The 57,671-nt window shown below is 59.1% G+C and carries 43 protein-coding genes (2 of these 43 running past the window's edge); 18 read left to right on the top strand and 25 right to left on the bottom strand.

Annotated elements, in window-relative coordinates; genetic code table 11:
- From fusA to ACUZ9Q_RS12805, 3 genes are all read left to right on the top strand, one after another.
- Positions 1-2,069, top strand: the 3' portion of a protein-coding gene (gene fusA, locus ACUZ9Q_RS12815) for an elongation factor G (protein WP_192112714.1). 10 nt of this gene lie to the left of the window's left edge; 2,069 of the gene's 2,079 nt are visible here — the last part of the coding sequence; the start codon falls outside the window, past its left edge; it ends in the stop codon at positions 2,067-2,069.
- A gap of 222 nt (positions 2,070-2,291) precedes the next feature.
- Entirely contained in the window at positions 2,292-3,479 is a 1,188-nt protein-coding gene (argJ, locus tag ACUZ9Q_RS12810) for a bifunctional glutamate N-acetyltransferase/amino-acid acetyltransferase ArgJ (RefSeq protein ID WP_215648345.1), read from the top strand.
- 266 nt (positions 3,480-3,745) lie between these two features.
- Positions 3,746-4,609, top strand: coding sequence for a class I SAM-dependent methyltransferase (locus tag ACUZ9Q_RS12805; protein ID WP_449247999.1), 864 nt, complete (start codon positions 3,746-3,748; stop codon positions 4,607-4,609).
- Positions 4,610-4,689: 80 nt separating this feature from the next.
- Here ACUZ9Q_RS12805 and ACUZ9Q_RS12800 read toward each other — a convergent pair whose 3' ends face one another.
- The 7 genes from ACUZ9Q_RS12800 to ACUZ9Q_RS12770 all read right to left on the bottom strand — a co-directional run bounded on the left by ACUZ9Q_RS12800 (position 4,690) and on the right by ACUZ9Q_RS12770 (position 13,317).
- Positions 4,690-5,085: a DVU_2496 family lipoprotein gene (locus ACUZ9Q_RS12800; protein WP_225529945.1), complete on the bottom strand. Its 396-nt coding sequence runs from the start codon at positions 5,083-5,085 to the stop codon at positions 4,690-4,692.
- A 21-nt stretch (positions 5,086-5,106) separates the two neighbouring features.
- Positions 5,107-5,967: a zinc metalloprotease HtpX gene (locus tag ACUZ9Q_RS12795; RefSeq protein ID WP_192112717.1), complete on the bottom strand. Its 861-nt coding sequence runs from the start codon at positions 5,965-5,967 to the stop codon at positions 5,107-5,109.
- A 91-nt stretch (positions 5,968-6,058) separates the two neighbouring features.
- On the bottom strand, positions 6,059-7,975 hold the full coding sequence (asnB, locus tag ACUZ9Q_RS12790; RefSeq protein WP_300552078.1) for an asparagine synthase (glutamine-hydrolyzing): 1,917 nt from the start codon (positions 7,973-7,975) through the stop codon (positions 6,059-6,061).
- Positions 7,963-9,321 (bottom strand): glycosyltransferase family 4 protein, encoded by a 1,359-nt coding sequence (locus ACUZ9Q_RS12785; RefSeq protein ID WP_192112719.1) that lies wholly within the window; start codon positions 9,319-9,321, stop codon positions 7,963-7,965. The genes asnB and ACUZ9Q_RS12785 overlap by 13 nt, the downstream gene beginning before the upstream one ends.
- Before the next feature lie 118 nt (positions 9,322-9,439).
- On the bottom strand, positions 9,440-10,459 hold the full coding sequence (locus ACUZ9Q_RS12780; RefSeq protein WP_323390162.1) for a glycosyl transferase family 1: 1,020 nt from the start codon (positions 10,457-10,459) through the stop codon (positions 9,440-9,442).
- On the bottom strand, positions 10,456-11,772 hold the full coding sequence (locus ACUZ9Q_RS12775) for a glycosyltransferase family 4 protein (RefSeq protein ID WP_227118096.1): 1,317 nt from the start codon (positions 11,770-11,772) through the stop codon (positions 10,456-10,458). The genes ACUZ9Q_RS12780 and ACUZ9Q_RS12775 overlap by 4 nt, the downstream gene beginning before the upstream one ends.
- Positions 11,773-11,997: 225 nt before the next feature.
- Positions 11,998-13,317, bottom strand: coding sequence for an aminotransferase class I/II-fold pyridoxal phosphate-dependent enzyme (locus ACUZ9Q_RS12770; RefSeq protein ID WP_215648357.1), 1,320 nt, complete (start codon positions 13,315-13,317; stop codon positions 11,998-12,000).
- A 323-nt stretch (positions 13,318-13,640) separates the two neighbouring features.
- Between ACUZ9Q_RS12770 and ACUZ9Q_RS12765 the strand changes: the two genes are divergently transcribed.
- The 6 genes from ACUZ9Q_RS12765 to ACUZ9Q_RS12740 all read left to right on the top strand — a co-directional run bounded on the left by ACUZ9Q_RS12765 (position 13,641) and on the right by ACUZ9Q_RS12740 (position 22,680).
- Positions 13,641-17,138, top strand: coding sequence for an acyltransferase domain-containing protein (locus ACUZ9Q_RS12765; RefSeq protein WP_449247998.1), 3,498 nt, complete (start codon positions 13,641-13,643; stop codon positions 17,136-17,138).
- A gap of 52 nt (positions 17,139-17,190) precedes the next feature.
- On the top strand, positions 17,191-18,651 hold the full coding sequence (locus tag ACUZ9Q_RS12760; RefSeq protein ID WP_192112724.1) for a TolC family protein: 1,461 nt from the start codon (positions 17,191-17,193) through the stop codon (positions 18,649-18,651).
- Positions 18,651-19,619, top strand: a complete 969-nt coding sequence (locus ACUZ9Q_RS12755) for an HlyD family secretion protein (protein WP_449247997.1) — start codon at positions 18,651-18,653, stop codon at positions 19,617-19,619. Before ACUZ9Q_RS12760 ends, ACUZ9Q_RS12755 begins: the two co-directional genes overlap by 1 nt.
- A gap of 9 nt (positions 19,620-19,628) precedes the next feature.
- Positions 19,629-21,038, top strand: a complete 1,410-nt coding sequence (locus ACUZ9Q_RS12750; protein ID WP_215648361.1) for an oligosaccharide flippase family protein — start codon at positions 19,629-19,631, stop codon at positions 21,036-21,038.
- Between the two features lie 155 nt (positions 21,039-21,193).
- The gene (locus ACUZ9Q_RS12745; protein ID WP_449247996.1) at positions 21,194-22,183 is read left to right on the top strand and encodes a 4Fe-4S dicluster domain-containing protein; all 990 of its coding nucleotides are present in this window, start codon (positions 21,194-21,196) and stop codon (positions 22,181-22,183) included.
- Positions 22,180-22,680: a FeS-binding protein gene (locus tag ACUZ9Q_RS12740; protein ID WP_449247995.1), complete on the top strand. Its 501-nt coding sequence runs from the start codon at positions 22,180-22,182 to the stop codon at positions 22,678-22,680. Before ACUZ9Q_RS12745 ends, ACUZ9Q_RS12740 begins: the two co-directional genes overlap by 4 nt.
- 33 nt (positions 22,681-22,713) lie before the next feature.
- On the opposite strand, the gene rlmN is transcribed toward ACUZ9Q_RS12740, so the two are convergent.
- The 15 genes from rlmN to ACUZ9Q_RS12665 form a co-directional block, all read right to left on the bottom strand.
- The gene (rlmN, locus tag ACUZ9Q_RS12735; RefSeq protein WP_192112728.1) at positions 22,714-23,778 is read right to left on the bottom strand and encodes a 23S rRNA (adenine(2503)-C(2))-methyltransferase RlmN; all 1,065 of its coding nucleotides are present in this window, start codon (positions 23,776-23,778) and stop codon (positions 22,714-22,716) included.
- Between the two features lie 188 nt (positions 23,779-23,966).
- The gene (locus tag ACUZ9Q_RS12730) at positions 23,967-25,298 is read right to left on the bottom strand and encodes an HD domain-containing protein (RefSeq protein ID WP_192112729.1); all 1,332 of its coding nucleotides are present in this window, start codon (positions 25,296-25,298) and stop codon (positions 23,967-23,969) included.
- 213 nt (positions 25,299-25,511) lie between these two features.
- Positions 25,512-26,681: a sulfate reduction electron transfer complex DsrMKJOP subunit DsrP gene (dsrP, locus tag ACUZ9Q_RS12725; RefSeq protein ID WP_192112730.1), complete on the bottom strand. Its 1,170-nt coding sequence runs from the start codon at positions 26,679-26,681 to the stop codon at positions 25,512-25,514.
- 12 nt (positions 26,682-26,693) lie between these two features.
- Positions 26,694-27,485 carry a sulfate reduction electron transfer complex DsrMKJOP subunit DsrO gene (dsrO, locus tag ACUZ9Q_RS12720; protein WP_022659759.1) on the bottom strand — a complete coding sequence of 264 codons (792 nt, stop codon included), beginning with the start codon at positions 27,483-27,485 and terminating at the stop codon, positions 26,694-26,696.
- Positions 27,485-27,865, bottom strand: coding sequence for a sulfate reduction electron transfer complex DsrMKJOP subunit DsrJ (gene dsrJ, locus ACUZ9Q_RS12715; RefSeq protein ID WP_192112731.1), 381 nt, complete (start codon positions 27,863-27,865; stop codon positions 27,485-27,487). The genes dsrO and dsrJ overlap by 1 nt, the downstream gene beginning before the upstream one ends.
- Positions 27,866-29,509 (bottom strand): sulfate reduction electron transfer complex DsrMKJOP subunit DsrK, encoded by a 1,644-nt coding sequence (gene dsrK / locus ACUZ9Q_RS12710; RefSeq protein WP_192112732.1) that lies wholly within the window; start codon positions 29,507-29,509, stop codon positions 27,866-27,868.
- 12 nt (positions 29,510-29,521) lie between these two features.
- On the bottom strand, positions 29,522-30,541 hold the full coding sequence (gene dsrM / locus ACUZ9Q_RS12705; protein WP_233483353.1) for a sulfate reduction electron transfer complex DsrMKJOP subunit DsrM: 1,020 nt from the start codon (positions 30,539-30,541) through the stop codon (positions 29,522-29,524).
- Positions 30,542-30,658: 117 nt separating this feature from the next.
- A complete protein-coding gene (locus ACUZ9Q_RS12700) occupies positions 30,659-31,192 on the bottom strand; it encodes an RsbRD N-terminal domain-containing protein (RefSeq protein ID WP_215648367.1) in 534 nt (177 codons plus the stop codon).
- 219 nt (positions 31,193-31,411) lie between these two features.
- Positions 31,412-32,389, bottom strand: a complete 978-nt coding sequence (locus ACUZ9Q_RS12695) for a hypothetical protein (protein ID WP_192112734.1) — start codon at positions 32,387-32,389, stop codon at positions 31,412-31,414.
- Positions 32,390-32,791: 402 nt separating this feature from the next.
- The gene (sat, locus tag ACUZ9Q_RS12690) at positions 32,792-34,063 is read right to left on the bottom strand and encodes a sulfate adenylyltransferase (RefSeq protein ID WP_192112735.1); all 1,272 of its coding nucleotides are present in this window, start codon (positions 34,061-34,063) and stop codon (positions 32,792-32,794) included.
- Positions 34,064-34,556: 493 nt separating this feature from the next.
- A complete protein-coding gene (locus tag ACUZ9Q_RS12685) occupies positions 34,557-35,114 on the bottom strand; it encodes a single-stranded DNA-binding protein (protein WP_192112736.1) in 558 nt (185 codons plus the stop codon).
- Between the two features lie 34 nt (positions 35,115-35,148).
- Positions 35,149-35,487 carry a hypothetical protein gene (locus ACUZ9Q_RS12680; protein WP_192112737.1) on the bottom strand — a complete coding sequence of 113 codons (339 nt, stop codon included), beginning with the start codon at positions 35,485-35,487 and terminating at the stop codon, positions 35,149-35,151.
- Positions 35,488-35,591: 104 nt separating this feature from the next.
- Positions 35,592-36,242: a biotin attachment protein gene (locus tag ACUZ9Q_RS12675; RefSeq protein ID WP_192112738.1), complete on the bottom strand. Its 651-nt coding sequence runs from the start codon at positions 36,240-36,242 to the stop codon at positions 35,592-35,594.
- Positions 36,243-36,384: 142 nt separating this feature from the next.
- Complete coding sequence (locus ACUZ9Q_RS12670; RefSeq protein WP_192112739.1) at positions 36,385-38,640, bottom strand: acetyl-CoA carboxylase carboxyl transferase subunit alpha/beta; 2,256 nt, start codon at positions 38,638-38,640, stop codon at positions 36,385-36,387.
- A gap of 200 nt (positions 38,641-38,840) precedes the next feature.
- The gene (locus ACUZ9Q_RS12665; protein WP_022659771.1) at positions 38,841-40,295 is read right to left on the bottom strand and encodes an ATP-binding protein; all 1,455 of its coding nucleotides are present in this window, start codon (positions 40,293-40,295) and stop codon (positions 38,841-38,843) included.
- Positions 40,296-40,610: 315 nt separating this feature from the next.
- On the opposite strand from ACUZ9Q_RS12665, the gene ACUZ9Q_RS12660 reads away from it, so the two are divergent.
- The 3 genes from ACUZ9Q_RS12660 (at position 40,611) to ACUZ9Q_RS12650 (ending at position 46,115) form a co-directional block, all read left to right on the top strand.
- The gene (locus ACUZ9Q_RS12660) at positions 40,611-41,522 is read left to right on the top strand and encodes a purine-nucleoside phosphorylase (protein WP_449247994.1); all 912 of its coding nucleotides are present in this window, start codon (positions 40,611-40,613) and stop codon (positions 41,520-41,522) included.
- A 183-nt stretch (positions 41,523-41,705) separates the two neighbouring features.
- Positions 41,706-43,535, top strand: a complete 1,830-nt coding sequence (gene typA / locus ACUZ9Q_RS12655; protein ID WP_192112741.1) for a translational GTPase TypA — start codon at positions 41,706-41,708, stop codon at positions 43,533-43,535.
- Between the two features lie 591 nt (positions 43,536-44,126).
- Positions 44,127-46,115, top strand: coding sequence for a cache domain-containing protein (locus ACUZ9Q_RS12650; RefSeq protein ID WP_233483352.1), 1,989 nt, complete (start codon positions 44,127-44,129; stop codon positions 46,113-46,115).
- Between the two features lie 135 nt (positions 46,116-46,250).
- On the opposite strand, the gene thiM is transcribed toward ACUZ9Q_RS12650, so the two are convergent.
- Both thiM and ACUZ9Q_RS12640 read right to left on the bottom strand, forming a co-directional pair.
- Positions 46,251-47,084, bottom strand: coding sequence for a hydroxyethylthiazole kinase (gene thiM / locus ACUZ9Q_RS12645; RefSeq protein WP_449247993.1), 834 nt, complete (start codon positions 47,082-47,084; stop codon positions 46,251-46,253).
- A gap of 97 nt (positions 47,085-47,181) precedes the next feature.
- The gene (locus ACUZ9Q_RS12640) at positions 47,182-47,529 is read right to left on the bottom strand and encodes a DsrE family protein (RefSeq protein ID WP_022659776.1); all 348 of its coding nucleotides are present in this window, start codon (positions 47,527-47,529) and stop codon (positions 47,182-47,184) included.
- Positions 47,530-47,661: 132 nt separating this feature from the next.
- Between ACUZ9Q_RS12640 and ACUZ9Q_RS12635 the strand changes: the two genes are divergently transcribed.
- The 5 genes from ACUZ9Q_RS12635 (at position 47,662) to ACUZ9Q_RS12615 (ending at position 55,618) form a co-directional block, all read left to right on the top strand.
- Entirely contained in the window at positions 47,662-49,647 is a 1,986-nt protein-coding gene (locus tag ACUZ9Q_RS12635; RefSeq protein WP_449247992.1) for an autotransporter assembly complex protein TamA, read from the top strand.
- Complete coding sequence (locus ACUZ9Q_RS12630; protein WP_449247991.1) at positions 49,647-54,059, top strand: translocation/assembly module TamB domain-containing protein; 4,413 nt, start codon at positions 49,647-49,649, stop codon at positions 54,057-54,059. Before ACUZ9Q_RS12635 ends, ACUZ9Q_RS12630 begins: the two co-directional genes overlap by 1 nt.
- A 246-nt stretch (positions 54,060-54,305) precedes the next feature.
- Positions 54,306-54,764, top strand: coding sequence for an MOSC domain-containing protein (locus ACUZ9Q_RS12625; protein ID WP_192112746.1), 459 nt, complete (start codon positions 54,306-54,308; stop codon positions 54,762-54,764).
- 21 nt (positions 54,765-54,785) lie between these two features.
- Positions 54,786-55,100 (top strand): hypothetical protein, encoded by a 315-nt coding sequence (locus ACUZ9Q_RS12620; RefSeq protein ID WP_449247990.1) that lies wholly within the window; start codon positions 54,786-54,788, stop codon positions 55,098-55,100.
- Entirely contained in the window at positions 55,097-55,618 is a 522-nt protein-coding gene (locus ACUZ9Q_RS12615) for a GNAT family N-acetyltransferase (protein WP_449247989.1), read from the top strand. The genes ACUZ9Q_RS12620 and ACUZ9Q_RS12615 overlap by 4 nt, the downstream gene beginning before the upstream one ends.
- A 41-nt stretch (positions 55,619-55,659) precedes the next feature.
- Here the strand turns inward: ACUZ9Q_RS12615 and uvsE are convergent, their stop codons facing one another.
- Positions 55,660-56,913, bottom strand: a complete 1,254-nt coding sequence (uvsE, locus tag ACUZ9Q_RS12610; RefSeq protein ID WP_449247988.1) for a UV DNA damage repair endonuclease UvsE — start codon at positions 56,911-56,913, stop codon at positions 55,660-55,662.
- Positions 56,914-57,259: 346 nt separating this feature from the next.
- Between uvsE and ACUZ9Q_RS12605 the strand changes: the two genes are divergently transcribed.
- Positions 57,260-57,671, top strand: partial view of a cytochrome c3 family protein gene (locus ACUZ9Q_RS12605; protein ID WP_215648387.1) — the 5' portion only. It continues 161 nt past the right edge of the window; the window shows 412 of its 573 coding nt (coding positions 1-412); its start codon is at positions 57,260-57,262; its stop codon lies beyond the right edge, outside the window.

Raw genomic sequence — 57,671 nt, 5'->3', positions numbered from 1 at the left:
CCGTTGCTGTAAACAAACAGCGCAATATTGGCATTATGGCCCATATTGACGCAGGCAAGACTACCACCACCGAACGCATTCTTTTCTATACCGGCGTTAACCACAAGATCGGCGAAACGCACGACGGCGCCTCCACCATGGACTGGATGGAGCAGGAACAGGAACGCGGCATTACCATTACTTCTGCCGCCACCACCTGCTTCTGGAAGGACTGCCGCGTTAACATCATCGACACCCCCGGCCACGTGGACTTCACCATTGAAGTGGAACGTTCGCTGCGCGTGCTCGACGGTGCCGTGTGCGTATTCGACGCTGTTGCCGGCGTGGAACCCCAGTCTGAAACCGTGTGGCGTCAGGCTGACCGCTACAATGTCCCCCGCATCTGCTTTGTGAACAAGATGGACCGTATCGGCGCCAACTTCTTCCGCTGCGTGGAGATGATTCACGACCGCCTTGGCGCCAAGGCCGTGCCGTTGCAGTTGCCCATCGGCAGCGAAGACAAATTTGAAGGCGTGGTGGATCTGGTGCGCGGGCATGCCATCCGTTTTGACAAAAGCTCCAAGGGCGCGGAATTCAGCGTTGAAGACGTGCCTGCCGACATGAAGGATCTTTACGACGAAAAGCATCACGAGATGCTGGAAGCCGTGGCCGAGGAAGACGAAGCCCTGCTCGAAAAGTACCTTGCCGGCGAGACTCTTTCCGAAGAAGAAATTATCTCCTGCATCCGCAAGGCCACCATTGCCCGCAACATCGTGCCGGTGCTGCTGGGTTCCGCCTTCCGCAACATGGGTGTGCAGCCCCTGCTGGACGCCGTGGTGGACTACCTGCCTTCTCCGGTGGACATCCCGCCCATGCCCGGCCACATTGCCGGCAAGCCCGAAGAGATTGTGGAATGCCATTGCGACGACAAGGAACCCCTTGCCGGTCTGGTGTTCAAGCTTTTCTCCGACCCCTTCATCGGTCACTTGTCCTTCTTCCGCATTTACTCCGGTTTCCTTGAATCCGGCATGACCGTGTACAACGCCAACACCGGCAAGCGCGAACGCATTGGCCGCATCCTGAAGATGCACGCCAACAAGCGTGAAGACGTGAAATGGGCTGGCGCTGGCGACATCGTGGCTCTGGTGGGTCTGAAAAACGCCTCCACCGGCGACACCCTGTGCGACGAAAAGCGCGAAGTCATTCTGGAATCGCTGAACATTCCTGATCCGGTTATCGAAGTTGCCATCGAGCCCAAGACCAAGGCCGACCGCGACGCTCTTTCCGCCGCTCTGAACAAGCTGGCCAAGGAAGACCCCTCGTTCCGCGTGAAGGGCGATGATGAAACCAACCAGACCCTGATCGCCGGTATGGGCGAACTGCACCTGGAAATCATCGTTGACCGCCTCACCCGCGAATTCGGCGTGAACGCAAACGTGGGCAAGCCCCAGGTTGCCTACCGCGAAACCATCTCCAAGCCTGCCAAGTCGGACCTCAAGTACGCCAAGCAGTCTGGTGGTCGCGGTCAGTACGGTCACGTTGTCATCGACGTTGAGCCCAACCCCGGCAACGGTTACCAGTTCGTAAACGCCATCACCGGCGGCGTCATTCCCAAGGAATACATCCCCGCTGTGGACAAGGGTATTAACGATGCCCTGAAGTCCGGTGTGCTCGCTGGCTTCCCCGTGGTGGACGTGAAGGTGACCCTGGTGTTCGGTTCGTACCACGAAGTCGACTCCTCGGAACAGGCCTTCTACGTGGCTGGCTCCATGGCCATCAAGGACGGCATGCGCAAGGCTACCCCTGTGCTGCTCGAACCCATCATGGACGTGGAAGTGGTTACCCCTGAAGAATACCTCGGCGACGTCATGGGCGACCTCAATGGCCGCCGTGGCCGCGTGCAGAGCATGGAAGCCCGCGCTGGCGGCGCGCAGAGCGTGCGCGCTCAGGTGCCGCTTTCCGCCATGTTCGGCTATGCCACTGACCTGCGTTCGCGCACTCAGGGCCGCGCCACCTTCACCATGCAGTTCGATCACTACGAACGCGTGCCCCAGGCCATTGCCGAAGAAATCCAGAAGAGCCGTACATAATCTGAGCCTGGCGGCCTAGCCGCTCAAGGCTTTATACAGCGGGGGAGGAAGCGGTGAGCTTTCTCCCCCGTCTTACTTGTGGCGGGCACTGAAATTAGCTGTTGTTGGCAGGGCAAGAAAAGGGCATTCTGCTGTAACGGAAACTTGGATTTGCTATATTGCGTGAGGCTTCGCACCCTGTTGGGGCATCACGGCACAGTCAACGATGTGATGGAGTAGGTGATGCAGGACGATCTGCCAAAGGGTTTCAGGGCTGGGGCTGCGGCTGCCAATTTCAAAAAGGCTGGCCGGGACGACCTTGGCATTATAGTTTCAGACACAACCGCCGTGCTGGCGGGCATGTTCACCCAGAATCTGTTCAAAGCCGCCCCTGTGCTGGTGTGCCAGGAGATACTGGCAAGCCGGGGTACAGCACGTGCTGTACTGGCAAATTCCGGTCAGGCCAACGCCTGCACCGGCGCTGAGGGCCTTGCCAACTGCCGCGCCACGCAGGCAATGGTGGCTGGCCTTACCGGGCTTGAGGCCGATGAAATATTGCCCCTCTCCACAGGCGTTGTGGGCGCGCATCTCAAGATGGACCTGTGGCTTGATGCAGTGCCCAAACTGGTCAGCAATATAGGCACCCGAGATGCGGAGGGCTTTACACGAGCCTTTATGACCACGGATGCCTTTCCAAAATTTTCCATGCGCGAGGTTACGCTCGCAGGCGGCACTGCGCGCCTTACCGTGATGGCCAAGGGCGCGGGCATGATCTGCCCTAACATGGCAACCATGCTCTGCGTGGCGCTTACGGACGCCAAGGTGGCGCGCGATCCCTGGCAGGCCATGTTTGGCCGTGCCGTGGAGAAAACCTTCAACCGCGTGAGCGTTGACGGCGATACCTCGACCAACGACACCATCCTGGGCCTTGCCAACGGCGCGTCTGGCGTTGCTGCTGAAAGTGCGGCAGATCTGGCGCTGCTGGAAGAAGCTCTTACCGATATCCTTGGCACTGTGTCGCATATGCTGGTTATGGATGGCGAAGGAGCCAGCAAGGTTATCCACATCACCGTGACGGGCGCCGCCAGCGATGACGATGCCCGCACTGTGGCGCGCAGCGTGGGGCATTCACAACTGGTAAAGACCGCCATTTACGGCGGCGATGCCAACTGGGGCCGCATCGTGACGGCTGTTGGCTACAGCGGCGCAAAGTTTGACCCCTCCAGGGTCAGCATGAAACTGTGCGGCATTGAGCGCTTCCGTCTGGGCTGCCCTGTCAATGAAGACAAGGAAGACGCCCTGGCCGAACTGCTCAAGGCCAAGGACGTACAGGTGGAGATCGATCTGGGCGGCGGTTCCGGCTTCTACAATTTCCAGGCTTCCGACCTTGGTCATGAATACGTGACCCTGAACTCTGACTACCGTTCATAAGTTTTCTCCATCACTTCACACTTGTCATTGACCGTATCAAGCCCCGCACCGCATCAGGCCCTGCCTGCGCGTTGCGGGGCTTTTGCTGTATCTTCCTACATTTTCACCGATACTTGCCTGACATGGAAGGATGCGCCCATGCGTTTACACCTTCCATGCTGCATGCAGATACGATTTTTCTGCACGTCATGATTTCTGCCTCCAGTTCTCGCAGACATGCTGGACAGGCAGGCCAGAGGAGCTTTAGTGTTTTTGAGGAGGGAATTATGGAAGAAGAGTTTTTTGAACGGCGCTATCTGGAAAGTGTTGACGCCTGTCCTGTCTGTGGCAGCAGACAGAGTCAGGTAGTCTATGAGGCTGGCGAGGGAGTAATGGCGCAAAAGTGCGCTTGCGGCGGGTACTACTGCGACCATCGACTTAACTCAGAGGGTTTGTCAGCCTACTGGCAGGACTATCAAAACCGTGAACATAGTGCAGTGGAAGAGGAGTGCGCCCTGCGGCAGCGCATGTATGCGGTGGACTATGCGTATATTGCGCAGTTTCTGAAACCCGGGGCCAGGGTGTTGGATGTGGGCTGTGCGGATGGCCTGTTTCTGGACTGGTTTGCCGCTGCCGGGCACGAGTGCAGCGGGGTGGAATTTGGCCATGAAGCGGCTTTGAAGGCTGCGCAGCGGTATCCTGTCCGGGAGGGATATTTTCCAGATCTGGACTTAGCCCCCGGTTACGATCTGATTATTTTTCGCGGCGTATTGCAGTATGTGCATTCGCCGCGCAGCTTTTTCAGCAAGGCGGCTTCCCTGCTTGCACCTGGCGGCCATGTGTACGTGACCGCGCAGCCCAACATGGAAGCGTTTTGCCATCAGGTCTACCGCAACAAATTCCGCTTCAGTTTGACCCCGTGTGATTGCGTGGGCTACACGCCGCAGTCGCTGGCGGCAGAATTTGCTGCGCAGGGTTGCGTCACGGCCGGGCAGACCTTCTTTTATGAAGAAACCCCATACGCAGACCCGCCCAGAGACGTTCAGACGTTGTACAAGGCGATTGAAGCCAGAAATAGGGGGGATGAACCGGAAGGGATGTCGCCGCCGTTCTGGGGCAATATGATGACTATGGTGTTTCGCAAAAACTGAGCCCATATTGCCAGTGCAGACAAAAAAGCTCCGGACATGGAAAATGCCCGGAGCTTTCGCATTTCATTTATATGCAGCGTTTAGAAACCTTCAGCCACCCAGTCCACAATCTGAGTCATGCGGGTGAGGGTATGCTGGTTGTTGCGCTGCCGTTGGCCGATCTCTTCCATAGAGCCTTCAAGCCGGTAGATGCGCCAGTCGCCCTCGGTCAGGACACCGAGCCGCACTGCTTCATTAACAGCCGCCCGTGCTTCGCCAGGTGAGCAGAAAAGATCAAACTCCTGTACGCCGGGGTCAAGAATCACTTCCGAGCCGCTGGCAATATCTACAATGTAGTTGCCAGGGGCGTAGACGTACACAAATGGGCAAGGCTCAACCGGGGGAAGGGGCGCTGTATCCTGCGTTGGCTGCGCCTTGGTACAGGCCATCAGCGCAAGGCTCAACAGGGCGGCGCAAACAAGGCGTACGTGCATCATCTACCTCATTGTGCTGTGGTTTCAGCGCCCCGAAGCGGCCATTTCGCGCAGACGGCGAATGCGCTCTTCCAGGGGCGGATGGGTGCTGAAGAGGCTTGCCATGCCGCCATGAGCGTACATGGGGGTCACAATGAACATTTGTTCCGTGCTGGGGTTGCCTTCCTGCATGGGGATCTGGCCGCTTGCCATGCCCAGCTTGTTCAGCGCCCCGGCAAGGGCCAGGGGCTGACCGCAAAGCGCGGCGCCCGTGTCGTCCGCCAGATACTCGCGCGAGCGTGAAATCGCCATCTGGATAAGCCCGGCAGCCATGGGTGCCAGCAGGGCCAGAGCTATGGCGGCAATGGGGTTGGTTCCGCCGCCTTCTTCATCGCGGTTGCCGCCAAAAATAGCCGTAAACTGAAAGATATTGGCAAGGGTCACAATGGCGGAACCCATAACGCCCGCAATGGTCTGAATAAGAATGTCGCGGTTGACGATGTGCCCGATTTCGTGCGCCAGCACACCGCGCAGTTCTTCGGGCGAGAGCAGGCGCATGATGCCGTCCGTGACGGCAACAACGGCATTTTCCGGGTTGCGGCCCGTGGCAAAAGCATTGGGTGCTTCTTCAGGCACCACGCAGATGCGCGGTTTGGGAATACCCGCGTTGCGGGAAAGTTCTTCCACAATTTTGTGCAGATAGGGGGCTTCTTCCGGCGCAAGCTCGCGCGCGCGGTACATGGAAAGCACTATCTTGTCAGAATACCAGTAGCTGCCCACGTTCATGATCAGGGCTAGGCCAAAGGCAAAGATAACGCCTGTGCGCCCGCCCATCAGGCCGCCAAGCATGATTATAATGGCGGAAAGCAGGGCGAGCAGAAGAACAGTCTTGATCTGGCTGGTCATGCATTTTCCTCTCAAGCAGATTTAAGCTGCGGGTTTTCCGCATGCTTCTTTCACTATAAGCACTCTGTTGATGGTGGCAAGCGGAGTAGGCTCAGGGATGGCGAGCCCTCCACCACAGCTGGAAGACCAGCAGCGTCCAGAGGGGCTTGCGCAGGTCGGCCCTGCCGGAGACATGCTCGTCCATGAGGGCGCGAACCGCCTGATGGTTGAATATGCCCTGCGCCTTCAGGGTGGATTCGCTCAGCAGGTCTTCCATGAGGGGCCGCATGCGGCCACGCAGCCACTGTGCCACGGGAATCTGGAAACCGCGTTTGTTGCGGTACAGGATTTCATCCGGCAGCAGCTCGGCAAAAGCCTTTTTGAGCAGCCACTTGCGCTTGAAGCCGTGCAGCTTCCTGCTCACAGGCAGGCGAGCTGCAAACTCCGCCGCGTCCTTGTCAAGGAACGGCGCGCGAACCTCCAGGCTGTGCAGCATGGAGCAGCGGTCAACCTTGACCAGGATATCATCAAGCATGAACTGGCGGGCGTATACGTGGAAAGCGCGGGCAAGCGGCGTGGCGGCGTTTTGCGGCTGCCAGTGGTCATAGTGTTCGCGCGTGGGGGCAAAGAGAACTTCGGGAGCCAGAAAGCCGGGCTGTTGCGCCTTGAAAGCGCTATCCAGAATGGATTCCTGCATGTCGGGCGTAAAGGCCGTGAGCATGGTCTGCACCCGCTGCCATGCCGGGGCGTGCGCCGCCCGCAGGAATGTGGCAACGGCCAGGCGGGGGTTGATGTACCCCGCAGAGGAGGGCAGCAATTGCGCGAGCGGTTCTATGATGCCTTTGCGCAGCGCAGAGGGGGCAGCATTGTACCACTGGGCAACCTTGAAGCCGATATAGTGTTCGTACCCCGCCCACAGTTCGTCCGCGCCGTCGCCGCCAAGAGCCACGGTGACCTTTTCGCGCGTGACGCCGGAAAGCAGCCATGTGGGGGCAACGGACGCATCCGCCATGGGCACGTCCATGCGGCTGATGATGCCGGGCAGTGTATCCGCGCATTCTTCGGCGGAAAGCACGCGTTCATGGTGGTCGGTGGCGAAGGTCTTGGCCACGATGCGGGCATAGCGAGACTCATCGTAGCTGGCCTCGCTGAAGCCGATGGAAAATGTCTTGATGGCCGTGGAAGACTGGCGGGCCATGAGCCCCGCCACAATGGAAGAATCAATGCCGCCGGAAAGAAAAACGCCCAGCGGCACATCACTGACCATGCGGCGGCGCACCGCCCGCGAGAGCAGAAAGCGCAGTTCTTCGCAAAGCTCATTGTCGCTGCGGTTGTCGGATTCATCGGGCATGGGCATATCCCAGTAGCGGGAAATGCTCAGGTTGCCGTCCTGCAGCAGCAACATGTGCGAAGGCGGCAGGCTCTGCACCTCCGTGTAGACGCTGTGCGGCGTGGGCACATATTCGTAGGCCAGATAGCGCATAACGGCCTGCGGGTTCATGGTCAGGCTCAGATGGCGCAACTGTTCAATCCCGGTCAGCTCGGAGGCAAAATACAGCCTGCCGTGCTGCACGGTATAAAAAAAGGGCTTTTTGCCAAAGCGGTCGCGGGCGCAGAACAGACGGCGCTGCTGGTTGTCCCACAGGGCAAAGGCAAACATGCCGTCAAAGCGGGCCAGACAGTCCGGCCCCCAAATGCGGTAGCCTTCAAGAATGACTTCCGTGTCGGAGCTGGTCTGAAATTGCCCGCCAAGGGCGGTCAACTGTTCCTTAAGCTCGGCATAATTGTATATTTCACCGTTGAAGGTGACGGTCATCTGGCCATCGGCGCTGTGCATGGGCTGGCCGCCGCCGGAAAGGTCGATGATGGAGAGCCGCCTGTGTCCAAGGCAGACCGGGCCGCTGCTCCACTGTCCTTCACCGTCGGGGCCGCGATGGGACATGCGATCGGTCATGGCCTTGACCCACTGCCCGGCTTCGGGAGTGAGAGGCGAGGCGTCAACTTGGCAAATGCCCGCTATACCGCACATTTTTGCTTCCAGATCGTGTAGTGTTTGATGAAAATATCTGCCAGACGCCGATTGTTGCGGGTCGGGTCAAACATATCCGCCGCAAGCTGTTTGCCGTTGCGCGCCAGCTCCTGAGCCAGAGCGTCGTCATCGGCAAGGCGTTGCAGGGCATCGGCCAGAGCCTCGGGATCGTTGGGCGGCACGGCAAGGCCGGTTTTGCCGTTGATCACCACTTCGGGCAGGGCGTTGACCGTGGTGCTCACCACGGGCAGGCCGTAGGCCAAGGCTTCAATAACCGTGTTGGGAATGCCGTCGCGGCGGCCAGATTCGTGCACCACGCAGGGCGCTGCAAAAATGTCGTGCTCGGCCAGGATGTGCGGCAGTTCGTTGTGCGAAATAATGCCCGGCAGCAGCACACGGTCTTCAAGCCGCAGCTCCTCGCGCAGGCGCAATATCTCGGCTTCCATACGTCCAAGACCCATAACCGCGCCGCCGCCGCCTGCAAGGGTAAGCCTGAAATCCACGCCCCTGTCGCGCAGGATGGCGCAGGCCTTGATCAGCACGTCAAAACCCTTGGTAACGTCAAACCGCCCCAGAGCCAGAAGACGCACGGGGCGCTCCATGGGCTGTTGTGTCTGGGCATTTTCCTGTGCCTTGGGTGCGGCGACGCTTGCGGGAATATCAGTTTCTGGCAAGGGCGGCAGGGTAAGACTGTTGTAGATCAGCTCCACCTTGCCCTTGGCCTGCCCCTTGGCAAAAACCTCGATGCGGGTTTTGTCCGCCTCGTTGTTGGCACGTACAAAGAAAGCTGCGGTCAGTTTGTCGCCAAGGTCAGGGTCTGCGGGCTCCAGATTGTCGCCGCGCGCGGCAGTGGCAAAGGGCAATCCGGCGATCTGCGAGGCAACCCAGGCCGCTGTGGCAGTGCCGCGCGGCCATGGAGCGTAGATCATGTCTATGCCAGCCTCGCTGAACAGGCGGCCCAGGTACATGCCGGCGCAGAATGCCCAAAGGTTTTCACCCAGGGTTTCCCAGCTGCGCCAGCGGCGGAATATGGCCTTGCGGAAGAGGCGTCCGGAACGCAAAGGGTGCAGCGCAATTTGCCGGAAGCATTCACCCAGCACTCGCCCCAGGGCGCGCATGCCATAGGTGCGCGTTTCTCCGGCCACGGCCCGCATTTCGTTGGAGCAGTGGCGCAGGTTGGGGCCGTACAGGCTGTAGACGGAAAGCGGCAGCAGCCCCTTGAGGCCTTCCACTTCCCTGAAGATAAAGGGCTGTGTAAACAGCGGATACCACAGCAGAACATAGGCCACGTGCGGCAGGCCCGTCTTGAATACGGGGCGGGAGGCCTTGGTGCTGGTTTCCGTCATGGTTGTCTCCAAATGCGGCGGGCTTTTCTCAGCGGGTTGCTGGGTATTAATGCTGTCGCCGTCTCTTTGTGCATGTATGATCACGGGTTGCTTGTAAAATTTCTCTTGAAAAACAGAGCTATGGGGTTGCAGGCCCGCCAGTCCAGTCACCCTTGCCCAGCAGGGTGGGGGCCGTTGGCCCAAGCTCGCAGCGCAGTTCGTCCATGGTCACGCACCGCACACTGTAATGCCTGTGCAGCCAGTTGAGCCAGTCGGCAACTTTGCGCGTGAAGCGCGCCACAGCTGCGGCGTCAGGCAGGTGAGGCGTGCCGCCGGGCATCATTTCTGATGAATGCCAGGTCAGGGAAAGCACCCGTCCGCCACGGGCCGCAAAAATTTTTGTAATGGCGCACATGGCCCACAGGGGATGGTAAACTGGCAGCAGAGCCAGCGCTCCCCAGTTTTTCAGGCTGGCGCGAATTTTTTTGCCAGCCGGGCCGGACACGCTGCGCAACAGGGCCGGAAGCTGCGGAACGAGAGGGGTCACTGTGAGGGGAACTTCAAAAATTTTGTCGTCTCCCACCGAAACCCAGTATGGGGTGCCTGGCGCGTCAAAATGGTTGGGGCCTTGCATTGGTGTTGTGGCGCAGTGCAGGGGCCGCACAGAGGCATCGCAAAGAATGCCCGCGGCGGCCAGAAGAGGCCAGTGCTGGCGGTGCAGATCCCATCTGCCCATGCGGAAGGAAGTGAGCGGCGCGCTCTGCACAGCCCGGCCAGCCTCCTTAAGCGCAGCGAGTTTGGCGGCGAACAGATCGTTGGAAAGTGCTGCAGCGGGTACGCTGTCGGCCATGTCGGGCAGGGTTTGCTCCGATCCGTCCAGTGCCAGAGGCGGCGTGTTCCAGTGGTGCAGGTGCGCGCCAATTTCCGCATGGTGCTCGTCGCGCAGCCATGCCAGGGTCTCGTGGGATGTTTTATCCGCCAGCACGCTGTGGGCGCAGAACAAGGTGGGGCGTACGCCCATGGTGCAGAAAGGGGCCAAGGCCCTCAAGCTGGCGGTGTTGCGCGTGGAAAAGCCACGACGGGCGTAGCGTCCGCCAAAGAGGCCTTCTTCTTCAACGTCCAGACTGACGGCCAGATAGAGCGGCTGTTTGACGCTCATGCGTGACCTGCCGCTCCGGCTTTCATGGCGGCGGGGATGTCGTCCTCTGCGGAGCTTCCGGTCTGTCCGCCGGAATGGCTCCAGTAATGACGGCTTTCATCCACATAAAGGCGCAGCAGGGCCGTGATGTTGTTTTCCCGGTCAAACATTTTTTCAACGCGGGCGCGGCCTGCCTCTGCCATGCGGCTTGCGTGCTCCCGGTCTTCAACCATATGCCGCACGGCATCAGCAAGGGCGCGCGGGTTGCGTTGCGGGGTAAGCAGTCCGGTTTCTCCGTTGATGATTACTTCGGAGATGCCGCACACGTCTGTGGCAATGACGGGCATGCGATGCGAGAGGGCTTCCATTATCACGTTGGGGATGCCGTCGCGATCGCCGTTGGAATGAACAACGCTCGGCATGATGAGCATGTCGTGGTCGAGCATGTAACCGCAGATCTGGTCGTGCGGGATAAAGCCGGGCATGTGAACGATATTTTTAAGGCCCAGCCGGTCGCGCATACCCATGAGCTTGAGCCGCCAGCGCCCGTTGCCCACGAGGGTCAGGCTCACAGGCACGTTTTCTCTTTGCAGGCGCGCCATGGCGGAGAGCAGGTCGGGAAAACCCTTGGTGCGCGCAAAGCGCCCCACCGCCAGCAGACGGTAAGGGGGGCGCATGCTGACAGCGCACTGCCCCTTGGGGGTAAATGTAAGGCTGTTGTAAATGGCGTGCACCTTATATTCCTGCCCGGCAGGGCAGAACTTGCGCAGCCAGCTCACATTGGCGTGGTTGTTGGTGCGGATGAAGAGCGCATCTGCGGATTTTTCCCGCAGCAGGCCGTCCTCTGGGTAGATGTCGCCAGCGCGGCCCGTAAAGGCAAAGGGAATGCCCGTGAGGCGCGAAGCCACCCATGACGCCGTTGCCGGGCCGTTGGCCCACGGGGAGTGGATAAGCTTGACGCCGTCCCTCACGCACAACTCGGCGAGCAAAAAGCCGGCCATGAAGCACCACAGATTTTCACCCAGGGACTCCATGTTGCGCATGCGATGGAAAAACCCCTTGCGCATGAGGCCCCAGACCTTGAGCGGATTGCGTGAAAGCGCACGTATGAAAGCCCGGAGAATGCGCACTGTGCCGCCAACGCCCATGCGTTCCACAGGCCCGGTAAACTTGCGCATTTCTTCGCTACAGCCGCTCAGGCTTTTACCATACATGGTATAGGCGCGCACAGGCAATCCCCGCGCCATAAGCTGCACAACCTCGCGAAAGATGAACGTTTCGGAGGAGAGGGGAAACCAAAGCAGAACATAGGCAACAACCGGCAAGGCGTCCATTTTCGGTTGTGATGCGCTCTGCTCTGCTTCTGCGCCATCAATATGCGTCATGGTTTTCTCCGCTGCAAACAAGAGCCGGGCCACTTGGCCCGGCACGGCAGACGGAGGTTCCATCTGCCCGAAAATGCGAACATGCCGCATAATCGCACAGTTGCGATCCTCAAGCGGGCGATGTAACGCCCGCTCAAGCGACAGTTCGACCACGCAACACGGGTCGCTATGAAGTTACGCCTGCCCGCTCTCGCTGGCGTTCTGGCGCTTGTAGTCGTCCACAATGGCCCAGGCCTTGGGGATTTCTTCCTTCACGGCATCCAGCGCCGTGCGGATATGTTCTTCCGTATGGGCTGCGGAAAGGAAGAAACGCAGACGGTCAGTGCCTTCTTTGACAGCAGGGAAGGTGATGGGCATCACATAGATGCCGCGCTTGAACAGTGCGTTGGACAAAAAGCCCGCCACCATGGGGTCGCCCACCATGACCGGCACAACGGCGTAGCCCTGGGCCGCGCCCGTATCAAGGCCAATGCTGGCGGCGTAGTCCACAAAGAAGTGCGAAATCTTCTGCAGCTTGTGCACCCGCTCGGGTTCGCGCAGCATGATGTCCAGAGCCTTGTGGCAGGCCACGGCGATAATGGGGGGCATGCCCACGCTGAAAACAAAGCCCGGCGAACCGTACTTGAGGAATTCGATCAGTTCGTGGCTGCCGGCAATGAAGCCGCCGCAACCGCACATGGATTTGGAGAGCGTGCTCATCCACATATCCACATCGGTGGGGTCAATATTGAAATGCTCGTGCGCGCCACGGCCCGTTGCGCCAAGCACGCCAAGGGAGTGGGCTTCGTCCACAAGCAGCATGCAGTCGTAACGTTTTTTCAGTTCAATGATGCGCGGCAGATCGGGGATGTTGCCGTCCATGCTGAACAGGCCTTCGGTAACGATAACGGCGCGCTTGTGCTCGGCGCGTTTGGCCTTGAGCATTTCTTCAAGGGCATCGCAATCGTTGTGGGCGTATGAGTAGCGCGATGCGCCGGAGAGACGTGCGCCCTGAACCAACGAGTTGTGAGCCAGACCGTCATGGAAAATGGCGTCGCGGTGGCCGAAAAGAAAGCCAAGGGTCGAGACGTTGGTGGCGTGGCCGCTCACATAGATGATGCAGTCTTCCACACCGTACAGGTCGGCAAAGGCGCGTTCAAGCTCACGGTGGGGCGGACGTTCGCCGCCGACCAGGCGGCTGGCGCCGGCGGAGGTGCCGTAAATGGCAGCAGCTTCGCTGACGGCCGCGGTGATCTCGGGGTGAGCGTTGATATCCAGATAGTCGTACGTGGAAAAATTGAGATATTCTTTGCCGGAAATGAACGTGGTGGCTTTGGCCGCGCGCTCATGGCAAAGAAACAGAGGATTTTCCATCCCCATCTTGGCTCCCATTTCCACAAGCCGATCAAAGGCGAGCTTGGAACGCGTGCGGTTAAATCCGGAAGCGCTGCTTTCGGCGGCGGCGGGAGTTTGCACCGCCTCTTGGCCAGCCTGATAGGAATGGTTGTTCTTCATGCCTCGTCCTCGTAAATTTGTCCAAAAAAGCCGTGCCTGGCAGGCCAGATGAGGGCCGAAATCCGGCAGGCGCAACATTGTAAGTAGCCAGTATAGCCAAAGCAAGATGTTATGGCAAGTCGCGTGTGGGGCGGCTCTGTTGAAAGCTTTGCAGGTAGCGCTGCTTTGTTTGGCTGCGCGATAAAAGAGTTTGCGGGCGCTGGCTGGACAAGCATGATGATATCTACTAACATAATCCTTTACCCAAATGGCTGCTATGCCCCTTTTGCCCTGCCTCGGCCCTGTCGGGTTGCCGGGCCTTGGCCCTTTACAGGCACAAAGATATGCGTCAGGACTACGAAAATCCAGTATCAGGCAACCTCCAAGACGAAATAGTTCTTGATGGCGTGCGTTATGCCAACCTGCAACAGGCTGGCCAGCAGTGGCGCATTGGTGCCGTCAACCCCGCATGGCGGCAGGAATTGCTGGCTCTGCCAGCAATTCCCGATGCCGAAGCCCTTGCCCGTCTGGAAGCTCGCGGCCTGTGGATTGCGCCGGAGCGGGCTGACGGCCCGCCGCCTTTGGCGGTGATGTGCTGCGGTCTTGGGGCGGTCTGGCCCGGAATGGGCCGCGAACTGTACGACAATTTTCCCGCAGCCCGCGCGGCCATGGATCGCATTGCCGCCGTGGCGGACTGGGACATCCTTGGCCTCATGGATGAAACGGGCGTGGAGAAAATCAGCCTTACCCGCTGGCAATCCCCTTATGTATTCATGCTGGAGTACGCCCAGTGGAGCGTGTTGTCTTCGCTGGGGTTGAGTCCTTCGCTTTTTTGCGGACATAGCCTTGGCGAACTGATTGCTCTCTGTTTTTCAGGCATACTGGCCCCTGAAGTGGCGTGGTATATTCTGGATACGCGCGCCGTACACATGTCGGAGCTGGAGGCAGGGGCTTCCCGCGAAACAGGCATGATGGCCGTGCACGCTGATGCCGAGATCATCAATGAAGCCTGCGCCACATGGCCCGCCCTGTACGTTTCCAATTACAACACGCCGCACCAATTCATTCTGAGCGGCCCGCGCGGTGTCTTGCAGGAAGCGCGCAAGAGCCTGCGCAAGCGCCGCATTCCTGCCATTGTGCTCAATGTCAGCCTGGCTTTTCACCATCCGAGCATGCGCGTGTTGCGCGACATTTCTTTGCGCCGCCTGAGCGCCCTCGACATGTCTGCGCCCGAAAGACCCATGCTGAGCGGTATTACCGCAGATTTCTATCCGGAAGATCAGCCCTCCATCTGCCAGTACATCGCCGATCTGGATGAAAATTCCGTGCGCTGGACTGAATGTGTGCAGACCATGTGGAACCGTGAGGGTATCCGGTACTTCCTTGAGCTAGGCCCGCAGGATACGCTGTGCAGCCTTGCGGCTGACAATGAACCTCAGGCAAAATGCCTGACCGCAGGGCGCAAGGGGAAAGAGGTCGAGGGCATGCGTCAGGCTTGCGCCCACCTGTATTCGCTGGGGTATCTGCGGCGTGATGCTGTGGCCCGGCGGGCAAGGCAGGCGGCAAGCGGCGGCGAAGCCCGCATGCTGGCCTGCAAACCGGCGCCCCACTGCGGTTTACGCCCCGCTGTGGCTGGCAATGGCGCAAATGTCTGCGCTTCGGCGGCGTCAGAAGCGCCGCAATCCAGTGTCATGGAAACAGCAAATGCTGAATTTGCTGATTCTGCTGCCGCTGCGGCGGATTCCGCACCTGTAACTGCGTCCCATGCCGAAAGCATGGCGGTGGTTCTGCAAATTCTGGCTCAGGCCTGCGGCAGACCGGTTGAGGATCTGCGGCCAGAAATGGATCTGCGTTATGATCTTGCCCTGCGCTCCAGCCGCTTTCCCCATATTGTGCAGGATGTGGAAAAGGCCCTTGGCATTACCGTCAATTTTGAAGATCTGCTGCAGGTATCGACCATCGGAGATCTAGGCCGGGTGCTTTCCGGCGGTTCCGCGTTTGCCGGGCAGGCTGAACACACCGCAGAAAGGGCCAGTGCAACTGCAAAGCTCTGTGCGGAGCCTTTGCGCAGGTTTGCCCCCCTTAAGGCCTTGCCCCCTGATGGGTGCAATCGTGATTTGCGCCTTGAGCCTCTTCCGCTTGATCCCAGTGCTTCCGGGATAAATCTGCAGCCTGGCGATGCGGTGCTCCTCTGCGTGCTGGATGCTTACATATTGCCCCGCCTGCTGAGCGGCATTGCACCCCTGGGATGCGTGCTGGGCGTGCCCCAGCCGCTGCTTGAGCGGTGCGCTCCCCTTGCCAAGGCCGGCGCGAGACTGATGCCGCTCGATATCGACTTGGGAAAAGGCGGCGAAACCGCTCTTGTAGCCAGTCAGTTGCAGGCGGCCGTAGCCGACTTCGCACAGGCACAGGGCAGAGTGGATGGTCTGTTTTTTGTGCCGCCTGTCCCGGCTGGGATCATGGTTGCGCCTTCTGCCGATGACGTGCCGCCACAGGCTGCGCCGGAGCGCCTTGGCGCGTTGATGGAATCGGCAATTGCGGCCGCCGTGCCGCACGGCTTGCGCTTTGTCGGCAGTTGTTCCGTGCTGCCGCCCGAAGCGAAGAACTGTATTTTTGACGCCCCGCTGGAAAAAGCCCTGGATGCGGCGGCTCACGCTCATGGTGTGGCTGCGCGGGCAATCCGCATGTTGCACGGCCCCGAAAGGGCGAGCCTTGACGAATGGGGCGACATGCTGGCGCGTGAAATTCTTTGCGGCACAGCCGAACAGGTGATCTGGGTACGGCCAGGGGCCATTGACGGCCCGGTTGTTTGCGAAGAGCCGCCCGTCCGGGACATCATCAAGGAGAATCCATTGAGGTTCCCGCTGGTGTTTCCTGAGCCGCAACCTGCATACCGCTCAACCGCCACCCTGTTTCAGGGGGGCTGCCATTTTTCGCACTTTGCCGACAAAACGCTGGCGCTGCACGGCGCGCAACAGGACAACTGTCTTGGGTCTGATGTGCCGCGTCTGCCGGTTTGCCGCAGTCTGGAGGCCATGCTCGAAAGCTCGAGGCAAGCTTTGCCCTGGCTGACAGTTACGGGCTTTTGCGATTTGCGGTTTTTTGATGCGCCGGAATTACCGTCCGGCATTACTCGCGAATGCCGGGTGACAGCTGAGGCTGAACCCTGGCTGATGCAGGAAAAAGTCATGACGCGCATGTGCCGCAGTGAGCTTGCTGTGCGCGGGTTGACGCCCAATGGTCGGCATACTGCCCAGTATGCGCCGGTAAGCGAGGGCATGGTGTGGCTTGCGGCCCATCGCAGCAGTGTGCGCCCCCTGTGGGAAGAGGTGCCCGCGGCAGCCTCCGTGGCAAGCCCTGTGCTGGACACCGGACCATTTTATAAAGCAGCCGGGCTTGGCCGTGAGTGGCGCTTTGTGGAAAACTTCTGCACGCTGCCCGATGACCTGTTTTCTGGCGCGCTGAGTTTGCCCCAGACATGCATTGCCCCCGGAGCTGATTCTGGCTATACTGGCGACATGCTTGTGGTGGAGGGCGTATTGCAGGCTGCATGGCTTGCCATAACATCCGAATACTCCAAGGATTTTTCTGACACTGCCGCTCTTGCTGCCGCTATGCAGGAGTGGGCTTTGCATGCTGTGGGCTTTATCCGCATCGGGCCGATCCGTGCTGATGGCCCCTTGCGCATATTGATGCAGCGTTCCTGGGCCAATGCGCGGTTGCGTCGTTTTGACGCGCAGGTAATTGATCAGGAAGGGCATGTTTTTTTGACAATTCACCATCTTGAATTTGACCGATGTGATCAGGCCGGGCTTTCCCCTGCCGTGAATCCCTCGGCATAAACACTCAATCTGCTCAGCGTCGCGCAAAGCGCAACGGCGCAAAGGGTGCCAGATGCTCACTGCACAAGCAAACCTTACTACACGTCTTTTTCTGCCGCTGCTGCTTGTGGCGGCCCTGCTTGCCGGAGCCTGTTCCAACAAGGCCGGGCTCAAGTCTCCGGAGCTTCCCGCCAAGCACTGGCTTGAAGAAGCCCCAGGGGTGCCTGTTGAAAACAAGGCCAAGCTTGAAGCCGCAGTGCCGAACCTCTATGATCCCAAGAAGGTTTTTTCCTTCGAAGATTGCGTGTTCCTGACCATCCAGCAGTCGCCTGCCCTGGTCAACAGCGCCGTGAATATTGAAATCAAGCGTCTCGCCCAGACGGACGCTGTGTGGAAGTACCTTCCCGAGCCTCGCATGAATTTTACCGTGTCCAATAACCTGACGCGGTATAATATGGACAATAAAGATACGCCCAGCGATTACGGTCAGACCAGGTTCCGCGTGGGTTTTTATGCCGCCTTCCCCAATCCCATGGCCACCTACTTTGAACACAAGGTGCAGTCAGCCATGGTCAATCTGGCAATCTCCACCCACCGCAAAGCCGTGGGCAAGGCTATTGGCAAGATTGGCGAGGCCTATCTCCAGCTTCAGGCCCAGCAGAAGATTGTGGAAGCGCAGAAAGAGCTGCTGCCGCTTGGCAAGGAGCTTGTGGATTACTGGAAGAAGGTTGAGGCCGTTGACGGCCGCCAGGGTGTTTCGCTCAACATGGCCATCCAGCACCAGCGCGAGCTTGAACTCAAGCTGGAGCAGACCCGCATGAAGGAAGTGATGCAGCGTACACAGCTCAAGATTCTTGCTGGCGTTGAGCCGCAGCAGAGGCTTGAGGTAGATACCAAGAGCGCTGATTCCGTACTGGCCGGTTTTGACGGCCGCAAGCTCTCCTGGGAAGAACGCTGGCCTGCCACTGAAGATGATCTGCTGCTTCGTGGACAGGTGACCCTGGGCGATTACAATATTATGGTCGCCTGGGCCCAGTATATGCCGACCATGTCCATTGCACTGAACAATAATCCTCCGGCGGGTCAGTATCAGCCCCCGAGCGGAGCAGAAGACACCTTTTTGCACCTGACCTTTGACTTCCCGCTTATCGACTGGGGACGCAGATACCGTGGCGTGCAGACCGCGCGCATGGTAAAGGCCCAGGCCTTCCACGAGCTCGCCCGCAAACGTTCGGACTACTCCAACAAATGGCTCCAGAGCGAGCAGCGGGTAGCCCTGGCTGAAACGGAGCTCAAGCTTGCCAAGACCCGCTTGGACACGGCCAGCATGCAGTACAAGGAAGCCCAGATTTCTTTCCACGAAGGCATTGCGCAGTTGCCCGACATGGCCTCCAAACAGGAAGACATGGTTCAGGCGCGCATAGCCTACATCAGTGCAGAGCTTGACTATAAGCTGGCCCAGCTTGAGTGGATGGATCTGTCAAATTCCCTGGCCCAGCGCTTCCTCGGCCTGCCTGCTAAGGAGTTGCTGTAATGTTGGGTATGTACAAGAAAACGCTGTCGCAGGCGCGGCACCGTTGTTTTGCAGCAGCACTGTCTGTTGTAATGATGCTTGCTGCTTTTTTGATGTTTCAGGACGCAGCCTCTGCTGCTGATAATGGTTCCATAGGCGCTGGCGCGACTATTCTGACCGGCAAGGTCGTTACAACTGTCACGCGCGCCGTGCCTGTGCCTTTTAACTCTGTTGTGGACGAGGTGCTGGTCAAGCCTGGCCAAGCCGTTGCCAAGGGTGCCCCGTTGATGCGGTACCACCTTCAGGAAGAGGCCGAGCGGGTGCTGCAACGAGAAGTGACCACCGGGGCTGCTACCGAGAATCTGAGAGGGCAGGTGCTTGATCTTGACCGCAAGCTTGCAGAAACTGCTGCCCAGCGTAACAAGGCCCGGCAGCTTGCGGCCTCGGGGCTTGGTTCAGCACAGGCTTCCAGCCGACTGGAAGACGATGTTCACTCCCTGAAGCGCCGCATTGAACTTTTGACTGTGACCATCCAGAAATCTGAACAGAACTTTGCTGCCCGTCTCGAAGAACTGAGCGGCTATTTCGGCACGACCATCAAGGAAGGGGAGCGCCTGCCAGCCTCGCTTACGCTTACCTCTCCCATTGACGGTTATGTGTTGTCGCTTGACGCCACGCTCAACCCCGGTTCCCTGTTGGCCGCTGGCACCACGCCCGTGCGTGTGGGGCGGCTTGATCCCGTGCTGATCCAGGTGCCTGTCTACGAGGCCGAAATCAGCGGCATCAAGGCTGGCGACTCGGTGGAAGTTGAGATTCCTTCGCTGAACAATAAGAAGTTCAACGGTACAGTGAATGAAATTTCCTGGGTTTCTAGTGATATGAGCGTTTCAAACCCGTCCTACTATACGGTGGAGCTTACTGTCCCCAATCCTAGTCTGGAACTCAAACCTGGGTTCAAGGCTGTGGTGCGATTCAAAGGGAGCAGGTAAAGCCGTTTCATGAAGCTGAAAAGCATCCCCCGACGACTGGGGTACATTCTGGGTGCGCAGTGGACGCGCGACCTGGCGTGGACCGCTTTTACCATTCTTCTTGCACGCCGCAGCCCCGATATACTGGGGCAGGTCGTGCTGGCGCTCACGTTCGGCTATCTGGTGAAAACCATAGCTGACGTGGGCCTTAACGATTTTCTGCTCTCAACATTTGCCCGCCGCGAAGGGCGCCCGGTGGCTCTGCTGGGTGAAGTCACCTGGCTCAAGCTGATTGTGCTTATTCTGGCCCTCTGCGTTACATGGCTTGTGACCGGCTGGCAGAACTATACGCCAGAGTTGCGGCTTGTGGTTATGTGCATAGCCGCGGGTCTAGGACTGGACGGCGTGAGCGATTCGTTTTTTGCGCTCTGCCAGGCGCGGGGGCGGCAGGATGTGGAAATGCGCATCCGTGTGCCTTCAGCACTGCTGGGCATTGGCTTTGGCATCGTCTGCGTGGTCATTGGGGCCCCGCCCATTGTGATTGCCCTGTACAAGCCCATGGAATCGGTGCTGTGCATCATTTTTGCTTTGCTGGCCTTGCAACGCAATCCTCTGGCAGGAGTTGGCCTTGATGGCATGAAAGATCTGGCCCGCCATATGAAGCACGGCCTCATCTTTACCTGCATGGCTGGCTGCGCCATGTTCTATAACAAGATCAACGTCATATTTCTTAAGCAGTATGGCGGCAATGCTGATGTGGGCGGCTACGGGGTGGCGTGGGAAACTGTTGAGGGCCTGTCGGTGCTTGTTTCCAGCGCATTGCTGGGCAAGGTGATTTTTCCGCTGCTGGCAAAGCTGTGGCAGCAGGACAAAGGCGCATTCCGCCAGCTGGCCGGTCAGACTGCCCGCTCCCTTTGGGCTGCGTCGTTGCCCATTATCTTTCTTATCTGTGTGGAGAGCGACCGCTTTCTTCCCCTGATTTACGGTCCCAACTATCAAAGTGCGGTCACCGCACAGCGCTTGCTTACACCTTGCCTGGCAACGGCCTTTTTGCACAACCTTGCGGCATACGCCATGATCGGCATGCGCCAGCACCGCCTGCTCCTGCTATTTTATCTTACGGGCCTGGTGTGCAATCTGGTGTGCTGCTTTACTCTTATTCCTGCCATGCCCCTTGAAGGCGCGGCCTTGTCCCTCACCATTACCAAGGTTTGGGTAGCCCTGCTTACAGTGGGCTATTTTCAGTGGGCCGCGCGCCCCATGTCGCTTGGGCAGTGGGGGCTCATGCTTGGCAGCTGCGCCGCCTGCGTAGGACTGTGGTGGGGGATAGGGCTGGTTGCACCGCGTGAGCTGGCAGAACTGGCAGGTCTTGTGCCTTTGCTGGCCTTGTTTTGGCGTTGGAGACCCCCACCGCCATTTGAAAAGGCCGCGCTTGCCTGATACGTATCTGGACAGTCAGTTGCCGTGCTGTGGATGGAGGGACAACCATTCCCCGGATGACCAGACCTTGCCGGACAAATTGCCTGAGACGTTGACGCCACGGTAAAGGCAGGCCTATAGGATTACTGCAAGACAGTAACAGGCAAGGCATTCCCATGGGCAACAAACTGTTTTTACAGCGCAGGTCAGTCATCAAGGCCATGGCAGGCACTGCTGGCTTATCGCTGGCGGGTGCGGCATCTTCCCTGGCCTCGGGGGTACAGAGCCAGGGTAACGGTGCTGACCGTGCCACCATCATTGATGTGGATCTCTGCAACGGTTGCGGAGCCTGTGTCTCAGCCTGCCGCGACAGAAATCTTGCAGAAATCCCCGTCCCAACTCAGCCGATCCCCCGGCCTTACCCCGCATGGGTGCGCGGCAATGACTGGTCGACCCGCCGCGATGAAGTCTCCCGGCTTACTCCCTATAACTGGCTTTTCATCCAGTCGTGCTCCATCACAGTTAACGGTGTGGAGCGGCGGATATATTTGCCGCGGCGCTGTTTGCATTGTCTGAACCCCCAATGTGTCACGTTGTGCAGCACTGGCTCTTTGCGCCAAAGCAACGAAGGCGCAGTTTACTCCCACCGCAGCACCTGTCTGGGGGATGGCCCCTGCGACCGGGCCTGCCCGTGGGGTATCCCGCAACGCCAGGCGGGGGTTGGGCCTTACCTGAATCTTGCGCCCAGATATGTTGGCAACGGGCAGATGTTCAAATGTGATTATTGCAGTTCTCTGCTCAAGGCTGGCGAAAGCCCTGCCTGCGTGACGGCCTGTCCGCAGGGGGCCATGCGCATAGGACCTCGTGAGGAAATGGCAACGCTGGCCAAGGAAATGGCGGAACAGCGGGGTGGGGATATTTTTGGGCTCAAAGAAAATGGCGGAACAAACACCATCTATGTTTCTTCGGTGCTTTTCCGCGATATCGAGGCCAACATGCTGCGTCAGGGAAAGGTAGGCTTTGGTATGCCGAGCCTGCGCCCGGCTGGCGCCAGTATGGATAAGGAAAACAGCCTGTTGAAGGCTGTTCTGCTGGCCCCAGTGGCAGGAGCGGCCCTGGCTGGCCTGAGATTGTGGCGTGAAAGAAAGATGAGGCGCAAGCCATGAAAAACCAGCCCTCGCTTTTTTCCTCATTCTTCAGTGTATTGTGGCTGGCCAGCATGCTCACAGCCGTGTGGAGCGGCCTTGCGCATCTGCCGCAAGCTGGAAGATATGGGCTGATTCAAAGTTCCAACTGGTCGCCATCTGTTGCGCATTATTATTCTTCTGCGGCACTGCTGTTCTTGGGAACGTACGCCTTTACCGTCTGGCGCCTTCAGGGGCGCAGTGCCTACTGCCTGACGCGGTGCGGCTTGCTGCGCATTATTTTGCTGATAGGGCTGGCCATCAGCGGTTTGGCGCTCATCGTCCACAATATGCCCAATTTTTCTCTGTATGATGGCGTGTATGCATGCGTCAAAATGCTGCATCTTGTGTGCGCCCTGGCCCTGCTTCCCCTGCTGATTTACAGGCTCTGTCGCCGCTGGACCGGCGGTTACGGCTGGCTGAAACCACGCGATGGGGCAGACACGTGCTGCGGCGGTTCAAGGCGGCGTCCGGCCTAACGCTAGAGCTATTCCAGCATAAGGCTTGCCCGTTCAGTCCAATTGTGCCTGCCGGTCAGCTTTAAGCTGCCCGCAAGCTGCCTTGATGTCCTGCCCCTTGCTCTTGCGCAGAATGGCCGTGATCTTGCGCTTCCAGAGGTACTGCTCAAAGGCCAGTACGCTTTCTTCCGTAGGGGCGGCGTAGGGCGCGCCTTCCGCTGGGTTGTAGACAATAAGGTTCAGCTTGCCCCGCACATCGCCCACCAGCCGGGCCAGATCCCTGGCCTGTTCCAGCCCGTCGTTGACCCCGCCCAGCAGCAGGTACTCAAAAGTAATGTGCTCCCGCGTTTTAAGCGGGTATGACTTGAGCGCTTCAAACATCTCGTCAAGAGGCCAGCGTGCGGCCTTGGGCATGATTTTCGCCCGCAGTTCCTGCGTTGGCGCATGCAGCGAAACCGCCAGATAAGCGAGGCCGCTATCTCCCAGCTCGCGCAGCCCTTTTTCAATGCCGCATGTGGAAACTGTGATGCGGCGGGGTGAGAAATTCAGCCCCTTTGCATTATTCAGGCCTTCAAGGGAGCGCATGAGCTCGCGCATGTTGAGCAATGGCTCGCCCATGCCCATGAACACAATATTGCGCAGCATGGGCCATTCCGGCCTGTCATCACCCAGGTGTGCTCGCGCCACAAGTATCTGCCCCAGAATTTCGGCCATGGTCATGTTGCGTTCAAAGCCCATTTGTCCCGTGGAACAAAAGGTACAGGCCATGGCGCAGCCCACTTGCGAGGACACGCACTGCGTCCAGCGGCGCACGCCCTCACGCGAGTCCGAAGGAATAAGCACTGTTTCAACCAGGGCTCCGTCTTCAAGCCGCAGCAGAAATTTTGTGGTATCGTCCTGGCTTTTCTCAACCGTGACTACCTCCGGCCAGACAATGACAGCCTTGGCAGTCAGCTTTTCGCGGCAGTCTTTTGAAATATTGGTCATGGATTCAAAGTCGCGAACCATGCGTTGCCATAGCCATTGCCAAATTTGCATGGCGCGGAACTTGCGCTCGCCCAGTTCGGTTTGAAGCCAGTTTTCCAGTTCGGGAAGGGTCAGGTTGAGAAGATTGGTCATATGTTCTGCCGGAATTAGATAGGGTTTTGTGGTGCAAATATGTTGCGCACTGGCAGTTGAACTACGATGTTTGGCGCAGATGGGCAAGAAATTTTCATGCCAGCAACATCGCGTTTATAGGCTGTGAACAAGCAAAAAAGGGCGTTCCCAAAGGAACGCCCATAGTGTCAGCATAGGCGGTTGGCCGGTTATCCCACTGATTTGCGCGCGTAATTACGCACAAAGGTCACAGCGGATTCAACATCCGTAACTTCGCCTGCAATCTGGGCCTGCAACAGCGCGTCACGAATAATGCCCACCAGCGGGCCTGGCGACAGCTTGGTTTCGCTCATGATCTCATTGCCGTTCAGCAGCGGTTCCAGCATCTGTTCCGGCGTTTCCGCGCGATCCAGATACTTCATATTGTGGTTGAACGAAGTGAGAATGCCGTCGCGGGCCTTGAGGTCGGCCCTGGCCATGGCGATAAGCCGGGGGTAGTCGTCCAGCGCCTTGAAACGGCGAATGCCCCTGTCGGTCATCATGAAGTGGAAGCGCATGTGGTGGCGCACCAGATGGCACAGCAGGTCGATATCTTCCTGTGCAAAGTGCAGGCGGCGCAGTATCTTGCGCGTCACCTTGGCGCCAACGCGGTGGTGCTGGTAGTACGTCCAGATGCCGTCGAAATATTCGCCGGTGTAGAGCTTGCCCACATCGTGGAACAGCATGGCCATGGTGCCAAGCCAGTCGTAGTGGAAATCTTCTTCGGGGTAGTGCTTCATGCACTCAAGCGTGTGTTCAAACACGTTTTCCGTGTCGCCTTCCTTGTTGCGCATCTGGGTGAGGCAGGAGAGGGAGGCCACTTCGGGGATAAGCCCCTGAAGGATATGCGAATCAAAGAGCAGGCGCACAAATCGGTACATGGATTCGGCGGCAACTTTGCGCCATTCGTCCATGATGTCCGTAGCCGGGACGTAATCAAGCACGCGGCTTGAGGCGCGCACAATGGCAAGCCATGTGTTGGGCTCGATGGGCAGGTCAAAATTGGCTGCAAAACGCAGGGCGCGTACCGCCAGCAGGTAATTGTGGCGCAGGGTTTCATCCGGAAGGCCCGCAAGCTGGATAGCGCCGCCCTTGACGTCTTCAAAACCGTCGTAGGCATCCTGCGTGGTTTCAGGGCTGCCAAAGCCTGTGATGCGCAGCTTGAGCTGCTCCTCATGAGGCATCCTGTCCATCATGGTAGGCGTGATGCGCAGTAGGGAAAGTTCCGGGTGTCCGGCAGCAGCTACTTCCAGAGGATAAAAACAGAAAATAAAGCCGTTTTCTTCCAGCGTTGCCAGAGCGCGCTTGTCGTGCTGCGGCACTGCCTTGGGAAAAAGCTTGATAAGCGTATCGAGATCCGGCTCGCAGGCAATATCCACAGTGGGCTGCGTGGCGTTTTCCAGCAGGTGCTCCTGCAAGGGGGCGTTGATAACATGAGCGTCATAGCCGTTGCGCAACAGGGTTTTGCTTATGGTTATGGCGTCTTTGAGCGCTTGATGCATCCATGGCTCCTTGCGAATAAAATAACGGGGAATGGCTGATACTATGCCCGCGAGCATGGGTGCGAGTCAAGCTTGCGGTTGAAGAAATGCCGTCACGGTTACGCTGGATCATTGCTTGTGCTACTTGCGGCTATGCGGCGACAGGCCCAGCCAGCAAGACAAAACGCCCCCGCGTCGGCGACGCGGGGGCGTTTGAGTACACGTACCTGACGGTTAGTCAGAGAAGTGGTTCACTTCTTTTTTCACGCCAAGCGCAATCCGCCAGAGCAGGGAGACTACCAGCGCGCCCACGGCGTACACGCCAAGGGCCACGGCAATTTCCTTACCAGTAGGCATGTAGGGAGTGATGGCTTCAAACATGTTGGGGGTGAAACCGCCAATCAGAAGGCCAAGACCCTTGTCGATCCACGAAGCAGCCACGAGCATGGCCAGAGCGATGGGCATGAGCGTGGGGTGCGTGCGGAGTTTGGGCGGAATAAGAATGGCAAGGCAACCGAAGGCCATGATAACCGCAGCCCACATCCAGTAGCTCACCCACAGCAGATGCCCGCCGTGACCGAAGAACAGCACGTGGATGGGCTCCATGTGGCCGGGAATATTGCTGTAGAAGGCCGTGAACAGTTCCAGCACAAAGAAGAACACGTTCACGCACATGGCGTACACGATGATGGTGGTCAGGGTCTTCACGGCTTCCTTGCCCACGTCAAAGCCGGTGAGGCGGCGCAGCAAGAGCATGAGCAGCATCAGGATGGCAGGACCGGAGCAGAAGGCGGAAGCCAGGAAGCGGCCAGCCATGATGGCGGTAAGCCAGTAGTGGCGGCCAGGAACGCCGGCGTACAGGAAGGCGGTCACCGTGTGGATGGAGAAGGCCCACAGAATCGAAAGATAGATGAGGGGCTTGATCCATTTCGGGGGATCGATTTCGTGACGCTCGGCTTCAAGGGTCACCCAACCGATGATGATGTTCAGGCCAAGGTAGCCAATGAGCACCAGCATGTCGTAAAACATGACGGAATTGGGCGTGGGGTGCAGCATAACGTTGAGCATGCGCTGGGGCTGCCCAAGGTCAACCACGATGAACAGGGCGCACATGACCACGGCCGCAACGGCCATGAATTCGCCAAAAATGATCATGCGCTTGAATTTTTTATAGTGGTGGAAGTACGTGGGCAACACCAGCATAACGGCTGAGGCGGCAACGCCGACGAAGTAGGTGAACTGCGAAATATACAGCCCCCACGAAACGTCGCGGCTCATGCCGGTCACAGACAGACCGTTCTGGAGCTGATCCAGATACACAATGCCGCAGCCTGCGATCACGCAGAGCAGGAAGAGCAGCCACAAGTAGTAGGTCTTGGGACCTTCGAGCAATTTTTCAACCATGGCCTGTCCTCCCTATATGAGGTAGTAAACGCCGGGCTGCGTGCCCAGGTTGGGCTTGCGGCGTATACTGTAGTTGGCGGACAAAGCCTGCCGCACCGTTGAATTGGGGTCTTCCAGGTCGCCGAAGAGAATCTTGCCGCCAGAAGCTTCAACGCAGGCGGGCAACTGGCCAACGGCCAGACGCTCGGCGCAGAAGGTGCATTTTTCCACCACGCCGATCATGCGCGTGGGGAAGGCCGGATTGGGCACGGGATCTGCCAGGAACTTGCGCGGATCCTTGAAGTTGAAGGAACGCGCGCCGTAGGGGCAGCCAGCCATGCAGAAGCGGCAGCCGATGCAGCGGTGGTAGTCCATGGCCACAATGCCGTCTTCCATCCTGTAAGTGGCCTGCGTGGGGCAAACGCGCACACAGGGCGGATTGGTGCAGTGGTTGCACAGCAGCGGATAGCTTGCTTCGGCCCGGCGTTTGTCCAAAAAGGCGTTCATTTCATCAGGGAAGGTGTGCTCGAACGAATCAAGCCAGAACCATTTGATGTTCTGATCGCCCGGAACGTGCGGGACGTTGTGGAATTTATGGCAGGCTTCGATAAGCGGTTCGTAGTCCTTGGGGCCGTTGAACTGGCGCGTATCGATAACCATGGCCCAGCGCTTGGCGTGCAGGGCGTTGGCACCTTTTTCATAGTGACCGGGGGCAATCTTGGCCTGAGCAACGCCGGACAAGGCGCCAAGGCCAGCCAACCCGCTGCTCAGGGCACAGGCAGAAAGCCCCGCCACTTTCAGAAAGCTTCTTCTGCTCTTGTTCATTACTTGCTCCCCTGGGGAATGATGTGGCAGGTCCAGCAATAGGGATCAACGCTGTTGGCCACGTGGCACTTTTCGCAGAATCCCTTGTAGTCAGTGTGGCACTTCATGCAGGTGTTCTGCAGGCTGATGGTCCACTTTTTACCGTTGGATGCCACATAGGTGCGGTTTTCGTTGCGCAGGGCTTCATCACGCCACTCGTTGAGCAGCTGCATGTGCTTGTCGCGCATGAAATCCACATTTTCCACACACTCTTTTTCATTCTTGGGCAGCGCAATGCCGGTGCTGGTATAGGACTTGCCCAGCATGCTTGCCCAGAACGGGGAGGTGAACAGGACCACAAAGATAATGATCCCAAGAATTACTGCTTTGGAGTTATACATCTATTGACCCTCCCCCTGCGCCTCGGGCGCGTCATCATCCTCTACCACGTTGGGCAGGTCTTCCTGGCGCATATCCATGGTGCGCTTGCACTCGCCCTTCATCACAAGGGCATTGCCCACCAGTTCGTGCAGGCCGCTTACATTGACGCCGGGCGCCCAGTAATTGGCCAGCGGGGGCAGGGTGGCGCGGTCGATGGCGCACACGCAGGCCATGTGGTTGACGCCGTGCTTTTCCTGCACATAGCGCAGGGCATTGCCGCGCGGCATGCCGGAACGCATGCGCAGTTCCATGATTTCTTCTGTGTTGAGGCCGGAACCCGCGCCGCAGCAGAAGGTCTGCTCGCGGATGGTGTTCTCGGGCATTTCCACAAAGTTGTTACACACGGCGTTGAGCACGTAGCGGGGTTCATCAAGCAGGCCCATGCCGCGCGCAGGGTTGCACGAGTCATGGAAGGTGGTGATGATATGATCGTTACGGCTGGGGTCGAGGTTCAGCTTGTTGTGGTGGATCAGGTCAGCCGTGAACTCGGCAATGTGCACCATCTTGGTGGAAGCCGCGTTCTGGAACACCGTGCCGGTGTAAGGCGAAACAGGCGTCGTCATGTGCGAGGGCGACGGGCCGTTGTAGGTGTCCATGTACTGGTTGATCACGCGCCACATGTGGCCGCATTCGCCGCCCAGAATCCACTTGGAACCCAGACGCTCGGCTTCGGCGTACATTTTGGCGTTGAGCTTCTTTGCCATGTTGAACGTGGTAAAGGAGCCGAAGTTGCCGCCTTCCGAAGCGTAGGTGGAAAAGGTGTAGTCCAGATCCAGCTCGTGGAAGAGCATCAGATAGCCCATGAAGGTGTAGATGCCGGGGTCGGCAAATACGTCGCCGGAGGGCGTGATGAACAGGATTTCGTGGCCCTTTTCGTTGAAGGGCGTCTTGGGACGGATACCGGTGATGGTTTCGCAGTCATCGGCCAGCATTTCCACGATTTCCACAAAGGAGTGGGGCTTGATGCCAAGGTGGTTGCCGGTGAAGCTGCAGTTCTTGACCGGGTCCATGATCCAGTGGATGCCAAGGCCCACTTCATGCAGCAATTCGCGCACGATGGCGGTGATTTCCGCCGTGTCGATGCCGTAGGGGCAGAAGAGCGAGCAGCGGCGGCATTCGGTGCACTGGTAGGCGTAGTAGAAGAGTTCCTTCACTACTTCCTTGTCCCAGCCGCGAGCGCCCACTTTCTTGCCGAGGATCTTGCCCAGCATGGTGTGGTCGCGGCGGTAGAGCGAACGGAGCAGCTCGGCGCGCAGCACGGGCATGTTTTTGGGATCATTGGTGCCCAGGAAGAAGTGGCATTTGTCGGCGCAGGCGCCGCAACGCACACAGATATCCATGAACAGCTTGAGCGAACGGTGTTTTTCAAGGCGTTCTTCAAAAGCGTCGCAGAGAATCTGTTCCCAGTTTTCGGGCAGGTTCCAGTCTTCTGCCGCCGGATCCCATTCGTGGGGATTGGGCATGTGCAGAAGTTCCATGGTCTCTTGCTTGGCCGGGTAGCAGAAGCTGCCCGGTGTAAATTCGGGCTTGGTGTCAAGCCAGTCCTGGGCGGGAAAGGCCGGGCGGCTGGACACAAGCATTTGCGGCGTAGGTAATTTTGCCATCGTGGAAACTCCTTACTCGGCGGCCTTTTCGGGTTGCTTATCCAGCGGCAGCCCGGCATCGGCCATGGCGTCGCGGTAGGTATCCTCGTACTCGGCGTAGGTGAAGTACTGCTTGGGCGGATTCCAGGGGTTGATGTGGCGCACGCGGCGGGAATTATTCGCCATGTTGCGCGTGGGGCTGAAGAACACGCCCGGCATGTGCATGAGCTTGGAGAAGGGGAAGTAAATCAGCAGTACGCAGACCAGAGTAAGGTGCGTGAAGAACAGGGCGTTGATGCCCACGGTGGACACAGGCGCAAAGTGGGTCAGGCCCATGACGAAGATCTTGACCTGGGCGATTTCGGTCTTGTCGAAATAGCGCAGGCAGATGCCGGTACCCACGATGCTGATGATCAGCCACAGGGGGAAGTAATCGTTGGCAAGCGAAAGGTAGCGCAGACGTTCGTTGAACAGGCGGCGTCCCAGAAGGAACAGCAGCGCTACCAGCAACAGGCCGCCCGTCCAGAAGAAGCGGGGCGAGCCAAACTGCATGATGCCGTCAATGCTTTCCAGAAAGCGAATACAGGAAGGCACGGGTTCCATAAAGAAACGGAAGTGACGGATAAAAACCAGCAGGAAGCAGTAGTGGAACAGCAGGGCAAAAACCCACAGCCACTTGGAGGAATAATAGATGGTGCGCGGCCCGTTGCTGACGGGATCAAATTCCCTTACTTCCGCAACCGTGTTGCGGAACAGCGAACGGAAGCAGAACACTTCCAGAAACATGCGCTGCACAACACCCCAAGTTGTGCTGGGACAGTCGATTTTTGCCTGCTTGATGAAGTCAAGCGACTGCTCCTGCCCACCTGTGGTGGGGATGCAGAAGGGCACGGGCGATTTGGCCCAGTACACCATGCGCCAGACGACACCGGCGATGAACACGACTACTGCCACATAAGGCAGCGCCACGCCGAACAGGCCCGCAAGCCCTATGGCCGCTCCCGCCCAGGCGATGGCTCCTATGAGCAGCACCAGCAGTAATGAATTGAACATTCCCTACCTCACTTCCACTAAAGTTGCCTCAAAAGCCCACCACGGGATTTGAGAGATCTCTGGCCCGCATGCTGCAAAGCCCACGGTCAGGCCCTACGGCCTAATGAACGCGGAATGTCAGCGGTTGTCCCCAGAAGGAACAGCTCCGCTTTCCAGTTGTTGCGCCCAGCGCGCCAGTTGGGCGTGCTGGTTGCGTATTTCCGTAATGCGCGACTCAGCCAGAATTTCCCGGTCTTCCATATACATGTCGAAGGCCAGGAGCGTCAGGCTGTCGATGCGCGATTCGGTCTCAAGGTAGGCCGCCAGGTCGTCCTGGGCCATAAGTTCAGGCATGACGTGTTGCCGCAGAAGAGGCTTCATGAGGCTGAACACCGCCAGGCTCTGGCTGGGGGAGAATTTTTGCACTGCCCGCAGTTTGATAAAGCGGTCCATTGCCTTGCGGGTCTGGGCCACTTCCACGGATTCGCCGGTAACGGCATCGTACACGGCCCCTGCGGCTTCCTTGGTCATGTTTGCTACAGGATTGCCGAAGGGGTCGTCTTTTGTGCGAAGAAAACCTGTTGTTTCAAATGGATAGGTGTCGAATACGGAGTCTGTCCATAAACGCACCATCTCGCTCTTGTGTTTACGAAACACGTCGATTGCTTTCATTCTGTCCCCGTGCCCTTTTGTCTAAGGCTCTCTCATATAAATAGTAAGCGCAAAGGGCGTCAAGCCCCTTTGCGCTTTTAAAACGCAAGGTTTGTCATTTTTTGCACAAGGCCCCGGTGGGCGCTATAAGCCAGGGCCGTTTAAGGCTATGCCTGGGCAAGCTAAATCGACCCGCGCAGTTCCTGAGCCGGAGGCAAAAAGAACTGGAGCCAACTTTGCCTAGGGGCAGGGCGTTGTGCCAGAACACTGACCAGCCACTTGCGGGTCAAGCGGCAAATCTGCACTGCCTGCTGCCGGGGGGGGAGTAGGAACTTGCGGCAAAGAAGCCTGGCTTGCCTGCTGCTTGGTATTCTTTTTCAGCATGGCGGGCAAGCCGTGGTATTCAAAAAAGGGAACAGTCTGCGAACCGGCCATGAACACATGGGCCTTGTTGCGCAACATGCGCAGGCGCAGCAACAGCATATCTGGCGCGGTGGCGGCCATGCCCGTTGGCGCGGCAATGTCTTTTGCCTTGGTCAGGGCTTCAGAAAGGCTTGCGCCGTTATCCATGAGGCGCAGCATGCGCGCAACTGTATGAATGTCGGCTTCATTTTCTGCCAGAGGGTAGAAGGCCACATCCACATGGCCGGAGAGAAGGGCGATGCCTTCCTGACAACTGGGGCAGGAGGGAGAAAAGAACATGCGCACGCTGGCTTCGTTGCTGTTGTCCGTGATGGCCCACACGTCCGCCTGGGTGCGCAGGGCGGTACCGGCGTTGACGATAACCAGCAGACCCCAGAGAACCAGCAGAAGCGAACGGCCCGGCTTGTCCGCCGGAAGGCCGGAGCGGCTGCGCTGCGCCGCCTGCCGAAAGCCAGCGTAGATCATGGCAAAAAAGCAGGCCACAATAAGGCAGCTCACGCAAGGGGCCGTGACCGCCATGAGCAGCAGGAGGCAGATATCGCCCAGAAGGGCCAGACCCGCCAGAATCAGGCCCAATTGGGCCGCACCCATCAAGGCTGCTGCGGCAAGCAGCGTAAACATGACCCCGCCAGCCCACCAAAGCGATATGCCCGCAATGGACGTATCCTGAAACAGGGCGCAGCCCGAAGTTACGCACAGGTTCACTTCGTTGCCAAAGGCGCTCCAGATGCAGAAGGCCGCAGCCAGAACGGCCATGCTCAGAATGCCGGGAAATATTTGATGGGTTCGGTTCATAGGTACCTGTGGATGTAATAGCTTTTCGGCTGGTGCAGCAATTGCGCGACAGGCCCGGTACTGACCATCATTAGGCCCGCCGAAACATCGGGCTGTAGCCGCGATCTCATGCAACTCGTTTCAGGTTATAGGCTGTTTTTGCTTTTTCGTAAAGCGCGGCACCATCTCTGTTACATGGTGGTGTGCGGCAACACGGCGCAGTGCAAAACTATATTACAGGGGATGTGGCAGAAGTATGTCGCGCACAGTTATCCCAGTCCGCATGCGGCAAGGGCTGGCAATATGCCCAGTTGAGCATCTCTGACTGCATGGGGGCATAACTGCTGGGCGCATTGGGGATGCAGCGAAAACAAAAGGACGCCCTTTCGGGCGTCCTCTCGCGTTGTGTTGCTGCGGTCAAGCTTACATGGTGGAGCCGGAGGCCGCACGCTGCATCTTGATTTCAACTTTTTCGGTCAGGCTGGCATAGTATTCGCGCAGGATGACGAGCACTTCAGCGCGGCCAAAGTGATCCGGCACTTCCGCGCCTTCGGAAAGCATCTTGCGCAGCTTGGTGCCGGACAGGATGACGCGATCTTCCTTGGTGTGGGGGCAGGTGCGCATGCTGGCCATGCCGTCGCACTTTTTGCAGTAGAAGGTCCAGTCAATGTTCAGCGGTTCGCAGAGCAGACGCTTGCCGGTTTCGGCGGGCACAGGGATCTTGCGGAAGATTTCCTGGGCTTCAAACATGCCGTAGAAGTCGCCCACGCCAGCGTGGTCGCGGCCAACCAGCAGGTTGTTGATGCCGTAGTTCTGGCGGAAGGTGGCGTGCAGCAGGGCTTCGCGGGGACCGGCATAACGCATGTCCAGGGGGTAGCCAGCCTGAATGACGAAGTCTTTCACGAAGTACTTGTCAACCAGGGTGTCGATGCACTTCACGCGCACTTCGGCGGGGATGTCGCCGGGCTTCAGGGAGCCCACGAGGGAGTGGATAACCACGCCGTCGCAAACTTCCACGCCGATCTTGGCCAGGTATTCATGCGAGCGGTGCATGGGGTTGCGCAGCTGAAGAGCGGCAACCTTCTGCCAGCCGCGTTCGTCCATCTTGGCGCGCAGCTGAGCAGGGGTCATGTACACGCCGGGGAACTTTTCGGGGAATTCGCCCTGCGAAAGAACCTTAACGGTACCGGCAACGTTGAATTCGTTCTGAGCCAGAACCATCTTCACGCCGGGGTGGTCGTTGGGGGCCACTTCCCAGAACTTTTCGGAGTCAGGGCCAGTGCCCTTGAACACCAGTTCGCATTCCCACTTCTTGTCGGCTTCGGTCATTTCATAGACTTCTTCGACCTTCATGGTAGCCATGATTTCGCCTTTGCGAACCAGGGCCACTTCTTCGCCGACCTTGAGGGCCTTGGCGTCAGCAGCGGGAACATCAAGGGTAACGGGCACGGGCCAGAAGGTGCCGTCAGAAAGGGTCATCTTTTCGCAGACGCTCTTCCAGTTGGCCTTGTTCATGAAGCCGTTCAGAGGCGAGAAACCGCCAATGCCCATCATGATCAGGTCGCCCTTGGCGCGGGAAGAAATCTCGATCTGCTTCAGGCCTGCGGCTTTTTTCTTCTCGTCATCCAAGGCCTTACCTTCCAGAAGGCAACAGACCAGACCCTTACCGCCATGAGGAGCTACCAGCTTGGACATTGCGAAATCCTCCGTGTTTTAGTTATGTGGGCATCCTTCCGTGGCCGCGTCGCCATGCGGAAGGGCAGCGTTCAGTTCGCATCTTGTGAATAATCTAACAAAAAGTCAACTACCTCTTAAAACTTTTCCTGACTACTCGCCAAAAAAACCACAGCCACTGCGGGTAATACGGAAAATTCACTGATACCTATACGCTGAATCGCGCAAAAAGAGAAGGGGGATTCACAATAAAAATGTGCCTGAACCCGAAAAAACATGTGAAAGTGCGCTTTTTTTCGCAAAGTCTTTTGCTAGGCTATGTTGCGCGAACTGGCGTGATTGCTTGCGGGCAGCGAAATACGGCGAAAGACTGTTTGCCTGGATAGAAATTTGCTGACTGGGGGAAATTTTTCTCAACCTCGATGCCGAGACCTGTGGCAAACCTGAATCAACAAAAAAGGCGTGGATGCAGCATCCACGCCTTGCGGTTATTACTCGGAGAGGGAATCAGCCCCTAGAAAGGCACATCGTCCATGTTGGAGGCTTCGGAAGGAAAGGCCGGGCCGAGATCGTCGTCCATGGGCTGAGGCTTGCGGCTGCCACCCTGGGGGGCATTACCGCCGCGTCCGCCCTGCGCACCCTGGCCGCCGCGAGGGGCATTGCCGCGCGGAGCCGCAGAGGCAGCGGGCGCGCCGTAGTCGTCTTCAAAGCCACGGCCACCGCCGCCTTCGCGGGGGGCATCGCCGCCCTTGCGGTCAAGAAACTGCACGCGCTGGGCCTTGATTTCTGTGGTATAGCGATCCTGGCCCTGCTGATCCTGCCATTTGCGGGTTTGCAGGCTGCCTTCCACGTAGATCAGGCTGCCCTTGGCAAGAAAGTTGGCGCAGTTTTCCGCCTGACGCTGAAAAACAGAAACGCGGTGCCATTCAGTGCGATCCACCTTGTTGCCGTCACGGTCGGTGTAGGATTCATCGGTGGCGACATTCAGGGTGGCAACGGGCGAACCGCTCTGGGTGTACCGCAGCTCGGGGTCGCGGCCCAGACGGCCAATAATCATTACTTTATTCAGCATGGTGATGCTCCAAGGTGGTATTCGAGTTTCAGACTCAGGCTACAAACGCCTTTTCGAGCTGATCCAGCACGTCTTCAATGGCGTCGCTCAATTTGTTGGCTTCGCGCGGCTGCCATTCGGCAAGGGCCGCTTCCAGTTCGGCCTTGAGCCTTGCGGCTTCAAGAATGCCGGGGCCAAGGGCCTTGCGGCGGGCTGGCGACCAGGGCAAAAACTGCAATCCTTCATCCAGCGCGCGCACCATTTCAAGCACTCCGTGCTTTTCGTGCTTGATGGGAACGCTGAAAGCCAGCTCTGTAAGTTTGGGCCAGAGTTTTTCCAGCAGGTCTTCGTTCCAGGTGACGGCGCTCACGCGGATTTGCAGTGCATTGCCCATAGGTGCTCCTTGGCGGCGGGCCGCCCATATGCGAGTTTGCCGCGCCCCGGCTCGCTGCTTGCGGCAGCGTGCGCAGGGCCAACGGCCTGTGCTGGCAGGAGAGCCTAGTCTTTTTCAGTCCATTCGGTCTGCACACGCATGATGACTTCCTGAATGGCGGGAAGCTGATCCTGCGGGCATACGCCAATGAGGGGCGCTCCGGCGTCGATGTTCTCGTTATAGGTGAAGTAGACGGCATAGATAACGCCCGCAGGCCCCGTATAGACCAGCGGCACCTCGCGCTTCATGCGCGACATGATGAGCAGTTCCATGCCTTCGCGCACGGCCACCGACTGTGAATCAGCCGCGCGGATTTTTTTGTCCACCTCTGGTGTGAAGTAGTACTTGGCCCGCTCGGGCGCAACAAAAAGATGCAGGGCTTTTTTGAGCAGGATGCGTTCCACCTCTGCGCGGGTGAGCATGTGGCGCACCACGGCAAGGGGAGTGCCAGCCTCCACAAATGCGCCTTCAAGTTCTGTGTGCAGAAGGCTGATCTCGCCTTTTTCGTTGGCGCAGATGGACTTGGGATTGCGTTCGCGCTCAAGCGTGGCAATGAGCGTCCCGGGCTTTTCCTTCCACTGGCCCTGCGGGCCTACCACTTTGTCGCCCTGTTTTATGCCAGCAAAGGTCACCTTGCCCGTGTGAGGCGTGCTGATGACTATTTCGCGGTAGGGCGAAGCCTTTATTTCGTCCAGCAGTGCAGATATGTTTATCATGCTTGGGTCCGTTAACGTTATATATTGGCGACGCTCCGGCTGGTGGGGCTGCTGCCCCCAAACCTCCGGCGCATGGCGACCGGACTGTTCCCGGCCGCCGCGTCACTCGGAATACTTGTTGTTTTTCTACGCAGTGGGGGCGCTATCTGTAATACAGGTTTCTGCCGCCAATGGTCAGCAGGGCCTGCTTGAGGTTGGCGCGCACTTCCCTTCTGTCCCATATGCCCTGAATGTGCCCGCGCGAAAGGGCGCGGTACGAGCGGTGATACTTGGGCGGAATGTCCATCCCCGTGGTTTCCTTGATAACGCCCGGCCCGGCAAAGCCGATGTTGGACGAGCGCACCGCGAACTGGTAGGGCGAGCAGCCGAGGAAGCTGGCCACAGGCCCGGCAAAGGAATTGGTGTCGTACAGCACCATGTACAGGCCGCCGGATTCGATGTAGCGGCGCACAGCAACCGTGCAGCGGGGCATCTGGATAACGCCGTGCGTGCCTTCCTGAATGCGGATGCCCGCCGTGCCGTGCACATAGGCCAGGAAGGGATAACGCTTCTTGGCGGCGCGCTGGGCGGCTTCCACAAACTTGTAGCCTTCCGCCGCGCCCACGGAGCCGCCCCGGAAGGTGCCCATGAGCATGGCCACGACCATCTTGGTATTGTCTATGCGCGCTTCAAAGGTCATGCAACCGCTCTTGGCTCCGGTTTTCTTCTGCGCGTCAAGAATGCGGTCGCCGAAGTTGGGGAAATCAAGGGGGTTGCCCGCTTCAATCTCGCTATTGAATTCAAAGACCGAGCCGAGGTCAAAGACGTTCTTCACATACCATTCCGGCTCCATGGGAAAGTGGTAGCCGCAGTGGCTGCACACGCCCGCGAATTCGGCAAAGAGGTCAGGCCCCCACAGGTCAAGGCAGCCATAGGCGGCGCTGTTGGGGCAGGTGATGGCCCGGTCTGTCTTGTAGCGCGGTGAAATGTAGTTCCACCGGCTGCGGCGGCCGTCGTCCGACCACGTGGACAGGGCGGTCAGTTCCTTGACCTTGCTGCTTTCGGCCTTGGCGCTTGGCAGCTTGCGGGTGAGCTTGTGCCAGGGGGCCAGCAGGCGGCTCTTGAACACTTCCCACTCGTTGTCGATTTCTTCCATAAAGGTGCGGATACGCATCTGGTGCTTGCGGTAGAAATCGTATTTGAAGCTGACCCACGGCTTGGTGAGCCAGTCCCAGGTGGCAACGGCCATCTTGGTAAAGAAAGGACGCCTGTCGCGCGCTGCCTGACGCGAAAGCCGCAGGAACTTTTGCTGGCGGCGTTCGCGCAGCCTGTCCTTGGCGGCAGAGGTCAGCCCCCAGCGGGTGTACATTTCGTCCAGGTTGGCATCGGGCTTGCGCACGCGGGCCAGGGCCAGGCCCTTGAGGCCGGGTACGGTACGCGTGGAGATCACAACCTCATCGGTGGCGCGCAGCACTTCCTGCCGCAGATTGCGGAAAAAGTCGAAGTGCCAGGGGCGTGCGCCCAGAGGCGGCTCCTGCACCACGCGGTCGATGTAGCCGAACTTGAGGTTGTCCTGCGCTGTCATCTTGAGGTTATTGGCGCAGCTTTCAATCAGCTCGGTCGTGGCGCGCTGGCCAGCCTTGATGCGGCCTTCAATGGCGGCGGCGCCTTCGGGCGAAATAACCGAATAGTAGCCGTGCGAGAGCATCAGGCGTTTGTCGGCAAGGCCGATGGCTTCCGCACCGCCGGAACCGCCCTCGGAAATAACGGCGATAACGGGCACGCGCAGGCCGGCCATGCTGTAAATGTTGCGGGCGATCTGCTGCGCCGCGCCGGGGTAATCCTCAATGGGATACGAGCCAGGCGTGAATATGTAGGTGTGAACAGGTATCCCTTCGGTCTCGGCCACGCGCATGTACTGCTGCGCCTTGGCGTTGCCCCAGGGCTTGACCGAGCCGCCGTTGCGGAATTCCGCGCCGTGGCCCTTTTCCTGCCCGATAACCATGACGGACTGGGTGTATACCTTTTTGCCGCGGCGGCGGGTAATGACCGCACGGGCAATGAGCATGCTGGGGTCGAGGCTGTGCTCGTCCTGGCCGCCCACTTCGGTAAAGTTGTCGTAGACGTTTTCAAGTATGTCGCGCAGGCAGATACGCTGGGAGTGGCGTACAATGCGCACCTTGTCCATGGGCGTGATGCTGCCCTCAAGGCGGCGTTCCACATAGTTGAAAAGGTCTTCTACCGTGGCAAGTTCGGCATAGGGGTCTTCCACATTGCCGGAGCGGACGCGCGCAGTAAAGGCGGTCAGCTTTTCTTCAAGCAGGTCGGCGTTGTCCTTGTGCTTGCCGGCGAATATGTCCACCAGATAGGTAAGTCTGTCGCGCAGACTCTGGATGCGTTTTTCGATGTTGTTGTCCATAGTATATTGGGGCCAGCTAGACTGGTTTTTTTAGGTAGGCGAAATCCCCGGAATTCCGGGCGGCCAATGGCTTGTCTGCCAGCATGCGTCCATACTGGGGGCATAAAGTTATCGCCCCGGCCAGAGCGCTGGAGCTTCCGCTGTCTGCGGAAACCTGCGCCTGATGTGTGGACGGTGCCGTGCTCATGGGCTGGTCCCCGTCAGAAGCGCAAGATGCGCTCTGTGTTGGCCGCAAGGAAGTTGACGTTGGACTTCAGCTCCTCGCCCGAGGCATTGTGTCCCTCCAGCCGCAGATCCCCAAGAAATTCAAGGCCGCGGGCCTTGGCTTCCTCAAGGTCTTTGCCCCAGATGATGGCAAGGGCCAGGTTGGGGTCAAACTCTGTGGGAATTTCGTAAGGCTCGGTTGTCGGAACATGGGTAAGCATGGTCAGCCAGGGCTGGTCTTTCCACGCAAATTTTTCAATGCGACCCACCCAGGGGGTGAAGTTGCTGTCCGGATCTTCGGCGATCAGGCGGTATTCAATGCCCAGACCTTCAAAGGTGATGTCCGACTGCCCGTAGCCCAAAGGCTCGCCAAGGCCAATGCGGATCTGCTCGGCAATGAGGTCCACATCGCCCTTGCCGTTCACCTTTGAAATACGTGCCGAAACGCCGTTTTCCACCTGAATGCGCGTGTTCACTTCCATCAGGAAGGGTTCGCCCTTGCGGGTCACAATCCATTCCCAGGTTCCCACGTTGTCGTAGCCCACCTTGCGGGCCATGGTGAGGGAGTAGTCAACAATATCGCGCAGCACCTTGCCCGCATCGAAGGTGTATTTGAGTTCTTCGGGCGCAAAGCCCGGTGCGACCTCAATGCGCTTCTGGCGGCCAGTGGACTGGATGGAGCAGTTGCGGGTGCCAAAGTGTACGGGGTTATGCCCCGAACGGTCAGAAACAACCTGTACTTCAAGATGGTTGAAGTCTGTAATGCGCTGCTCGATGAGCACGCCTTCATCCTTGAACTGGCGCAGGGCGTAGCTGCGGATGCGGCGATAGACCGAGCGGAACTGATCCGGGTCGTACACTTCCTCAATGCCCATGCCGCCGCCGCCAGCGGAAGCCTTGACCAGCACCAGCGGGCGCGTGATGCCCTGCTGATCCTGAAATTCGAACACGCTCTTGGCGATGCGTTCGGCTTCCATCTCGTCATAGATGGGGCGGTCGGAACCGGGAACGGTGGGTACGCCCAGGCTGCGCGCCAGTCGTTTGGTGTTGATTTTGTCGCCCAGCTCGCGAATGATTTTCCACGAGGGGCCGATGAAGATAAGTTTCCGGTCGCGTTTGGTTACGCGGCGTGCAAAACGAAAATCCTCGGCAAAAAAACCGTAGCCGGGGTGAACTGCTGTGCAGCCCGCCTCATCAGCCACGGCCATAAGTTCGTTGGCGTCATGGTAAGACGACACGCGGTACAGGCTTTTTTCTCCGCCTTGTTCGCGCGCCAGGCGCACATGGCCCGATGCCGCGTCCTCAGCCGTGAAGATGGCGGTAAAGGCCACTCCAAGCTTGCGGCAGGCGCGCATGATGCGCATGGCTATCTCGCCACGGTTGGCCACCAGAATTTTGTGCTTTTGCAGGGGAATGCTGTCCTGAGCTTTGTCCAAGCCTGTCTCCCTCATTGAATTGCGCTTTTTTGTGTTGGTTTATGCCCGGCAAGGCCGCGATTGCCCAAGAGGCGGAGCGGGCGCGTGCCGGAGTTTGGATTTGCATCGCGGGGTGTTACGGTTCTGTTTCGTTGCCCGCTCCCCCCTTGTGGGGTGTCGATTGGCGAGCTATACAGACTGTGCATCCGCACCTCTTACCCGCTTTTGGCGCGAAAATCCACTCGCGCAGGGGCTGTCCGGCACAAAAAGCCGCGCAGCGGCAAAGGAACGCGCGGCGCGGATTGCGGCCTGACAGCAGACCACTGAGCGTATTTTTCAGGAGGGGATTCTATGCAAAATTTTCAGGATGTCCAGCGCGCCGCAACGGCACTGCGTGACGCCATTCAGGCCGCGCAAGGGCCTCTGGCCTTGCCCTTGGGAGCGCGCAGGCTTGATCCCAAGGCCGCGCCCGATGCGGATGCACCTGTGGGCATTGTGCTGGGTACGGGGCTTTCTGCCCTGGCAGAAAAGCTGCAAGACCGCGTTGTTGTTCCCTATACCGACTTGCCGGGTTTTCCTGCCTCCAGCGTGGAAGGGCATGCGGGCGCATTTGTATGGGGGCGGTTTGCCGGAGCATGCGGCGAGGACGACTCCATCGGGCGCTATGCGCTTATCCAGCAGGGGCGCTGTCATCTCTATGAAGGGCGTACCCCGGCAGATGTCTGTATGGGGGTGCGGGTTATGGCGCTGATGGGCGTAAAAACGCTTGTCATTACCAATGCAGCGGGCGGCCTGAACCCGCAGTTCGATGCTGGCGGCATCATGTGCATGAGCGACATAATCAACCATACCGGGCATTCGCCCCTTACCGGAATCAACGCTGAGGAGTGGGGGCCGCGCTTCCCCGACATGTGCGCGCCTCTGGACGCGGATTTGCGGGCGATGGCCATGGAAACCGCAGCAAAAATGGGCCTGCGGCTTGAGCGCGGCGTATACATTGGCGTGCATGGGCCGGAAATGGAAACGCCCGCAGAAACACGCATGTATCGACAGTGGGGAGCAGATGCCGTGGGCATGAGCACTGTACTTGAGATCATTGCGGCACGTCATATGGGCATGCGTGTACTTGGCCTTTCATGTTTGACCAATAAAAATTTACCTGACTGCATGACCCCGGCCCCCTTGGAAGAAATCCTCGCAGTGGCCGCTGTGGCGGGCAAAAATCTGGGTCGGCTCATCCGCGCTATGGTGACAAAACTCTGAAAAGTGCGTAAAAGCGCGGCCCGGACATCATTAAAGAACAAACAATACCGACTGCCGGTTTTTCCCCCTGCCTGCGTCGGCCGCACCCGGCGCTGAACTGGCGCAGCTTCGCTGCCAGTCGGAATCTCTCCCCGGCGGGGAACAAAACCGCACTACCCAGTGTTTTTTTAAGGGCACAAAGCCATGCAGCACAATGAATCCCTTCGTAACGTCGCCATTATCGCCCACGTTGACCACGGCAAGACCACCCTCGTGGACGGTCTGTTCAAGCAGGGCGGCGTGTTCCGCGCCGACCAGCAGGTTGACGACCGCGTGATGGACAAAATGGATCTGGAACGCGAACGCGGCATCACCATTGCCGCCAAGAACTGCGCCGTCAACTGGAAAGGGGTCAAGATCAATATCATTGACACCCCTGGCCACGCCGACTTTGGCGGCGAAGTGGAGCGTTCGCTCTCCATGGCTACCGGCGCGATCCTGCTGGTGGACTCTTCTGAAGGGCCGCTGCCGCAAACGCGTTTTGTGTTGCGCAAAACCCTTGAGGCCGGTCTGCCCGTGGTTGTGGTCATCAACAAGATTGACCGCAAGGACGCCCGCCCCCAGGAAGTGCTCAACGAAATTTACGACCTGTTCATCGACCTGGATGCCAACGAGCACCAGCTTGAATTCCCCGTGCTGTACGCCATTGGGCGCGCTGGCGTGGCCATGAACAATATTGATGACGAGCAGAAGGATCTTTCGCCGCTGTTTGATGCCATCGTCAAATACATTCCCGGTCCCGGCTATGATCCTGAGCAGCCCTTCCAGATGCTGGTGGCCGACCTCGACTATTCCGACTATCTGGGCCGTCTGGCCGTGGGCCGCATCATGCACGGCACGGTTTACGCCAAGGAATCCCTGGCCTGCATTGGCGAGGATGGTCAGCCCAAGCCCCTGCGCGCCACCAAACTTCAGGTGTATGACGGATTGCAGGTGGTGGAAGTGGAAAAGGCCCTGCCCGGTGATATCGTGGTTCTGGCAGGTATTGAAGATGTGACCATCGGCGATACCATCTGCACCCGCGACAACCCCCGCGCCATGCCCCGCATCCGCGTGGACGAACCCACCGTGGCCATGCGCTTTGGCATCAACAGCTCTCCCCTTGCCGGGCGCGAGGGCAAGATTGTGCAGAGCCGCGCCATCTATGACCGCCTGGTCAAGGAGACCCTGCGTAACGTGGCCGTGCGCGTGGAAAACACCGCTGACCGCGATGCCTTCCTGGTCAAGGGCCGTGGCGAATTTCAGATGGCTATTCTTATCGAAACCATGCGCCGCGAAGGTTTTGAACTTTCCGTTGGCCGCCCCGAAGTTATTCTGCGCAAGGACGAAAACGGCAAGGTTATCGAACCCATCGAACGCCTGTACGTGGACTGCGACGAAGTGTTCATGGGCGTGGTGACGGACAAGCTGGCCCAGCGCAAGGGCCGTATGCTCAACTGCGTCAACAACGGCACGGGCCGTGTGCGCCTTGAATTCAGCGTGCCTTCGCGCGGCCTTATCGGCTACCGCGACGAGTTCCTTACCGATACCAAGGGTACCGGCATCATGAACTCTTATGTGGAAGGCTACGAAGAATGGCGCGGCGACTTCCCCACACGTTACACGGGTTCCATCGTTGCCGACCGCGCTGGCGCAGGCGTGGCCTACGCCCTCTTTAACCTTGAGCCGCGCGGCGTTCTGTTTGTGGAACCCGGCGACCCGGTGTACGAGGGCATGATCGTGGGCGAACACAACCGCGATAACGACATCGACGTTAATCCCACCAAGGAAAAGAAGCTCACCAACCTGCGCGCTTCGGGCAAGGACGAAAATGTCACCCTCACCCCGGTGAAAAAAATGACCCTTGAACACGCCCTGCACTTTGTGCGCGAAGATGAACTGGTGGAAGTCACGCCTCTTTCCATCCGTTTGCGCAAGGCCGAACTTTCGGCCATGAAGCGCTACCAGACCGCAGGCAAGCGCAAGAACAGCTAAAGCATCAACACCGCGAGCGGCAGTATCCTTGCCGTTCTTCAGATAGTTCACCCCCGCAGGGCATGCCCTGCGGGGGTGTTGTTATCTGCGCCGCCCGTTTGATTTTTTTGTGGTGGCTCAGGGTTCCCTGCCATGAATGGGATGCCTTTCAGACAAATGCCCTTAAGTTCTTATTATGCTGTCGATAAGCGTATGGTGTGCTGCTCTGTCCGCAATGCAAATAATAATTTGATTGTATGTATTGAATACATGCTCAAATACAAAAATATGAAATGTATTTGACTGCCATGAATGATTAGTGTGCTAACAAATTTGTAGTTTGTTGCTTATCATTTTTAATAAGACAAACCTCTGGATGCGCAAAAATACCTCCTTAAAAAAAATCAGAGTAGCATTGACTTTTGAGCAAATTTTTCACAGGTTCTTTGCCCCCCCGCTTGAGTTTTGATACAGCTACTGTAATTTGCAACGGATTATTAACTGTCCGTTCTTTTGCTCTGCGTTGCGGCGCCAAGAGAAAATCCGAGCGAGGTGATTGTGCGCGACCCCCATGCGTCCACGAAAGAGGCCGTTGAGCAGTTGATTCCCTTTATGCCTGATATCAGGCGGTGCCACACGGTTTTTTCTCAACTGGAACGGCAATGGACGTGGATTGCCCTCACGGGCAAGATCAACTGCAACGCCATTGCCGCCACCCTCTTTGATTTCATCTTCAAAACCCGTGATACTTTTGGACTGCTGCGGCAGGACATGACCAGCATGCTGGGCGAAAAACTGCTTGAAAAAGCCGTGCGCGAAATGTCGCCCGTAGCCCAGGTGGTGATGGACATCATCAAGCGCAATCTTTATGAGCGCACTGCGGACGTGAGCTTTCTGGCAACAGATGGCGAAATTGTGGGTTTTTTGCAGAGCGGCGCATGCGATGTGCCCACGCTACGCGCCCGGCTTGCTGCCTACCGCTCAAAATACAGCGTGTACCGTGACATTCTGGTACTTGATCCGCAGGGTCGGGTGTGCGTGCAGCTTGATACCAAAAGGCCGGTGAGCGTCTCAAACGATCCGCTGGTCAGGCAGACTCTGGGCGCGCCGGAATTTGTGGAAACATTTCGGCCCACAGACCTCGCCCCCGATGGCAGGTCGGCCCTTGTATATTCCCATGCTATCCGGGCCGAAGGCGTCACCGAACCCCTGGGCGTGCTCTGCCTTGTATTTGATATGGACGGAGAAACCGCTGACCTCTTTGCGGGCATGGCGCGGTTTGCACAGGATATGGTCATCCTGCTGCTGGACGAAAAAGGTCAGGCCTTTGCCAGCAGCGATACGCGGATGGTCCCCATCGGGCGCTCTTTTGCCCGCACACCGGAGGACAGCTTTGCCGTGACCTCCCATGCCAGCAAGGCAACCCTGGCGGTCTCGCGTCCTTCAGAAGGCTATCAGGGCTATGAAGGGCAGGCATGGCAAACCCACGTCCTGCGCAACGCGCAAAGCGCTTTTGCCAGCAAGGCGGCAGAAGGGATTGATGTTGCCCTTGTGCGGCGGGAAGCGGGATTCTCCGCCCAGTTGACCAGCATTGAAGAGCAGGCTGGCGATGTTATGGGCGATCTGACGCTGGCGGCGCTCAACGGGCAGATAATGGCCGCCCGTCAAAGCGGCAACGCGCGGGAAGACGAGCGCCATGCCGCCCAGGCTCTGCCGCCCATCCTGGATGCCGTGCGCAAAATGGGCATCGAGATGGAGCATGAGTTCCATTATTTCACTGATGGCCTGCTGAAAACGGTAACGGCCTCGCGCCTGAACGATGCCTCGTTTCTGGCCTCCATAACCGTGGAAATAATGGATCGTAACCTGTATGAGCGGGCCAACGACTGCCGCTGGTGGGCGCTGACGCCGGATTTTCGGCGTATCCTTGCGCAGCCGTCCATCAGCAGGGGCGACCTCTCTCGGCTCGAGGATATTCTGGAATACATCAACAGCTATTACACGGTGTATTCAAACCTGTTTCTCTACGATGCGCGCGGAACTGTAGTGGCCTGTTCGCAGGCCGGGGAACGTGGCCTCTACGGACAGCAGATAGGCGAGGAGTATGTGCGCCGCACGTTGTCGCTCAAGGATTCGGACGATTTTTCCGTATCGCCCTTTCGTGCTACTGAACTGTATCACCCCAAGGGCGCGGCGCAACCAACCTATGTGTACAGCGCTCCCGTGTTTGCTCCACAGGGGGGGCAGGCCGTTGGCGGCATAGGCATTGTTTTCGATTCCCTGCCGCAGTTTGCGGACATGCTGGGCGATACCCTGCCCAAGAATGGGGATGGCGCAGTGATCACCGGTGCGGCAAGCTTTTTTGCCGAAGCGGGCGGAATCCTTGTGGCCGCCAGCGAAGCCCACATGCATCCCGGAGAAAACTGTCAGTTACAGCCCCAATGGATGGCCCTTGGGCAGGGTGAATGCACCTCGCAGCTCGAATCTGTAGACGGTGTACTGTATGCCGTGGGGTGCGCGCGCTCGCGCGGCTACCGCGAATACAAGCGCGATGGGCGCTACGTCAACGATGTGCTCTGCGTTGTGCGGCTGCCCATTTAGAGCTGTAACTCATCCATTCGTAAGCTGAGCTAAAAGTTTTTTCAGCCAGCCCGAAGCCAGAATTGCAAACGCCCTCTGCCGCTCAAATGTCGAGCGGCAGAGGGCGTTGTGAGTAGTTGAACTCTGGAGCGCAGGTCAGGCTATGTGCTGTACCTTGCCCCGGCAGGTGATGGCGGGGCCGTCAAGGGAACTCATGGCATCCAGCAGCAGCGTGCGGTAGGTGCCTGTGCCGCCCCCCACGGCCCCCATATTTTCTGCGGCGATCTCCCCGGCCACGCCCATGGAGCACATGGCGCACAGGCAGGCCTGCGGCAGCTCAGCCGGGGCAGCGCCCACGCAGCAGCCCACCACGGCGGCTGTCATACAGCCTGCGCCGGTGATGCGCGTCATGAGCGGGTCGCCGTTGCTGACGGCCCAGGCCCCCTTGGGGTGGGCCACAATGTCGATGCGCCCGCTGATGATGATAATCGCACCAGTGGCGGCGCACATGTCCATAGCCATGCGGGCCGAGGCGGCAAGGTTGTCTTCTGAAACGAGCGTGCCTTCATCGGCGTCAACACCGCGCGCCGTGGCTTTGTCGCCCGCCAGAAAACGGATTTCAGAACTGTTGCCCTTGATGACGGCAAAGCGCACTTCCCGCATCAGGGTGCACAGTGTTTCGTTGCGCAGGCTGGAAGCGCCCGCGCCCACAGGGTCGAGCACAACGGGAATGTTCAGGGCATTGGCGCGTTTGCCCGCCGCCAGCATAGATGCCGCCGTGCGGGTGTTGAGTGTGCCGATATTGAGAACCAGAGCCGAACTGAGGCCCACAATCTGCTCCACTTCCGCCGCATCATCAGCCATGATGGGCGATCCCCCCGCAGCCAGAATGATATTGGCGCAGTCATTGACTGTCACATAGTTTGTAATGCTGTGCACCACGGGGCTTTGGCGGCGCACCATGTCGAGAATTTCCCCAAAGCATTCCATGCTCTGTCTCCCCCGGCCAGACCGGAAGCAATAGTAAAAAAAGCGCAGGGTAGAACGCGCTCAGACACCGCAGATGCCCACAGAAACGCAGTTCGTCCTAGGGCTTGATGTAGGCGAAACCTTCGCGTTGCAGGCGCACAATTTCCACAAGACCGGCGGGCACAACATCGCAGCCGGGCCAGATGTCGGCATGGTCGATCTTGTTGTCGGCCAGCGCGTTGGCGCACAGCAGAATGCGCAGACCCTGATCCTGCAAGGGGGCCGCAATGGCGCGGAATTCTTCATTGCCCTTGACGAACTGGGTGACGGCTGGGCCGTTGGCTACAACCACAAGCTGAAAGCGTTCTTGGGGCAGGGCTTTGATATAGTTGGCCGCATTACGAAGAACAAGGCGCAGAATGGCGGGGTCCTTGCTGTCCATGTGCAGGCAGAGATCGTAATTCATACTTCTTCCTGTTGTTATGCGTTGCGCAGGCTGCAAGGCCTGTTGCAACAATCCTAGCCAAGCGGCAGTTTTTTGCAAGCAACAGTTGCGAATGGTTCTTGATTCATGCGGCGGGGCAACGTATGGTTAGGTATGATGTTTAACCTTGGCAAACCAAGGCCCCAAGGGGCGCACTGTCTTGCCTTGCTGCGAGCGCTCGCAGTCTTGGTGTTGCTGCTGTGCGCCGGGGGCTGCGGTTTGCTGGCCCGCGCGCCCGCAGAAGAACCGCAGCCAGCGCCGCCGGGGCTGGAAACGGCGTGGCAGGGCAAGCCAGTGCCGTACAAGGTGCGCATCAAGGTGCAGGATGGCCCGGATTCTCTGGCAGGGCAGATGAAAGCCTCAAGCCAGCTTGTGCAGCTTGCCAAGGAGCCGCCAGACAGCCTGCTGGCTCTGGAAAGGCGCGCCAGAGCCGACACCGCCAGCGCGCAAAGCCTGCTGCATTCCCAAGGCTATTATGACGGCCTTGCTTCCGTTCAAATAGACAAGGACGCCTCGCCCGTTGTTGTTGACCTCGTTCTTTCGCCGGGCAAACGCTACAGCCTTGGCCGCGCCGATGTGTACTACGATCCGGAACCCGACATCCCGCAGTTTTTCCGCAACCGGCAGCGCGAGGTGGGCTTTTGGGGGCTGCAAACAGAACCCGTGCCCCCGCCGTCCTTCCCCACGGTTTTGCCCGGCGTAGCCATTGGCAAGCCTATTGCCGCCGATGACCTGCTCGCGGCGGTGGATGCCCTGCCAGAATCCTTGCGGCGGCAGGGCTATCCCCTGGCCGCAGTGGCGGATACCAGCTACACCCTCGACCGCGAGGCCCGCAAACTCAATGCCGATATCCTGGTGCGGCCCGGCCCTCCGGCGCTCATGGGCCGCATCGAAGTGCGCGGAGCCAAGGAAGTGAACGCCGAATACGTACAGCGGCTCGCCCCCTGGAATGTGAGCGAGGAACCGTGGGATTCGGACATGGTGGAAGACTACGCCAACAAGCTGCGTGGTCTGGGCCTGTTCCGCTCCGTGCAGGTCAAACCTCAGGAAGAAAATCTCGCCTGGGGCGCGGGGCGCGAAAGCGCCTCCGTGCTGCCTCTGGAAGTGACCGTGGCAGAAGCGCCCTTCCATTCGGTGGGGGCCAGCGCCCGGTACGATACCGATACTGGCCTCGGTGTGGAAGGCATGTGGGAAAACCGCAATGTCTTTGGCAATGGTGAAAAGCTCACGCTTTCAGCGCCGCTGGCTACGGAAACGCAAGGCCTCAAGGCTGTGTTTGAAAAGCCTGCCTTTATGGCCAGGGAGCAGAAACTGCTCGTCACCGGCTCCACCCTGCGGGAAGATACCAGCGCCTACGAAAAAATTGCGGGCAGCGGCTCCGGCGACATCGAACGGCGGCTTTCGCGCCAGTGGTGGGGCAGCGCTGGTCTTGGAGGCGAAAGCGGCACCATCAAGGATAACGAGCAGGATCCCAAGGGCTACGGATTTTTTGGGCCACGCGTGGGCCTGCGGCGTGACACGCGCAACAATATCCTCAATCCTTCCGACGGCTCGGAGCTTGCGGTCAAGGTCAAGCCTTACACGGGCTTTTACGGCGAATCATTCAACGTCATGACAGGCGTTGTTTCAGCCAGCGGCTACTATGCCCCCTTCCGCAAGGACGGCCTGCCGGACGACAAGCTTGTGCTGGCGGGCAGGGTTGAGGCCGGGGGGCTTGCTGGTGCCGGGCTGCGCACCATCCCGGCCAGTTTGCGCTACTACACGGGCGGGGCGGGTTCTGTGCGCGGCTATGCCTATCAGTCGCTCGGCCCGCGCGACCACAAGGACGAGCCGCTGGGCGGGCGTTCCTATCAGGTGGTCAATCTTGAGGCGCGCTATAAAATTACCGAAGATGTGGGCATTGTGCCTTTTCTGGATGGCGGCATGGTCTACAGGGACGAGCTGCCGCGCATCATTGGCGACATGAACTGGGGAGCTGGCCTTGGCCTGCGGTACTACACGCCCATCGGGCCCGTGCGGCTGGACGTGGGCTTTCCCCTGCAGCCCATTGACGGCGACCCCCCGGTGCAGATTTACGTCAGCATAGGACAGTCTTTCTGATGGACCAGGAACACAGCGCGGCCCCGCCGTCTTCCTCTTCTGCCACACCCGCCGCTCTGGGCGGCAAGGCTTCCCCCAGTGCGGGCCAGCCCGGCCACAGAAAACCCTCTGGCGGGGGCAGTGGTCCCTTTCGCAAGTGGCTGCGCCGTGCTGGCTGGGCGCTGGGCCTGTGCGTACTGTTGTGCGCAGTTGCCCTTGCCGCAACCCTCGCGGCCCTGCGCAGCGAAACCGCGCAGGGCTGGCTGACGGAAAAAATCAATACAGCTATGGAAGCCGCGCCGCACGCTGGCGCAACCCCTGCCGGGGTGCGGGCGCGCATCACCCATCTTTCCGGCTCCCTGCCCTTTGAATTTTCTCTTGGTGTGGAGTTGTTCGACAGTGACGGCCTGTGGATGCGCCTGCCGGACTGCCGTGCGCAGTGGGACTGGCGCGCCCTGCCTTCGGTCGTGCGTATTGCTTCTGTAGATGTGAACGATGCGCAACTGCTGCGCCTGCCCATACTGCCGGACGCGCCTGTGCCTGCGCCTGCGCCGTCCCTGACTGAGGCGACCTTGCGCGCCATGCTGGGCGATGCCCTTCGCACGCTTGGCAGTTTGCCCGGCTGGTTGCCGCAGGTGCGCCTTGAAGGGCTGAGCATCCTCAATGCCCGTTTGCCTCAGGCCTTGCTGGGCGGGGAGCCTCCTGCCGCTGCCCGGAATGGAACTCCGCCAGCCGCTACGGGTGCCGCGCCAGATGCTGAAAGAAGTGCGCCTGCCGGCGCAGAGGCCCAGCCAGCGGCATCCGGCGCAACGTTGCCCGAAATGCATCCCGAGACGCATCCCGATACGCAGGGCGGAGGACAAAACAACACTGCTGCCGATGCCAGTCTTGAAGGCAACCTGAGCTTGGTGGCCGGAACACAGGGTGCGAAAGCATCCCTGCTGGTCAGGATTGCATGTGCGGAAGATACCCCCCTGCACGTGGCCGGGGCGGCAATCTACGGGGTGGAGTCAACAGCCCTTCTTACCCTTGCTCCCTCCCGCGTGGGCGAAATTCTTGCACTTGATGCCACAGCGGAGTTTGCCGCAATCCTGCGCAGATATCCCGACCCTGTTGCCGAGGATTCTCCTGCAAGCCTCCCCGCAAGTTCCCCCGTAAAAATATCTTCTGCCAATGATCAGCCCGCCGAACCAGGTGCACTTGCCGCCTTGCTGCGTGAAGGCGCCAATGCGCGGCTGCGCCTTGCGGCGCGCGTGACGGCTCCCACCGCAGATGGCGAAGCTGTCGGGGCCAGCGCTGCGCTGGAGAAAATCAGCATTGAAGCCGGGCCTCTGCATCTTGCCGGTCACGCAAAGTGGGACGCTGGCGGAGCCGCATCGTGGCTGGACGGGCCGCTGGATGTGGATATTCAGGCCAGCCTGGGCGAGAAAGCTGATATGGAAAAAGAAGCTGCTGAGAAATCCGCATCCACATCAGCCGTTGCCCTTTCCACGAATAGCGGCGGGCTGTTGCCGCAACGCGCCCAGTTGCGCATCACGGCAACGGGGCCGCTGCAAACTCCAGATACCCAGATAGCGCTGGCTTGCTCCGCGTGGAACGTGGGCGGGCATGCTCTGGCGGATATTTCCCTGAAACTGCAATCCACGCCGCTCAACTGGGGGCGAGTGCTGCTTGGCGCTATCAAGCAGACAGGTGCAGCTCCGGCAGAAATCGGGCTGTCAGACCCTGGCCAAAAAGAGGCGGAGCAGGCAGCGGAACTGACAGTTAAGGTGCAGGCCTCTGCCGTGATGGATAACCATCCACAGCGTTTTGGCGCTACGCTTTTTGCCCTGAACGACAGGGAAGACGGGCATGGTCTTTTGCGCGCTGGCGTGCGTGATCTTCAATGCCAGTTGCTGGGCGTAGCTGGTTCCGGTCAGGTGGCTGCGGCCTTGCCTCTGCCGCCTTTGGCGGGCGGCATGCCCCGCGTGGACGGCAAGGTGGATGTGCGCGTGTCCGACTGGCAGGCGCTGTCAGCCATGTTGCCGGGGGCGCGGCTGGACGGAGACGCAGCGCTCTCCCTTGAATTCGTTTCGCAGCGGGCGGAATCTGCGGTGCCCATAGCCGCTCAAAATTCGTCAGCTCAGGATTCGCCAGCTCAGAGTCCCCCCGATCAGAATCCTCAGGCCCAGACAAAGCATACTCCTGCCCCGCAGGCCGCGTACACCCAGCAGGCAACGCTTCGCTGGCGTGTGCCCCGGCTGGCCTATCGGGCAGGCAACGGCCAGCCGGTGGAAGCCCAGGGTTTGGAGGGCGAGGCGGTGCTGACTGATGCCCTTGGCAAGGGCCTGCTTGCCGCCCGGCTTGACCTCGCCGGGGTGCGCAGCGGTGCCATTCGCCTTGGTGCCAAACTGCGCGCGCAGGGTTCCATATTCGGGCCATTGGAGGCCAGCCTTGAAACAGGCGGATTTGCCGCAACGCGTTGCGCAGTGCGCTGGCAGCCCGGTCTGCTTGAATTGCGCCGCCTTGATCTTGACCTGCCCGCGCAAAAGCTGGGCCTGCACGCGGCGGCAGGGGCCACAGTGCGCTACGGCGCGGGCGATCTGGCGGTCAGCGGTCTTGATGTAGCCATGAAGCCTTCCGGCAGGTTACGGGCGCAGGCCGCCTTTGGGCCGGAAAAGCTCGATCTGCGCCTCACGCTTGAACATCTTTCGCTCGCGCCCTGGCATGTTCTGATCCCTGCCCTGCCCAAGGGCGAGCTTGAGGCCAGCGCGCGGCTTACCGGCACCCCGGCCCAACCCGGCGGGGATATACGCGTGGATGCGCGCGGCCTTGTGGTGCCGGGGGCGGCGCTCAAACCCATGAATCTTGCGCTGACAGGCAAGCTGGAGCGGGACAACGCTGGCGGCGGTGCGCTGGCCCTGCGTCTTGTGCCGGATCAGGCCACGGTGGCGGCTCTGGGCGGCACGGAATGCCGGGTAGAGGCCCGTTTGCCCCTTCTTTTCGGGCCGGACGGATTGCCGAGCCCGAACATGCAGGGGCCGCTGCGCGCATCCTTGCGATGGAACGGAGCCGTGGCCCCCTTGTGGAGCCTGATGCCTGTGGCTGATCAGCGGCTTGCGGGGCGGCTTGCTCTTTCGCTTGATGTGGGCGGCACCCTTGAGGCCCCGGCCCCCAAGGGGTTTGTGCGCATGGACGATACCCGCTACGAAAATTTGCAGTACGGCGTGCTGCTCACGGGCATCAACCTGCGGCTTGAACTTGAAGAAGGCCGTGGCGGCGCATTGGGGTTTGCCCGTCTGAACCTCGCTGCAGCCGACGGGCAGGGCGGTACAGCGCGCATCACAGGGCAGGGCAGGCTCGACGGCAGCATGCTTGATTTCAATGTCGTGGTTGACCATCTGCGCCCCTTGCGCCGCCGCGACATCCGCGTGGAGCTTTCAGCGCAGGCTTCCGTGGCTGGCAGCGCCGCAGCGCCCCAAGTACGCGGAACCGTCACCGTGAATCAGGGCCTTGTGCTGCTCAATAACCTTGACGTGGGCGGCAGCATCACCACTCTGCCCATCAGCGAGGTCTCGCCCGTCTGGGCCAGAGCAGGGCATGAGCCGCCCACGCCTGCCGTGCCGCAGGGCAAAAAGACAGCATCCCCCGCAGCCGTCGGCCCAGCCCCAACTGCTCCCGCTTCTGGCGGCAGTGCGGGCCTGCTGGACTTGCGCATTGTCATCCCGGGGCGCTTTGTCGTGGAAGGGTTTGGCCTCAAGAGCGAGTGGAAGGCAGACATGCACGTGGGTGGTACGCCCGCCGAACCGCTGATCTCCGGCCAGCTTAACGCCGTAAAAGGCAGCCTTGATATTCTGGGCAAAAATTTCAAGCTGGCGCGGGGCGCTGTGACCTTTGGCGGCGGGGCTGTATCCAATCCCCTGCTGGACATCATGCTGACCACTCAGACCCCTGCACTCATGGCCAATATCAGCATTGTTGGTACGGTGCGCAAAATGCAGTTGATCCTGAGCAGCGACCCTGAAATGCCGCGCGATGAAATTCTTGCCCAGATACTCTTTGGCAAAAGTGCCAGCGAACTTGGGCGGTTCGAAAATCTGCGTCTGGCTGCTGCCGTGGCCCAACTGGCCGGATTTGGCTCGGGCAGCGGCGGCGGTGTGCTGGATTCTGCACGTCAGGCGCTGGGCGTCGATGTGCTGCGCTTCAATTCCGGCGCTTCCGGCACAAACGGGACGGGCCAGTCGGGCCAAGGCGGCGAAGGCATGGCGGCGGGCAGCTCGGTGGAGATGGGCAAGTACCTCACGGAAGATATTTATGTGGGCGTGCAGCAGGGTGCCAAACAGGGCACGACTGCCTTTGTTATCCAACTGGAGCTGACCCCGAGGGCCAACCTCGAACTGCGCACCGAGCAGCAGAGTACCAAGGGCGGCCTGACCTGGAAGTACAATTACTGAGGCGGCCCATCTTGGCGGGCGGCGCGGGCTGTGATAACCTACGTAAATAGTGGTATTCGGTGGCTCCACTGCTCACGCGCCTGTTTGTTTGGCTTTTCGCCTACGGCGATCTGGCGGGTGGGCAAGCATACCTGAGGTGTCAGGCAGCGGGCTTGCCGCCTGACTGGACGCAGCCGTCTATCTGGGGCAGACTGCGGGCAGCCGCTTGCAGGCGGCAAGGCATAAAGACAGCAAAGGAACAGCATTATGGGCAAGATTATAGCCATTTGCACCAGCCAGAAAAAAGGCACGGCCAAAAAGGCCGTAGATCAGGCAAATATTTTAGAAAATCACGGCATTGAGGGCGATGCCCACGCGGGCAACTGGCACCGTCAGGTGAGTTTGCTTTCGTGGCAGGCCATTGAGGCCTTCAAGGCGCGGGGCGCTCTGGTTGCCAATGGCTGTTTTGGAGAAAACCTGATAGTGGACGGCATTGATTTTGCCGCGCTGCCGGTGGGAACCCGTATCGCGTGTAACGACGTGCTGCTGGAAGTTTCGCAGATCGGCAAGGAATGCCACAGCCATTGTCAGATATTCCACACCATGGGCGAATGCATCATGCCCACCCAGGGGGTCTTTGCCAAGGTGCTGCACGGCGGCGCTGTGCGCACGGGCGACATGATGGAAGTACTGGCTCCCTCTGCCGGGGAAGCCGCGCCTGCATAACACGTTCAGGTCGGGAGACATATGGAAACGCTTAAGATGTTGCTGCGCACGGCGCTGTTTCTCGGCGGGGTAACAGTGGTTTTTGTGGCCTATACTGTTTGCGTGGCGCTGGTCGAAAGACATTTTTCGCCCAAGTACGCCAAGGGGCAAGAACCAGCGGCTTCGGCTGCGGCTTCGGCCGCGCCTGACCGCGAGGCTCGCGCCCGCGCCCTGCTCGACAGCGGCCAGATGGTCAAGGAGCAGTTTACCCTTGAAGTGCAAAGCCATGTGCCGCCCCTGCGTGTAGACCGCACTGCCGGTCTGCTGGCCGGGGTTGCTCACCAGAGCGGACGATGAGCGGCGCTGACGAAAAGGCTCTTTTACAGACATTGCGCATCCGGCAGGCAACGGCCTGTGATCATGCTGCGTTGGCGGATTTGTGGCGGCGCAGCGTGGAGGCTACCCACTATTTTTTGTCTTCCGGCGAGGTGGAACGCCTGTTTCATGATGTGCACAACACCTATCTGCCGGGCGTGGAAATCCTATGGGTGGCGGAGCTTGCGCCTTGCGGACAGACTGCCCTCGCGCAACACGCTGCCGGCATCTCGCTGGCGGGCTTTATTGGCTGCAACGGCGCTCAGGTGGAGATGCTTTTTGTTGAGCCGCGCTGCTTCCGCCACGGTGTGGGCAGGGAGCTTCTGGAGCATGTACGGGCCTTGCATCCACGGCTGGCGCTGGATGTGAACGAACAGAATCCGCAGGCTCTGGCTTTTTATGAGCGGCAGGGTTTCAAGGTGGTGGGGCGCTCGGCTCTGGATGGGCAGGGTAATCCCTACCCGCTGCTGCACATGGAGTGGCAGGGCGAAACAGCCTGACATTTTTCGGCGCACGGTTCTGCCCTGCGCCGATTTTTTTGCTACAGATAAAAATAGATGCTGTGCAGCAGGTATTCCACCTTATGCCGTTCGGCCAGGGTCAGCAGCAGACGCTTGACGCGCGGCAGGGTGGCAATGCCATTTTTCAGCTCAGCCATGCCCGTCAGGGCGCGCTTTTTTTCTGCGGGCGAGGCCAGCTTGTCCACATAGCCCCACACATGCTCGGCAGCATTGCGCGCCTGCGGGCCGTAAAGTTCCTTTTCCATCGCCTGCTCCACCAGCGCATAAAAACCCTTGGCATCGGGCGTCTCCGCCTTGAGCAGAGCGCGTATGCCCGTGTAGGCGGCCTGATCCCGCTCCAGCACCAGATACTTGTATCTGGCCCACTGGGCTGTAAGCTCCTGCCGCGTCAGCCCAGGATTGGCAAGCTGGATGCACTTTTCGGCTGAAAGGTTTTTGTCCTTCACCTCCAGCATCACATCCACCTCGCGCTGCCCCAGCGATTGATGAAATTCCATAAATTCACGCATGGCAATGGAGCGCGAGTGCATGCCCGGTTTGCCGCCTGCAAGCTGCTGGCTGTAATGCAGTTTGGGGCGGCCATGCTGCGGAGTCCAGCTCTCCATGGCGCGATCAAGCCAGTACGCCAGATTTCCCTTTGCCGGGGCATTCAGGGAATGGTGAAAAACGTCAAAGATGGCGGGCAGGCCGCATTTCCCGCAGATACACAGAGCATCTTCAATAGTAAAGGTGCGCTCATCGTTTTCAAGCGAGATGCGGGCCAGCACGTGCGGCGGCAGGGCCAGCAGATTTTCCGCCAGCCGTGCGAGGGCAGATGCCCTGTCGCCATAGCCCCCGCCAAGGTGCAACACTATGCGGGCGCTGCCGCCCGCCCCAAGCGCGTCAAGAAAGTCGGCATGGAATACAAGGTCGGCAACGGCGTGCTCCACTACATCCTGCCGGGGGGAGTTCAGCACCGTGTACTGACCGGGATGCATGGAAACCCGGATGCCGGTTTTCTTCAGCACGGCGCGCAGTGCCTCAAACTCCTCGTGCAGCCGGGCACGCCAGTCAAATGTGTTTTGCGGGTGCGAGGCCAGCGGGATGATGTCCGAGCTTATGCGCATCAGGGGGATGCGCGCCGAGGCGCAGTAGCGCAACATGTTTCCCAGTGCGCGCAGGTTGTGGCGGCACACGGTGAGCATGTTTTCGGGCGTGGCCCGGGCAAGGGTAAGGGCGCTCAGGTCAGCGCCGGGTACCCCGATGGTCTTGCAGGCAAATCCATAACGTATCATGGGCATACTGTAGCGGATTTGCACTGGGCCGCAAGAGGCTGCCAGTCCGCCAAAAGTTTACGTTCCCGAGTCCGCTTGTTGGCTGGCTCGATTTTTTTTGTCTGCTCCAGTTGTCACATTGTCAGAATAAGATGACTTTTGTCATTTTATTCTGACAAATCCTAAGCCCCCAGCCTTCCAGCAGATCACAAACTACCGCTAATCACACAAATTTTTAAAACAGGGTTTTTGGCACCTCTTTTGCTTTTTGTGGTGAAATTCACAATTTGCGCCCTGCCGCAGGCATATCCCCGGACGGGAATGCCCTTTTGGCATGGCGGCACCATCAGCCATGGAGACCAAAACCATGCCGTATCCTTCTAAGCGCGTCTGGATTGTGGGCTGTATCGCCCTGGCCGCGTGCGTGGGCCTGGCGGCAGCGGGAGTGTCGTATTCGTCGCGGACGGAGTTTTGTCTGTCGTGCCACGAAATGCGCGTGTATCAGGATGAACTGATGCTCTCCCCGCACGCCAAGGACGCACAGGGCAAAGCCATCGGATGCTCGCAATGCCATATCCCTTCGGGCAATCTGGCCCGCATGCTCGGCGCCAAGGCATGGATGGGGATAAAAGACCTGTGGGTTCACAATGTGGAGGGCGGTACGGATCTTGACCGGGCTGCCATGCAACCCATTGCCCGCCGCTTTACGGACGATGCCAACTGCCGCGCCTGCCATCAGGATTTGACCCGCAATGCCAAGGCAGACGGGCCGATCTCGG

It is taken from the genome of Desulfovibrio desulfopostgatei (assembly GCF_053570645.1).
This window is presented reverse-complemented; position numbering and strand designations above follow the sequence as displayed.

Excerpts from the sequence above, each read along its gene's own strand:
- dsrM (WP_233483353.1), bottom strand. The coding sequence starts at position 30,541 with ATGTTCAATTCATTACTGCTGGTGCTGCTCATAGGAGCCATCGCCTGG.
- ACUZ9Q_RS12770 (WP_215648357.1), bottom strand. The coding sequence starts at position 13,317 with ATGAAGAACAACCATTCCTATCAGGCTGGCCAAGAGGCGGTGCAAACT.
- ACUZ9Q_RS12670 (WP_192112739.1), bottom strand. The coding sequence starts at position 38,640 with ATGGACAACAACATCGAAAAACGCATCCAGAGTCTGCGCGACAGACTT.
- thiM (WP_449247993.1), bottom strand. The coding sequence starts at position 47,084 with ATGGAATGCTTTGGGGAAATTCTCGACATGGTGCGCCGCCAAAGCCCC.
- ACUZ9Q_RS12775 (WP_227118096.1), bottom strand. The coding sequence starts at position 11,772 with ATGGACGCCTTGCCGGTTGTTGCCTATGTTCTGCTTTGGTTTCCCCTC.
- typA (WP_192112741.1), top strand. The coding sequence starts at position 41,706 with ATGCAGCACAATGAATCCCTTCGTAACGTCGCCATTATCGCCCACGTT.
- ACUZ9Q_RS12805 (WP_449247999.1), top strand. The coding sequence starts at position 3,746 with ATGGAAGAAGAGTTTTTTGAACGGCGCTATCTGGAAAGTGTTGACGCC.
- ACUZ9Q_RS12700 (WP_215648367.1), bottom strand. The coding sequence starts at position 31,192 with ATGAAAGCAATCGACGTGTTTCGTAAACACAAGAGCGAGATGGTGCGT.
- ACUZ9Q_RS12665 (WP_022659771.1), bottom strand. The coding sequence starts at position 40,295 with ATGAGGGAGACAGGCTTGGACAAAGCTCAGGACAGCATTCCCCTGCAA.
- ACUZ9Q_RS12635 (WP_449247992.1), top strand. The coding sequence starts at position 47,662 with ATGATGTTTAACCTTGGCAAACCAAGGCCCCAAGGGGCGCACTGTCTT.
- dsrJ (WP_192112731.1), bottom strand. The coding sequence starts at position 27,865 with ATGTATAACTCCAAAGCAGTAATTCTTGGGATCATTATCTTTGTGGTC.
- ACUZ9Q_RS12795 (WP_192112717.1), bottom strand. The coding sequence starts at position 5,967 with ATGACCAGCCAGATCAAGACTGTTCTTCTGCTCGCCCTGCTTTCCGCC.
- ACUZ9Q_RS12785 (WP_192112719.1), bottom strand. The coding sequence starts at position 9,321 with ATGACGGAAACCAGCACCAAGGCCTCCCGCCCCGTATTCAAGACGGGC.
- ACUZ9Q_RS12800 (WP_225529945.1), bottom strand. The coding sequence starts at position 5,085 with ATGATGCACGTACGCCTTGTTTGCGCCGCCCTGTTGAGCCTTGCGCTG.
- ACUZ9Q_RS12765 (WP_449247998.1), top strand. The coding sequence starts at position 13,641 with ATGCGTCAGGACTACGAAAATCCAGTATCAGGCAACCTCCAAGACGAA.
- ACUZ9Q_RS12675 (WP_192112738.1), bottom strand. The coding sequence starts at position 36,242 with ATGATAAACATATCTGCACTGCTGGACGAAATAAAGGCTTCGCCCTAC.
- ACUZ9Q_RS12620 (WP_449247990.1), top strand. The coding sequence starts at position 54,786 with ATGGAAACGCTTAAGATGTTGCTGCGCACGGCGCTGTTTCTCGGCGGG.
- asnB (WP_300552078.1), bottom strand. The coding sequence starts at position 7,975 with ATGTGCGGTATAGCGGGCATTTGCCAAGTTGACGCCTCGCCTCTCACT.
- ACUZ9Q_RS12630 (WP_449247991.1), top strand. The coding sequence starts at position 49,647 with ATGGACCAGGAACACAGCGCGGCCCCGCCGTCTTCCTCTTCTGCCACA.
- ACUZ9Q_RS12750 (WP_215648361.1), top strand. The coding sequence starts at position 19,629 with ATGAAGCTGAAAAGCATCCCCCGACGACTGGGGTACATTCTGGGTGCG.
- ACUZ9Q_RS12745 (WP_449247996.1), top strand. The coding sequence starts at position 21,194 with ATGGGCAACAAACTGTTTTTACAGCGCAGGTCAGTCATCAAGGCCATG.
- rlmN (WP_192112728.1), bottom strand. The coding sequence starts at position 23,778 with ATGACCAATCTTCTCAACCTGACCCTTCCCGAACTGGAAAACTGGCTT.
- ACUZ9Q_RS12660 (WP_449247994.1), top strand. The coding sequence starts at position 40,611 with ATGCAAAATTTTCAGGATGTCCAGCGCGCCGCAACGGCACTGCGTGAC.
- dsrO (WP_022659759.1), bottom strand. The coding sequence starts at position 27,485 with ATGAACAAGAGCAGAAGAAGCTTTCTGAAAGTGGCGGGGCTTTCTGCC.
- ACUZ9Q_RS12685 (WP_192112736.1), bottom strand. The coding sequence starts at position 35,114 with ATGCTGAATAAAGTAATGATTATTGGCCGTCTGGGCCGCGACCCCGAG.
- ACUZ9Q_RS12755 (WP_449247997.1), top strand. The coding sequence starts at position 18,651 with ATGTTGGGTATGTACAAGAAAACGCTGTCGCAGGCGCGGCACCGTTGT.
- dsrK (WP_192112732.1), bottom strand. The coding sequence starts at position 29,509 with ATGGCAAAATTACCTACGCCGCAAATGCTTGTGTCCAGCCGCCCGGCC.
- ACUZ9Q_RS12615 (WP_449247989.1), top strand. The coding sequence starts at position 55,097 with ATGAGCGGCGCTGACGAAAAGGCTCTTTTACAGACATTGCGCATCCGG.
- sat (WP_192112735.1), bottom strand. The coding sequence starts at position 34,063 with ATGTCCAAGCTGGTAGCTCCTCATGGCGGTAAGGGTCTGGTCTGTTGC.
- ACUZ9Q_RS12625 (WP_192112746.1), top strand. The coding sequence starts at position 54,306 with ATGGGCAAGATTATAGCCATTTGCACCAGCCAGAAAAAAGGCACGGCC.
- uvsE (WP_449247988.1), bottom strand. The coding sequence starts at position 56,913 with ATGATACGTTATGGATTTGCCTGCAAGACCATCGGGGTACCCGGCGCT.
- dsrP (WP_192112730.1), bottom strand. The coding sequence starts at position 26,681 with ATGGTTGAAAAATTGCTCGAAGGTCCCAAGACCTACTACTTGTGGCTG.
- ACUZ9Q_RS12640 (WP_022659776.1), bottom strand. The coding sequence starts at position 47,529 with ATGAATTACGATCTCTGCCTGCACATGGACAGCAAGGACCCCGCCATT.
- ACUZ9Q_RS12730 (WP_192112729.1), bottom strand. The coding sequence starts at position 25,298 with ATGCATCAAGCGCTCAAAGACGCCATAACCATAAGCAAAACCCTGTTG.
- ACUZ9Q_RS12650 (WP_233483352.1), top strand. The coding sequence starts at position 44,127 with ATGCCTGATATCAGGCGGTGCCACACGGTTTTTTCTCAACTGGAACGG.
- ACUZ9Q_RS12740 (WP_449247995.1), top strand. The coding sequence starts at position 22,180 with ATGAAAAACCAGCCCTCGCTTTTTTCCTCATTCTTCAGTGTATTGTGG.
- ACUZ9Q_RS12760 (WP_192112724.1), top strand. The coding sequence starts at position 17,191 with ATGCTCACTGCACAAGCAAACCTTACTACACGTCTTTTTCTGCCGCTG.
- argJ (WP_215648345.1), top strand. The coding sequence starts at position 2,292 with ATGCAGGACGATCTGCCAAAGGGTTTCAGGGCTGGGGCTGCGGCTGCC.
- ACUZ9Q_RS12780 (WP_323390162.1), bottom strand. The coding sequence starts at position 10,459 with ATGAGCGTCAAACAGCCGCTCTATCTGGCCGTCAGTCTGGACGTTGAA.
- ACUZ9Q_RS12695 (WP_192112734.1), bottom strand. The coding sequence starts at position 32,389 with ATGAACCGAACCCATCAAATATTTCCCGGCATTCTGAGCATGGCCGTT.
- ACUZ9Q_RS12680 (WP_192112737.1), bottom strand. The coding sequence starts at position 35,487 with ATGGGCAATGCACTGCAAATCCGCGTGAGCGCCGTCACCTGGAACGAA.